At 68.1% G+C, this 56,515-nt stretch carries 54 protein-coding genes and 2 pseudogenes (2 of these 56 running past the window's edge); 30 read left to right on the top strand and 26 right to left on the bottom strand.

Translation table 11 applies throughout. The features are described 5' to 3' along the window. Both LFM09_RS24365 and LFM09_RS24360 read right to left on the bottom strand, forming a co-directional pair. Positions 1–27, bottom strand: the start of a protein-coding gene (locus LFM09_RS24365; protein ID WP_414098841.1) for a hypothetical protein. The gene continues 336 nt to the left of window position 1, outside the view; 27 of the gene's 363 nt are visible here — the first part of the coding sequence; it begins with the start codon at positions 25–27; the stop codon falls past the left edge of the window. Positions 28–92: 65 nt separating this feature from the next. Continuing rightward, positions 93–965 (bottom strand): hypothetical protein, encoded by an 873-nt coding sequence (locus LFM09_RS24360; protein WP_414098840.1) that lies wholly within the window; start codon positions 963–965, stop codon positions 93–95. 160 nt (positions 966–1,125) lie between these two features. Between LFM09_RS24360 and LFM09_RS24355 the strand changes: the two genes are divergently transcribed. Continuing rightward, the gene (locus LFM09_RS24355; RefSeq protein WP_414098839.1) at positions 1,126–1,485 is read left to right on the top strand and encodes a hypothetical protein; all 360 of its coding nucleotides are present in this window, start codon (positions 1,126–1,128) and stop codon (positions 1,483–1,485) included. 15 nt (positions 1,486–1,500) lie between these two features. Here the strand turns inward: LFM09_RS24355 and LFM09_RS24350 are convergent, their stop codons facing one another. Then, a complete protein-coding gene (locus LFM09_RS24350; protein WP_414098838.1) occupies positions 1,501–2,283 on the bottom strand; it encodes a hypothetical protein in 783 nt (260 codons plus the stop codon). Between the two features lie 187 nt (positions 2,284–2,470). Here LFM09_RS24350 and LFM09_RS24345 point away from each other — a divergent pair, with 187 nt between their 5' ends. Further along, positions 2,471–4,702, top strand: coding sequence for an ATP-binding protein (locus tag LFM09_RS24345; protein WP_414098837.1), 2,232 nt, complete (start codon positions 2,471–2,473; stop codon positions 4,700–4,702). A gap of 38 nt (positions 4,703–4,740) precedes the next feature. Here LFM09_RS24345 and LFM09_RS24340 read toward each other — a convergent pair whose 3' ends face one another. Next, the gene (locus LFM09_RS24340; protein ID WP_414098836.1) at positions 4,741–5,808 is read right to left on the bottom strand and encodes an LCP family protein; all 1,068 of its coding nucleotides are present in this window, start codon (positions 5,806–5,808) and stop codon (positions 4,741–4,743) included. Positions 5,809–5,841: 33 nt separating this feature from the next. Between LFM09_RS24340 and LFM09_RS24335 the strand changes: the two genes are divergently transcribed. From LFM09_RS24335 to LFM09_RS24305, 7 genes are all read left to right on the top strand, one after another. Then, positions 5,842–6,261, top strand: coding sequence for a DUF6542 domain-containing protein (locus LFM09_RS24335; RefSeq protein WP_414098835.1), 420 nt, complete (start codon positions 5,842–5,844; stop codon positions 6,259–6,261). Further along, entirely contained in the window at positions 6,222–6,347 is a 126-nt protein-coding gene (locus tag LFM09_RS24330; protein ID WP_414098834.1) for a hypothetical protein, read from the top strand. Before LFM09_RS24335 ends, LFM09_RS24330 begins: the two co-directional genes overlap by 40 nt. Then, entirely contained in the window at positions 6,344–8,233 is a 1,890-nt protein-coding gene (locus tag LFM09_RS24325; RefSeq protein ID WP_414098833.1) for a bifunctional polysaccharide deacetylase/glycosyltransferase family 2 protein, read from the top strand. The genes LFM09_RS24330 and LFM09_RS24325 overlap by 4 nt, the downstream gene beginning before the upstream one ends. Positions 8,234–8,262: 29 nt before the next feature. Further along, positions 8,263–8,826 carry a TetR/AcrR family transcriptional regulator gene (locus LFM09_RS24320; protein ID WP_414098832.1) on the top strand — a complete coding sequence of 188 codons (564 nt, stop codon included), beginning with the start codon at positions 8,263–8,265 and terminating at the stop codon, positions 8,824–8,826. 78 nt (positions 8,827–8,904) lie between these two features. Continuing rightward, complete coding sequence (locus LFM09_RS24315; protein ID WP_414098831.1) at positions 8,905–10,101, top strand: cytochrome P450; 1,197 nt, start codon at positions 8,905–8,907, stop codon at positions 10,099–10,101. Next, positions 10,098–10,292, top strand: coding sequence for a ferredoxin (locus tag LFM09_RS24310; protein ID WP_414098830.1), 195 nt, complete (start codon positions 10,098–10,100; stop codon positions 10,290–10,292). Before LFM09_RS24315 ends, LFM09_RS24310 begins: the two co-directional genes overlap by 4 nt. A 323-nt stretch (positions 10,293–10,615) precedes the next feature. Further along, a complete protein-coding gene (locus LFM09_RS24305) occupies positions 10,616–11,530 on the top strand; it encodes a hypothetical protein (protein ID WP_414098829.1) in 915 nt (304 codons plus the stop codon). Positions 11,531–11,645: 115 nt separating this feature from the next. Here the strand turns inward: LFM09_RS24305 and LFM09_RS24300 are convergent, their stop codons facing one another. Then, positions 11,646–12,086: a hypothetical protein gene (locus tag LFM09_RS24300; RefSeq protein WP_414098828.1), complete on the bottom strand. Its 441-nt coding sequence runs from the start codon at positions 12,084–12,086 to the stop codon at positions 11,646–11,648. A gap of 73 nt (positions 12,087–12,159) precedes the next feature. Here LFM09_RS24300 and LFM09_RS24295 point away from each other — a divergent pair, with 73 nt between their 5' ends. Both LFM09_RS24295 and LFM09_RS24290 read left to right on the top strand, forming a co-directional pair. Continuing rightward, positions 12,160–15,081, top strand: coding sequence for a BTAD domain-containing putative transcriptional regulator (locus LFM09_RS24295; RefSeq protein ID WP_414098827.1), 2,922 nt, complete (start codon positions 12,160–12,162; stop codon positions 15,079–15,081). Positions 15,082–15,180: 99 nt separating this feature from the next. Then, positions 15,181–15,810: a TNT domain-containing protein gene (locus tag LFM09_RS24290; protein WP_414098826.1), complete on the top strand. Its 630-nt coding sequence runs from the start codon at positions 15,181–15,183 to the stop codon at positions 15,808–15,810. Positions 15,811–15,816: 6 nt separating this feature from the next. On the opposite strand, the gene LFM09_RS24285 is transcribed toward LFM09_RS24290, so the two are convergent. From LFM09_RS24285 to LFM09_RS24270, 4 genes are all read right to left on the bottom strand, one after another. Continuing rightward, positions 15,817–16,008, bottom strand: coding sequence for a ferredoxin (locus tag LFM09_RS24285; protein WP_414098825.1), 192 nt, complete (start codon positions 16,006–16,008; stop codon positions 15,817–15,819). Positions 16,009–16,010: 2 nt separating this feature from the next. Further along, positions 16,011–17,219, bottom strand: coding sequence for a cytochrome P450 (locus tag LFM09_RS24280; protein ID WP_414098824.1), 1,209 nt, complete (start codon positions 17,217–17,219; stop codon positions 16,011–16,013). Beyond that, the gene (locus LFM09_RS24275; RefSeq protein ID WP_414098823.1) at positions 17,216–18,811 is read right to left on the bottom strand and encodes an ABC-F family ATP-binding cassette domain-containing protein; all 1,596 of its coding nucleotides are present in this window, start codon (positions 18,809–18,811) and stop codon (positions 17,216–17,218) included. Before LFM09_RS24275 ends, LFM09_RS24280 begins: the two co-directional genes overlap by 4 nt. A 107-nt stretch (positions 18,812–18,918) precedes the next feature. Then, positions 18,919–19,455, bottom strand: coding sequence for a TetR/AcrR family transcriptional regulator (locus LFM09_RS24270; protein WP_414098822.1), 537 nt, complete (start codon positions 19,453–19,455; stop codon positions 18,919–18,921). Between the two features lie 71 nt (positions 19,456–19,526). On the opposite strand from LFM09_RS24270, the gene LFM09_RS24265 reads away from it, so the two are divergent. From LFM09_RS24265 to LFM09_RS24220, 10 genes and pseudogenes are all read left to right on the top strand, one after another. Continuing rightward, complete coding sequence (locus LFM09_RS24265) at positions 19,527–20,573, top strand: FAD-dependent monooxygenase (RefSeq protein WP_414098821.1); 1,047 nt, start codon at positions 19,527–19,529, stop codon at positions 20,571–20,573. A gap of 5 nt (positions 20,574–20,578) precedes the next feature. Beyond that, positions 20,579–20,947 carry a hypothetical protein gene (locus LFM09_RS24260; RefSeq protein ID WP_414098820.1) on the top strand — a complete coding sequence of 123 codons (369 nt, stop codon included), beginning with the start codon at positions 20,579–20,581 and terminating at the stop codon, positions 20,945–20,947. A gap of 16 nt (positions 20,948–20,963) precedes the next feature. Further along, the gene (locus LFM09_RS24255; RefSeq protein WP_414098819.1) at positions 20,964–21,224 is read left to right on the top strand and encodes a hypothetical protein; all 261 of its coding nucleotides are present in this window, start codon (positions 20,964–20,966) and stop codon (positions 21,222–21,224) included. A 187-nt stretch (positions 21,225–21,411) separates the two neighbouring features. Continuing rightward, positions 21,412–22,587, top strand: a complete 1,176-nt coding sequence (locus LFM09_RS24250; protein WP_414098818.1) for a nitric oxide synthase oxygenase — start codon at positions 21,412–21,414, stop codon at positions 22,585–22,587. A 4-nt stretch (positions 22,588–22,591) separates the two neighbouring features. Then, positions 22,592–22,890 (top strand): annotated as a pseudogene (locus tag LFM09_RS24245) (Ada metal-binding domain-containing protein); the annotation flags it as partial. A 199-nt stretch (positions 22,891–23,089) separates the two neighbouring features. Further along, positions 23,090–23,227 (top strand): annotated as a pseudogene (locus LFM09_RS24240) (epoxide hydrolase); the annotation flags it as partial. A 231-nt stretch (positions 23,228–23,458) separates the two neighbouring features. Continuing rightward, positions 23,459–24,523: an APC family permease gene (locus tag LFM09_RS24235; RefSeq protein ID WP_414098885.1), complete on the top strand. Its 1,065-nt coding sequence runs from the start codon at positions 23,459–23,461 to the stop codon at positions 24,521–24,523. A gap of 39 nt (positions 24,524–24,562) precedes the next feature. Further along, positions 24,563–25,660 carry a Re/Si-specific NAD(P)(+) transhydrogenase subunit alpha gene (locus LFM09_RS24230; protein ID WP_414098817.1) on the top strand — a complete coding sequence of 366 codons (1,098 nt, stop codon included), beginning with the start codon at positions 24,563–24,565 and terminating at the stop codon, positions 25,658–25,660. After that, the gene (locus LFM09_RS24225) at positions 25,657–25,923 is read left to right on the top strand and encodes an NAD(P) transhydrogenase subunit alpha (protein ID WP_053737731.1); all 267 of its coding nucleotides are present in this window, start codon (positions 25,657–25,659) and stop codon (positions 25,921–25,923) included. The genes LFM09_RS24230 and LFM09_RS24225 overlap by 4 nt, the downstream gene beginning before the upstream one ends. Beyond that, the gene (locus LFM09_RS24220) at positions 25,920–27,278 is read left to right on the top strand and encodes an NAD(P)(+) transhydrogenase (Re/Si-specific) subunit beta (protein ID WP_414098816.1); all 1,359 of its coding nucleotides are present in this window, start codon (positions 25,920–25,922) and stop codon (positions 27,276–27,278) included. Before LFM09_RS24225 ends, LFM09_RS24220 begins: the two co-directional genes overlap by 4 nt. Here LFM09_RS24220 and LFM09_RS24215 read toward each other — a convergent pair. The 3 genes from LFM09_RS24215 to LFM09_RS24205 form a co-directional block, all read right to left on the bottom strand. Continuing rightward, positions 27,244–29,214 carry a diguanylate cyclase domain-containing protein gene (locus LFM09_RS24215; protein WP_414098815.1) on the bottom strand — a complete coding sequence of 657 codons (1,971 nt, stop codon included), beginning with the start codon at positions 29,212–29,214 and terminating at the stop codon, positions 27,244–27,246. The genes LFM09_RS24220 and LFM09_RS24215 overlap by 35 nt on opposite strands. Positions 29,215–29,268: 54 nt before the next feature. Next, positions 29,269–30,072: an SAM-dependent methyltransferase gene (locus LFM09_RS24210; RefSeq protein WP_414098814.1), complete on the bottom strand. Its 804-nt coding sequence runs from the start codon at positions 30,070–30,072 to the stop codon at positions 29,269–29,271. Positions 30,073–30,146: 74 nt separating this feature from the next. Further along, a complete protein-coding gene (locus LFM09_RS24205; protein ID WP_414098813.1) occupies positions 30,147–31,181 on the bottom strand; it encodes an MFS transporter in 1,035 nt (344 codons plus the stop codon). A gap of 57 nt (positions 31,182–31,238) precedes the next feature. Between LFM09_RS24205 and LFM09_RS24200 the strand changes: the two genes are divergently transcribed. The 3 genes from LFM09_RS24200 to crcB are packed head-to-tail and all read left to right on the top strand — an operon-like array spanning position 31,239 to position 32,321. After that, positions 31,239–31,679 (top strand): MarR family winged helix-turn-helix transcriptional regulator, encoded by a 441-nt coding sequence (locus LFM09_RS24200; RefSeq protein ID WP_414098812.1) that lies wholly within the window; start codon positions 31,239–31,241, stop codon positions 31,677–31,679. Continuing rightward, the gene (locus LFM09_RS24195) at positions 31,654–31,983 is read left to right on the top strand and encodes a CrcB family protein (RefSeq protein ID WP_414098811.1); all 330 of its coding nucleotides are present in this window, start codon (positions 31,654–31,656) and stop codon (positions 31,981–31,983) included. Before LFM09_RS24200 ends, LFM09_RS24195 begins: the two co-directional genes overlap by 26 nt. Then, complete coding sequence (gene crcB, locus LFM09_RS24190; RefSeq protein ID WP_414098810.1) at positions 31,980–32,321, top strand: fluoride efflux transporter CrcB; 342 nt, start codon at positions 31,980–31,982, stop codon at positions 32,319–32,321. Before LFM09_RS24195 ends, crcB begins: the two co-directional genes overlap by 4 nt. Here the strand turns inward: crcB and LFM09_RS24185 are convergent. The 4 genes from LFM09_RS24185 to LFM09_RS24170 all read right to left on the bottom strand — a co-directional run bounded on the left by LFM09_RS24185 (position 32,266) and on the right by LFM09_RS24170 (position 40,259). Continuing rightward, positions 32,266–34,854 carry an NACHT domain-containing protein gene (locus LFM09_RS24185; RefSeq protein WP_414098809.1) on the bottom strand — a complete coding sequence of 863 codons (2,589 nt, stop codon included), beginning with the start codon at positions 34,852–34,854 and terminating at the stop codon, positions 32,266–32,268. The genes crcB and LFM09_RS24185 overlap by 56 nt on opposite strands. A 10-nt stretch (positions 34,855–34,864) precedes the next feature. Then, positions 34,865–37,453 (bottom strand): NACHT domain-containing protein, encoded by a 2,589-nt coding sequence (locus tag LFM09_RS24180; protein WP_414098808.1) that lies wholly within the window; start codon positions 37,451–37,453, stop codon positions 34,865–34,867. A gap of 19 nt (positions 37,454–37,472) precedes the next feature. Then, a complete protein-coding gene (locus tag LFM09_RS24175; protein WP_414098807.1) occupies positions 37,473–39,740 on the bottom strand; it encodes a HelD family protein in 2,268 nt (755 codons plus the stop codon). Between the two features lie 90 nt (positions 39,741–39,830). Then, positions 39,831–40,259: a MarR family winged helix-turn-helix transcriptional regulator gene (locus tag LFM09_RS24170; RefSeq protein ID WP_414098806.1), complete on the bottom strand. Its 429-nt coding sequence runs from the start codon at positions 40,257–40,259 to the stop codon at positions 39,831–39,833. A 135-nt stretch (positions 40,260–40,394) separates the two neighbouring features. On the opposite strand from LFM09_RS24170, the gene LFM09_RS24165 reads away from it, so the two are divergent. The 3 genes from LFM09_RS24165 (at position 40,395) to LFM09_RS24155 (ending at position 41,927) form a co-directional block, all read left to right on the top strand. Next, entirely contained in the window at positions 40,395–40,997 is a 603-nt protein-coding gene (locus LFM09_RS24165) for a hypothetical protein (protein ID WP_414098805.1), read from the top strand. Between the two features lies 1 nt (position 40,998). Next, positions 40,999–41,217, top strand: a complete 219-nt coding sequence (locus LFM09_RS24160) for a DUF6343 family protein (RefSeq protein ID WP_414098804.1) — start codon at positions 40,999–41,001, stop codon at positions 41,215–41,217. Positions 41,218–41,312: 95 nt separating this feature from the next. After that, on the top strand, positions 41,313–41,927 hold the full coding sequence (locus tag LFM09_RS24155; RefSeq protein ID WP_414098884.1) for a TetR/AcrR family transcriptional regulator: 615 nt from the start codon (positions 41,313–41,315) through the stop codon (positions 41,925–41,927). Here LFM09_RS24155 and LFM09_RS24150 read toward each other — a convergent pair. From LFM09_RS24150 to LFM09_RS24140, 3 genes are all read right to left on the bottom strand, one after another. Further along, positions 41,915–43,255, bottom strand: a complete 1,341-nt coding sequence (locus tag LFM09_RS24150; RefSeq protein ID WP_414098803.1) for a dihydrolipoyl dehydrogenase family protein — start codon at positions 43,253–43,255, stop codon at positions 41,915–41,917. The two genes, LFM09_RS24155 and LFM09_RS24150, sit on opposite strands and share 13 nt — an antisense overlap. 186 nt (positions 43,256–43,441) lie before the next feature. Continuing rightward, positions 43,442–43,801: a VOC family protein gene (locus LFM09_RS24145; protein ID WP_414098802.1), complete on the bottom strand. Its 360-nt coding sequence runs from the start codon at positions 43,799–43,801 to the stop codon at positions 43,442–43,444. 12 nt (positions 43,802–43,813) lie between these two features. Continuing rightward, positions 43,814–45,034: a hypothetical protein gene (locus LFM09_RS24140; RefSeq protein ID WP_414098801.1), complete on the bottom strand. Its 1,221-nt coding sequence runs from the start codon at positions 45,032–45,034 to the stop codon at positions 43,814–43,816. Positions 45,035–45,177: 143 nt separating this feature from the next. Here LFM09_RS24140 and LFM09_RS24135 point away from each other — a divergent pair, with 143 nt between their 5' ends. Together LFM09_RS24135 and LFM09_RS24130 are read left to right on the top strand one after the other, a co-directional pair. Further along, the gene (locus tag LFM09_RS24135; RefSeq protein WP_414098800.1) at positions 45,178–46,521 is read left to right on the top strand and encodes a S8 family peptidase; all 1,344 of its coding nucleotides are present in this window, start codon (positions 45,178–45,180) and stop codon (positions 46,519–46,521) included. A 199-nt stretch (positions 46,522–46,720) separates the two neighbouring features. Further along, positions 46,721–47,224, top strand: a complete 504-nt coding sequence (locus tag LFM09_RS24130) for a DUF3145 domain-containing protein (protein ID WP_156212598.1) — start codon at positions 46,721–46,723, stop codon at positions 47,222–47,224. Positions 47,225–47,256: 32 nt separating this feature from the next. Here the strand turns inward: LFM09_RS24130 and LFM09_RS24125 are convergent, their stop codons facing one another. From LFM09_RS24125 to lanKC, 4 genes are all read right to left on the bottom strand, one after another. Continuing rightward, positions 47,257–48,975 carry an ABC transporter ATP-binding protein gene (locus LFM09_RS24125; RefSeq protein WP_414098799.1) on the bottom strand — a complete coding sequence of 573 codons (1,719 nt, stop codon included), beginning with the start codon at positions 48,973–48,975 and terminating at the stop codon, positions 47,257–47,259. After that, the gene (locus tag LFM09_RS24120; RefSeq protein ID WP_414098798.1) at positions 48,975–50,588 is read right to left on the bottom strand and encodes an ABC transporter ATP-binding protein; all 1,614 of its coding nucleotides are present in this window, start codon (positions 50,586–50,588) and stop codon (positions 48,975–48,977) included. Before LFM09_RS24120 ends, LFM09_RS24125 begins: the two co-directional genes overlap by 1 nt. A 146-nt stretch (positions 50,589–50,734) precedes the next feature. Next, positions 50,735–50,902, bottom strand: coding sequence for a SapB/AmfS family lanthipeptide (locus tag LFM09_RS24115; RefSeq protein ID WP_414098797.1), 168 nt, complete (start codon positions 50,900–50,902; stop codon positions 50,735–50,737). A gap of 39 nt (positions 50,903–50,941) precedes the next feature. After that, complete coding sequence (gene lanKC / locus LFM09_RS24110; RefSeq protein ID WP_414098796.1) at positions 50,942–53,503, bottom strand: class III lanthionine synthetase LanKC; 2,562 nt, start codon at positions 53,501–53,503, stop codon at positions 50,942–50,944. 601 nt (positions 53,504–54,104) lie between these two features. Between lanKC and LFM09_RS24105 the strand changes: the two genes are divergently transcribed. Next, positions 54,105–54,680 (top strand): hypothetical protein, encoded by a 576-nt coding sequence (locus tag LFM09_RS24105; RefSeq protein WP_414098795.1) that lies wholly within the window; start codon positions 54,105–54,107, stop codon positions 54,678–54,680. A 228-nt stretch (positions 54,681–54,908) separates the two neighbouring features. On the opposite strand, the gene LFM09_RS24100 is transcribed toward LFM09_RS24105, so the two are convergent. The 3 genes in view from LFM09_RS24100 to LFM09_RS24090 are tightly spaced (at most 31 nt apart) and all read right to left on the bottom strand, a layout consistent with a single transcriptional unit that may run on beyond the window. Then, a complete protein-coding gene (locus LFM09_RS24100) occupies positions 54,909–56,144 on the bottom strand; it encodes a beta-ketoacyl-[acyl-carrier-protein] synthase family protein (protein WP_414098794.1) in 1,236 nt (411 codons plus the stop codon). Further along, complete coding sequence (locus tag LFM09_RS24095) at positions 56,141–56,377, bottom strand: acyl carrier protein (protein ID WP_089950824.1); 237 nt, start codon at positions 56,375–56,377, stop codon at positions 56,141–56,143. The genes LFM09_RS24100 and LFM09_RS24095 overlap by 4 nt, the downstream gene beginning before the upstream one ends. Positions 56,378–56,408: 31 nt before the next feature. Beyond that, on the bottom strand, positions 56,409–56,515 hold the 3' portion of the coding sequence (locus LFM09_RS24090; protein ID WP_414098793.1) for a beta-ketoacyl-ACP synthase III. 871 nt of this gene lie beyond the right edge of the window; the window shows 107 of its 978 coding nt (coding positions 872–978); the start codon falls outside the window, past its right edge — the gene reads right to left on this strand; it ends in the stop codon at positions 56,409–56,411.

Raw genomic sequence — 56,515 nt, 5'->3', positions numbered from 1 at the left:
AGTCACACCGATTCGCGAAAGGTTCATGGCACAGAACGATGGCCGAGCACCATCAGAGCCGAGTCCGCCGAATGTTCGGGTTGTGCAAAGACTCAGCGCAACGACACCCCGCGAACGGCCGCTGTCTGCACCAGAGGCCGCATCCGGTCCCACACCCGCTCCGACCGCAACCCCTCGGCCGCGCTCACCGCCTGCATCCCGATGGTCTGCCCCTGGTCGTCGTCACCGTCCATGAAGTGGCACGAGGCCAGCGAGATCAGGCAGAACGTCCAGCTGCGCGCCATCGTCGGCCCGAACCGTTCGATGGCGGTGGAGAGCGCCGGAATCGCGTTCCTGGTGTCGCCGAGCTCGGCGTGGACGGTGCCGATCATCGCGGTCAGGTCGGTCTCGTCGTGGAACCGCGCCCAGTCCGGCACGTGCGACAGATCCGCGCGCGCGAACGAGTCTTGAGCCTTCCCCAGAGCACGCAACGCTTCTGTCGAACGAGCCTGACGCGCGTACGCCCACGCCTCGTTCGAGTACATGATGCTCGACGCCAACGGTGCCAGCGCGCCCCTCTGGAAGTACGCCAACGCATCACCCGGTGCGCCGTGATGGAGGTGCACGCGCCCGCGCCGGTACACGATGTTGGTCGTCAGGTCCTCGTCGTGACGCGCGAAATCCAAAGCGCGATCGAAGTGGTGATAGGCCGCTCCGACCTGGCCACTGTCGAACGACGTCCACCCGGCCAGGTTGTGCAGATCCGCCACGGCCGACAACAGCCGCGACCGCACCACGTCGGAGGTCTCGGCGGCCAGCAGCTGCTGCGCCCAGTAGATCCGCACGACGACGGCGTCCCGGCAGGCCCCTCCGCCGTACTGGTAGTCGACCGACCGCAGGGATCGGGTCTGCGACTCCAGCTGTTCCACATCGCTCATGCCGATGCGGGCGGAGTGCGGTGGAGGGAAGTACGCAGGATCTGCCATGTGGAATACCTCTGCGCCGCGCGGTCTGAATCCGAGCGTAGGGTGCCCACGACCGGGTGAGAAGAGGGTTCTATGCCGAATGGAATTCGGCGCAAGCGACGATTAAACAGGTATAAATGCGGGTATACCGGCCCTAAGCGATAGGGGCAATGTGCTTCACATGAGGCGACGTGCGCACCTGCGGCTGGTGACCTCCTTCGAGACGGAGGACACGACGCTGACCGCAGTGCTCCGTGCCGAAGACCTGGCCGAGGAACTCGGTCTCGACCCCCACGCCAGAGTGACGTGCGGCCTGCATCGTTGCTGGTTGCACCAGTGCGTCGCCTCGCCGGACCACGTCATGCCCGTCACCGGTCACCGGTGGTGCCGCCCGTGCAGCAGCCCTCTCGAGGTTCTCGTCGACGAGACGACAGCGCGACTCTTCTGTCCGAGGTGTGGGACAGGAACGCCGGACACGGCGGCGAATCGTCAGGTTGTCCGGGCGTGCCGCACGAGCATCGCCGCGAGCCACGCCCAGTAGAACGACCCGGAAGCGTTAAGCCTGGTGGGTGAAGACGGCGGCCTCCGGGAGATAGCTCGGGGGCCGCTGGCTGTCCGCCGGCACGTCGAGCAACGCCCAGATGACGTGCCGCTCGCCGCCGGCCGGGGTCTCGCCCATGGAGAAGTTGCAGACGGCGATGGACGCGACGTTGCGCCGCATGATGTGCCACTGCCGGAGATCCAGCCGTGTCGTCGTGCGCACGGCAACGGACAACTTGTCCCCACGCATGCGCAACAGCAGCGCCAGCGGGCTCTCATCTTCGACGTGCGACACGAGTTCAACGGCCACCTGCGGCGCGACGTCGAGCAACGACTGCACGCCCCACCGTTCGCAGGCCCGTTCGGTGATCCGCTCGGCCACGTGCGGCAGGCACCGGCACGTCGGCAGCACCGCGTCCACCCGGTCCTCGTGCCGCAACCGGACCACCGCGGCCAGCGCGGCCTGAGTCGTCGTGTGCATCGGGATGTGGCGGGGGAGACCGCGCGACTCCAGCGTGGAACGCAGCTGGTGATCACCGACGACGAGGCTCAGCGAGATGCCCGGCCACCGCGCCGCGGACAGCCACACGACGTCGAACACCACGAGCAGAGCGGGCGACTCGGCGACGAGCTCGTCGAGCTCCACCACGACGCCGACGAGCTCCTTGGTGGCGCAGTCGAGCAGCACGTCCTGCACACGCATGTACGTCGACCAGTCGAGGTGCCCGGAGAAACGGACGATGAGCACGTCGTTCTGCTCGCGGACGTCCACGTCGAGACCTCTGCTGTCACCGGCCATGATCCCGTCCCCTCCCGCAGGCGCGCGTCACGGCTTTCAAGATTGGTGACAGCGGAAAAGGAGCCCTAGGGGGTAACTACCCGTGTTTCGGCATTGGTGCCTACGGGGGACCGCGTTGCAGCAAGAGATCGCGCCGACCTAGGGTGCCGCTGTGGGCGGTTCGCTTTCCCCAGGTCGAAAAGGCAATTTGCCTGCTGACACAACTAGTTTCGTCGGCCGCAGGCAAGACGTCGCCGAGGTCAGGAGACTGCTGTCCGAGTCGCGTCTCGTCACCCTGACGGGTGTCGGTGGCGTCGGTAAGACCCGGTTGGCGCTGCGGGCCGCCGCCGAGACGCACCGGGCGTTCCGCGACGGGGTGTGGTTCGTCGAACTGGGCGGCGTCACGGATTCCGACCTGGTGGTGCACACCGTCCTGGAGCAGCTGGGCGTCCACGACGACACGGTCCGCCAGCACCGCACCGTCCTGGTGGAACATCTTCGCGACCGGCAGGCGCTGATGGTCCTCGACAACTGCGAGCACGTCATCGGGGCCACCGCCGACCTGGTGTCCGCGTTGCTGCGCGGCGTCCCCGGCCTGCGCGTCCTGATCACGAGCCGCGAACGGCTGGGGGTCGACGGCGAGCACCTCTGGCAGGTCGCGCCGCTGCCGCAGGACCCGGCCGTCAAGCTGTTCGCCGAACGCGCGGTCGCCGTCGAACCGGGCTTCGCCGTCGCCGGCGAGAACCTCGGCACGGTCGGCCAGATCTGCACGCTGCTGGGCGGCATCCCGCTGGCGATCGAACTGGCCGCGGTGCGCCTGCGGGTGCTGACGCTCGACCACCTGCTGTCCAGATTGGACGACACGTTCCGGGTGCTCGGGGACGGCAAACGCGGCGGCGACCCGCGCCACCAGACGTTGCAGGCGGCGGTGGACTGGAGCTTCCACCTGTGCACGAGGTCGGAGCAGATCCTGTGGGCCCGCGCCTCGGTGTTCGCCGGCACGTTCGACCTGGAGGCGGCGGAATGCGTCTGCTCGGGCGACAGCGTCGCGGCCGAGGAGATCATGCACTCGCTCTCGGGCCTGGTCGACAAGTCGGTCGTGGTGGCCGAGCAGCACCCGTGCGGCACGCGCTTCCGGCTGCTGGAGCCGTTGCGCCAGTACGGCCTGGAGAAGCTGCGGGGCGCCGGCCGTGAGCAGGTGATGCGGGAACGCCACCGCGACCACTTCATCGAGTGGGCCGAGCGCCGCGAAAAGGAGTGGTTCGGCCCCTCCCAGCCGCAGATCTTCTCGCGCACCCGCCTGGAACACGCGAATCTGCGGTCCGCCTTGGACTTCTGCTTCGAGCAGGACAACGACCGCGGCGTGCACCTGGCCTCGACGCTGTGGTTCTACTGGGCCGGCTGCGGCATGCTCGGCGAGGGCAGGTACTGGCTCGACCGAGCGCTCACCACCGCCAAGACCGGCGCGGATCGCGCGAAAGCCCTGTGGGTCAACGGGTACGTGGCGACGCTGCAGGGTGACCTCACGTCGTCGGCCGCCATGCTGGAGGAGTGCCGCCAGTACGCCCGATCATCGGGTGACGGGCCCGCGCTGGCCTACGCGACGCACCGGCTGGCGTGCACGTACCTCGTCGGCGACGACCTGGACCAGGCCGACGGGCTGTTCCAGGAGGCCATGGTCCTCTACCGCAGCCAGGGCACGGTCAACAGCCACACCATGCTCGCCGGCATCGAGCTGGCGATCTCCGCGACGTTCAAGCACGACTTCGCCGCCGCGGAACGGCTCTGCGTCGAGGCCAAGGCCGTCGGCGAGGAGCACGGTGAGCTGTGGGCGCACGCGTACGCGATCTACGTGCTGGCGTTGTGCGCGTGGGTCAGCGGCGACCTCGCGCGGGCGGACCAGCTCGGCCGCGAGTGCCTGCGGATCAAGCGGACGTTCCACGACCTGCTCGGCATCGTGCTCGCCATCGAGGTCCTCGCCTGGATCTCGGCCTCGCAGGGCGACGCGGCGCGCGCGGCGACGCTGCTGGGCGCCACCAGCGAGATCTGGCAGTCGGTCGGTTATCCCATGTTCGGCTCGCGGTACTTCGGCACGCCGCACGGCGAGTGCGAGGAGGCGGCGATCACCGCGCTGGGGGAGCAGGAGTTCCGCGCGGTGTTCCGCAAGGGCATGGACCTCGAACTGGAGGACGCCATCTCGTTCGCGATCGGCGACGAGCTGGTCGAGCAACCGGCGCCGGTCGTGGACGCCACGCCGTTGACGCGGCGCGAGCAGCAGGTGGCCGACCTCATCGCCGGTGGCATGTCGAACAAGGAGATCGCGGCGCGGCTGGTGATCGCGCGGCGGACCGCCGAGGGGCACGTGGAGCGGATCCTGCAGAAGCTCGGGTTCAGCTCACGGGCGCAGATCGCGACCTGGGTGACCGAACGCCGAAACTAACCCGTCCGGGTGATGGATGAAGGTTCCCTTCATCATTTTCAGTCGACGCAGGGCACGCCGTCGTTGGGAGGCGGCGGAGGTGGCGCGGTGGCCAGTTCGAAGACCTTGGCCCGCACCTTGTCAGGATCGACGACGTTCACGTCCTGGCCACCCACCTTCGCCCCGCCCTCGACCGGCAGCGTCTCGAACCGCACCTCGCTCGGCAGGTTTCGGGCGAACTCGCTGAGGTCGAACCGCGCGTCCAGCACGACGTCCTGCTTCGCCATGTCGATCATCGCCTGCACGACCGTCAGGTCCGCACCCTTCAAGCGCTTGGACACCGCGGCGAGGAACGCCTGCTGGCGCTTCGTGCGGTCGAGGTCGCCGTTCGGGAGGCCGTGCCGCTGCCGCACGAACGACAACGCCTGCGCCGCGTCCAGGTGCTGCGGTCCGGCCGGGAAGTCCGCGCCGGACAACGGGTCCTTCACCGCACCCCGCAGGCACACGTCCACGCCACCGAGCCCCTCGGCGATGTGGAAGAACCCGATCAGCGAGATCTCCACGAGGTGGTCGATCGGCTGCTTGAGGAACGCCGACACGGTCTGCACCTGGGCCCGCCGCCCGGCCTCGCGCCCGGCCCGTTCCAGCTCGCGCTTCTCGTGCACGCCGGACGCCCGCAGCCGGTCCTCCTCGGCGATCTTGGCCCGGCCGTACGCCTCCTTGATCTTGCCCTCGCCGCCCGATGACAACGGCACGAGGTTGTCGCGCGGCACGGACATCGCCACCGCGGGGCCGGAAACGGGGATGTGCAACAGGATCAGCGTGTTCGCGTTGTAGCCGCCGCGGTCGCTCTCGCCGGCCTGCATGCGCCGCAGCACGTCGTCCGGCAGCGGTTCGCCGTGCAGGTCCAGCCGGGTGGTCAGGCCCATGATCAGGATGTTGCGGCCGGACCCCGAGCGCGGTGCGTCGTCCGGGATCGCGTACGAGCGCTCGACGCCGGTCGAGATCGTGGACACCGTCGACCAGGCGATGCCCGAGATGACGAGCACGGCAAGACACACGGCGATCCACACCGTGCGCAGGACTACCAGACCGGCCGCGCGGTGATAGCGGCCACGAGATCGCATGAACAGGACACCCCCTTGACTATCCTAGAGGTCGTGGGGGTTCAGCTGCCGAGTCTTGCGGCGCTCGCGGTGCTGGCGGTTTTCGCGCAAACGGGAATCTGGGTCGACGGGGACAACCTCGGCTGGCCTTTCGGCGTCTGGTTGGTGACGGGTGCGGTGATCGCCTCCGCACTCGTCCGTCGCGTGGGGTTGTGGACGGTGGCACCGGCGCCACCAGTCGTCTTCGTCGTGGTCGCCATGGGCAACGCCGCCTGGGACCGGCAAGCACAGCGGCAGGCGTTGTGGGGGAACAGCAAAGAGTTCGCCGCGGACGCGGTCCCGTGGTTCGTCAACGGGTTCCCGTGGCTCGCGGCAGCGGTCGGTGCCGCCGTCGTGGTGGCGCTCGTCCGCGTCTTCACCTGGGGGAAGAAGGAATGCAGGTCTTCGTCGACGGCACCGGTGGCAGACGGGTAGCCGCCAAGCTGGTCAGCCTGACCGTCGTGAGTGGACTGGTCATGTTCACCGCGGTGGTCGGTGGCACGTTGCTGGAAGTGTGGTGAGACGGCCGCCGCGGCTGCACTGGATCTCCATCCCGCTCGCGCTGTTCGTGCTGATGTGCGTGGTCTCGTTCCACTCCTACACCGCGACCAGGCCCGAGCCGGTGCAGCACGCCAGGGAGACCCGGGAACTGCCGGAACGCACGCTCGCGCTGGCGTTCCACGGCGGCCCGGACCCGAAGTGGACCCCGCGCGTCCTCGACACGCTGGGCGAAGCCGGCATCAAGGCGACCTTCTTCGTCACCGGCGTGCAGGCCACCCGCAACCCGGAGGTGGTCCGGCGCATCGCGGCCGAGGGGCACCAGATCGGCATCGACGGCTTCCGCGCCGAGGGCGACCACACCAACCCGCTGAACCTGGCGTTCGCACAGGCCGCCCTCGCCGACGTGCTGGGTGTCCACACGCGACTGGTCGGCGCGCCGATCGAGGTCGACAGCGGCGACCGCGACCACCAGGACATCGGCACGCTGCTGCGGATGTCGTTGCGGGACGGCAAAGGCGTGATCCGGCTGCACGACGACGGCAGCATCGGTTCGGACATCACCCGCGAGCTGGCGCGCACCGATCACCGGTTCGTGCCGGTCAGCGACGACCAACCGGTCGCGGCCACCGCGTCCGAACGGTTCACCGGCGCGGTCCTCGCGTGGTCGCAGCGCAACGGCGGCGTGGTGCTGGCGTTGCTGGGCACGGCGATCGCCATCGCCGCACTGCTCGGTCTCCTGCGCACGCTCATGCAGCTCGGCCTCGCGCACACCGACCGCCGGTTGCGCCGCGAGAGCGCGCTGGCGCCACCGCCGTGGATCGCGCCGCCGGTCTCGGTGGTCATCCCCGCCTACAACGAGGCGGTGAACATCGCCGCCACCGTCCGGTCGCTCGCCGCGAACACCCACTGCGCCGATGTCGAGATCATCGTGGTCGACGACGGCTCGACGGACGGCACCGCGGACCGCGCCGAGGAGCTGAACCTCCCCGGCGTCACGGTGATCCGACAGGCCAACCAGGGCAAACCGGCCGCGCTCAACGCGGGGATCAGAAGAGCGCGGCACGACGTCCTCGTGCTGCTCGACGGCGACACGATCTTCGAACCGGGCACCATCGGCGAGCTCGTGCAGCCGTTCGCGGACGAGCAGGTCGGTGCGGTGTCCGGCAACGCCAAGGTCGGCAACCGAAAGCGCCTGCTGGGCCGCTGGCAGCACCTGGAGTACTGCGCCGGGTCCAATCTGGACAGACAGATCCTGCACGCGCTGCGCTGCATCCCGACCGTGCCGGGCGCGGTCGGGGCGTTCCGCAGGGCCGCGCTGACCGACGTCGGCGGCGTCAGCGACGACACGCTCGCCGAGGACACCGACCTCACGATGGCGGTCACGCGGGCGGGCTGGCGGGTCGCGTACCGGCCGCAGGCGAAGGCGTGGACCGAGGCGCCGACCACGGTCCGCGGCCTTTTCCGGCAGCGTTATCGCTGGTCGTACGGCACTTTCCAAGCCATGTGGAAACATCGCGGCGCGCTGGTGGAGAGCGGGCCGATGGGCCGGTTCGGGCTCCTCTACCTGTTCGCGTTCCACCTGCTGCTGCCGTTGCTCGCACCCGTGATGGACCTGTTCGTGCTGTACGGCTTCCTCGTCGCGGACGCACCTCTCGCGCTGATCGTGTGGGCGGCGTTCCTGCTGATCCAGACCGCCAGCGCCGGCTACGCGCTGCGGCTGGACGGCGAGTCGCTCAAGCCGTTGTGGGCGTATCCGTTGCAGCAGATCGTTTATCGGCAGCTGATGTACGCGGTGGTGATCCAGTCGTTGATCACCGCGCTGCACGGCACGCAGCTGCGCTGGATGTCGGTGCAGAGGACGGGACTGCTCCAGGACGCGCCCGGCGGTACGGTGCACGTCACTTGAGCCGCGGCACGAACTGAAGAGGAGCAGGGTTGGGTCGCACGCCCCTGGACACCCCGGCGCGCCTGCAGGAGGTCTTCGCCGCCGTGCTCGGCGTCCTGGCCGAGGTCGGCTACGCCAGGTTCAACATGGACCTCGTCGCGGGACGGGCGCGCGTGAGCAAGGCGAGCCTTTACCAGCGCTGGCCGTCGAAGGCCCGGCTGATCACCGAGGCGTTGAAGGCCAACCTGCCCGATCTGCCGCAGCCCGACGAGGGCACGTTCGCCGAGGACGTCCGCCAGATCCTGCGGTCGTGGGGCGAGCCGATGCCGTTCGACACGGCCGGGATCTTCCTGGGGCTGCTGGAAGGAAGCCGTCAGGACGCCGATCTCGCGTGCCTGCGCGCGGAGCACATCGACCGCGCCTACACCGTTCACCTGCAGATCGCCGTGGACCGGGCGAAGGCACGCGGTGAGCTGCCGGACGGCCTCGACGCCGACATCCTCATCACTGCGCTGATCTCGACGTTCGTCCTGCGTTCGGAGGAGCCGGGCGTGATCGACGGCATCGTCGACGGCCTGTTGAGACCGCTGATCGGGACCTTTCGGACCAAATAACTCGTCAGATCGTAGTTTCTTCGCTACGTTCGGTCATGGTTTCAAAAGAACAGTTTTGTTCTGTTGAGGAGAGCTCCCGTGACTGAAGCTGCCGTCTGCCCGGTCCCGCACGAGAACCGCGTCCACCCGCTCGGTCCGCCCGCCGGTTTCGAGGAGGCCGTCAGCAACGGCCCGGTGAAGATGATCTGGCCCAACGGCGTCGAGGGCTGGATGTTCAGCAGCTACGCCGGCGTCCGGAAGGTGCTCTCCGACAAGAGTTTCAGCGCGAACCGGGACGGCGCGCCGGACATGCGCACCGAAGGCGAGCCCGTGCTCGACTCGGCGCAGCCCGGCAACATGAACGCGCTGGACGGCGAGGAGCACCTCCGCCTGCGCCGTCCGTTGTCCCGCGGCTTCATGGTCAAGCGCATGGCCGAGATGCGGCCGCGCATCCAGCGGATCGTCGACGAGCACCTCGACGAGATGGAACGCGCCGGCACGTCCGCCGACCTCGTGTCCGCGCTGTGCCTGCCGGTGCCGTCGCTGGTGATCGCCGAGCTGCTGGGCGTGCCGCCGGAGCACCAGGCGTTGTTCCAGGCGACCGCCAGGGAGATGCTCGGCAAGAACGGCTCCAGGGCCGAGTACGAGGCGAAGGCCGCCGAGCTCGGTGAGGTGATCGGCAAGGTCGTCGCGGAGAAGCAGGCCTCCGGCGACACCAGCGACATGATCGGTCTGATGGTCAACGAGACCGATTTCGACATGCAAGAGCTGATGATGCTCGCCATCGGCCTGCTCGTGGCCGGGCACGAGACGACCTCGAACTTCTTCGGCCTCTTCACGCTCACCCTGTTCGAACGCCCCGACCAGCTGGAGATCCTGCGCCGCGACCCGAGCCGCGCGGACGTGATCGTCGAGGAGCTGATGCGGTACACGATCGGCCGGCTCGGCGGCGCCGGGATCGCGCGCAAGGCGATCGAGGACGTCGAGGTCGACGGCGTGACCGTCCGCGCGGGTGAGTGGGCGGTGGTGTCGTTGCACGCCAACCTGGACGAGGAGCTCTGCCCACACGCGTCCGAGCTGGACCTCGAACGCCGGGCGGTGTCGCACCTCGGCTTCGGCTTCGGCCCGCACCAGTGCCTCGGTGCGAACCTGGCCCGCGCGGAGCTGCAGATCCTGCTGCAGTCGCTGTTCGCCCGCTTCCCGGACATCCGGCCCGCGGTGCCCGTGGCCGAGATGACCTTCCGCGAGGACATGATCACCTACGGCGCGTCCGCGATCCCGGTGGTGTGGGGATGACCGTCCGGATAGACCAGACGAAGTGCATCGGATCGGGCCAGTGCGTGCTCGCCGCACCGGACGTGTTCGATCAGTCCGATGACGACGGGCTCGGCATCGTCGTGATCGCCGAACCGCCCGCCGAGCTGCTGCCGGGCGTTCGTGACGCGGTGGATCGGTGCCCGGCCCAGGTGGTGACCCTGGAAGAGTGACTTGATGGGCTGTTCCGGTGAGATGTCATCACTGGAAATCAATTCAGTTGTTCTTTGCTGACACCTCGATGGCCCCTTTCCGAACACCACGTTCGTCCAGAATCGTAAGCGCGACCACCACGGCGTTGTGGTGGTCGCGCGCCCGTGTGCGGGGAGAGTCGAAAGACCCTTCCCGACCAGGCCCAACAGCGGGATCGTGACGGCGGCGCGGTGAGTACCGGCGGTGTGTAACGGGTATCTGTACTGCGGGTATCCGGCGCACGTCAGGAGGACCAGCTATGTTCGACAGCGGCGCATTTCCAGCTCGCGTGGATAAAACAGACGTGCGGCATGTCGAAACGTTGACCAGTGCGCTACGGGCGCTGGACTACGAATACGGCGGCGGCGCCTGCCGGGACGCCTGCGTGGCATTGCTGAACTGGGCGAACCCACTGCTCGACGCCGGCTCGTCCGGGCGGGTCCTGCAAAGGCTCCAGGTGGCCATCGCGGACCTGCACAACCTGACCGGCTGGGCGTCGTTCGACATGGGACTTCTGGAGTCCGCACACCTGCACTTCGGCCGTGCGATGGACCTCGCGCGGGAGTCGGGCAACAGCGCGTTGGAAGCGAACATCCACTACCGGATGGGCCGCGTGCACCTCCACTACGAACTCGCCGAGGACGCGCTGGCGTCGTTCCAACGCGGACTGCCCATCGCGCAGGCCAGCGGCTCCACGCTGGCGATGTCGATTCTGCACGCCAACGAGGCGTGGGCGTTCGCGAAGATGGGCGCCGAACAGCAGGCGTTGCGCCAATTCGCGCGTGCGGAGGAGGAGTTCGATCGTGCGGAGGGTGAGGACGCACCGCCGTGGGCGCGTTTCTTCGACCTGGCCGACCTGGTGTCGATCGGCGGCATGGTGCACACCGAACTCGCCCGCACGTGTGACGTGAAGTACGCGCGGTCCGCGATCCCGTTGCTGACCAGGGCCATTTCGGACGGTGGCGAGGAGTCGTCGCGCAGCCAGTCGTTCCGGCTCGCCGCCCTGGCGATGAACTACCTGGTGCAGAACGAGGCCGAGCAGGCGCGGGACATCGGGGAGCAGGCGATCGCGGTGTCCGGCGCGATCCGTTCGGTGCGCACGCGGGACCGGATGCGGCCGTTGAAGCAGGAGGCGGAACGGTTGCGGGGCAACGAGGCCGCGGACGAGCTGTCGTCGAGCCTGGTGACGTTCATGAGCTCGTCCCAGGGGGCCGCCTAGCTTCTGGAAGGTGCCGCCGAGACCCGAGGAGAGGTTTGGGCTTCGGGTCCCGACGGCACCATCAACGGAGCGGCACCCCGCTGGGGGGCCAAAGTGCCGCTCCGGCTCGGGGGTGTCAGCAGCGGATGTCGGTGCGCGCTGCGTAGGTCATGGCGCCCGAGTACCACTCGACGTAGGCGGACGTGCAGTCGTTCAGCGTGTCGGTGCCGGTGGACCACAGTTCCTTCTGGCGGTACTTGCCCTTGACCAGGCCGGGGTGCCCGTACGGTTCCCGCGCGTCCTTGTGCGCCCACTGCTCGATGGACAGGAGCTTCGGGGTGTACGGCGCGCCGGCGTTGTGGGTCTCCGTCCACGTGTAGACGTAGGCCCAGTTCTTGCCGCAGCCCTTGAACTGCTTCACCGACGCCCACGTCTGCCCGTGGTCGCCGACGTGGCCGGTCTTGCCGATCTGCGTCACCCTCGCGCAGCCGGGCGGGTGCTCCGCGGCGTGCGCCTGGCCGGCGGTGACAAGTCCGAGAAGGAGCGCACCTGCGGCGATGAGTGCTGACCTCTTCATGAGCTGTGAGCATCACGACCGCCGCTGACATTTCGCTGACACCTCCGGTTACCGGCTGGTTAGGATCGCTCTCATGCAGCGATGGGCGTTCAGGGTTCTCGGATCGTTGCAGGTCATCGACTCGGGCCGGGTGGTGGAGCTCCGCTCGGCCAAACAGCGTGTCCTGCTCGCCGCGTTGCTGATGAAGGCCAACGCGCCGGTGTCGTCGTACGAGCTGATGGAGCACCTCTGGGGTGAAGAGCCCTCCGGAGCGGCGCGCGCGACTCTGCAGACGTACGTCATGCGGTTGAGACAGTCGCTGAACGACCTCGCCGACCGCAAGCTCGTCCGCACGTGGCCGACCGGCTACTCGATCCACGTCGAGGACGACCAGCTGGACCTGCTGACCTTCCAGAGGTTGCGGGCGGAGGCGCGGCGCGCACCCGACCTGGAGACCGAGGCCAGGCTGCTCGGCGAGGCCGCGGCGCTGTGGCGCGGGCCGGCGCTCGACCAGATCTCCTCGTTGCGGATGGAACAGACCGACGTCCAGCGCCTGAACGAGCAGCGCTGGGAGGTGCTGGAGCGGCGCAACGATGCCGAGCTGCAGCTCGGGCGGCACGACCAGATCGTCGACGAGCTGCGGTCGCTGGTCGCGGAACACCCGCTGCGCGAACGGTTCTGGTATCAGCTGATGCTCGCCCTGCACCGCACCGGTCAGCAGGCGCAGGCGCTCGACGTGTACCGGCGTGCGAGCGACGTCCTCGCCGACGAGCTCGGCATCGACCCGAACGCCGAACTGCGTGCATTGCACATGGAAGTACTCGCGGGATCTTCCGCACCGGTGCCCGTCCAGGCAGGACCGTCCTGGCTGCCGCCCGCGGTGGGTGACTTCTCCGGGCGTTCTGAGGAGGTCGTGCGGCTCACGGCCGGGCTGCGGGCCGGCGGGACGTGGACGATCACCGGACCGGGTGGCGTCGGCAAGACGTCGTTGGCGGTGCACTGCGCACATCTCGTGCGGGACGCGTTCCCGGACGGGCAGTTGTATTTGAACCTGCGCGGCGGCGAGCAGAAGCCGGTCGGCCCGGCGGCCGCGCTGGACCGGCTGCTGCGCGGCCTCGGCGTGTCGGGCGGCGCGATTCCGTCCACTGTGGAGGACCGGGTCGATCTCTACCGGGACCTGCTGTCGGACCGGCGGATCCTGGTCGTGCTGGACAACGCGATCAACGAGGCCCAGGTGCGGCCGTTGCTGCCGGGCACCTCGTCCGGTGCGGCTCTCGTGACGTCACGGGCGGCGCTGGCCGGCCTGGAGGCGGCTCACGTCGTGCCGCTGGACGTGCTGTCGTCCGGCGATGCGATGGCGTTGCTGCAGGCTGCGGTCGGTGAGGCTCGGTGTGCCGCGGAACCTGTTGCGGCGCAGGCGATCGTGACCTACTGCGGGCAGCTGCCGCTGGCGTTGCGGGTGGCGGCGGCCCGGTTGGTGGCGCGTCCGCACTGGCAGCTCGCCAAGCTCGCTGGGCGGTTGTCGGACGAGCGTCGGCGGTTTGACGAGCTGTCGCTGGGTGATCTCGACGTGCGGGCGTCTTTGGCCTTGTCGTACGACGGGATGGATGAGACGCACCGCAGCGCGTTCCGGCTGCTGTCGTTGGTTGACACGCCGGACTTCCCTGCCTGGGTGGCTTCGCCGTTGCTCGGGCTGGAGCTCGATGACGCTGAGGACCACGTTGAGGCGCTTGTTGACGCTCGGCTGGTCGACTACGCGGGGCGGGATGGGCTGGGGCAGGTTCGGTATCGGCTGCATGACCTGTTGCGGGCGTTCGGGCGTGAGGCTGCTTCTGAGGATCCTGCTGACGCGTTGAAGGCGATGTTCGAGCAGTGGCTGGATCTGGCCACTCGGGCTGATGTCGAGTTGCCGCATCAGGCGATTCGGTTGGAACCCCTTGCGCTGGAACGGTTCGATCTTGGGGATGCCGCTGACTGGTTTGATGCCGAGTGGCAGAACATTCATGCGGTGATCACCCAGGCTGCCGGATTGGGACTGGGTGGGCTGGCTGCCGAGTTGGCCATTCGGTCGTCGGCGTTCTGCGATTTGCGGGCTCGGTTCGATGACTGGGAGCAGATCAACGAGCTCGGGTTGTCGTGTGCGCCTGCTGAGCGGAAGCCGATTCTGTTTCAGCAGCGGGGGATTTTGTGTGCGCGTCTGCACCAGTACGTCGAGGCTTCTGCCAACTTCGCTGCGGCGCAGGAGGGTTTTGCCGCTGCCGGCGATGTGTGGGGTGAGGCCTATGCCTGGTACGGCATGGGGTGGATGCACGAGTGGTCTGGGCGGTCGTTGGAAGCTCGGTCGGCACATCGGGAGGCCATGAGTCGGTTTGTGGCTTCCAGCAACCCGCACGGCGAGATCGAGGTGCTCTGCTCGTTGGGGGCTATTGAGCGGCGGGCCGGGGGATTGGCTGCTGCGCAGGATTATCTGGAGCGGGCTCGGCGGGTGGCCGGGCAGCTGGGGGACGAGCAGAGTGAGCTGATGGCGACTCTGGAGCTGGGGCGGTTGCACCAGTTCACCGGGGAGTTGGCTGTTTCGGCCGGGTTCTTGCGGTCTTCGTTGGCGGCTGCTCAGAAGCTCGGGGATCCGGACATGGCTGCCAACATCCGGTTGTTCCTGGCGGACACGTTGGTGCGGTCTGGGCAGGAATCGTTGGCTGAGGAGCAGTTGCGGCAGGCTTGGGAGTTCTTCGAGGAGCACGACGATCTGCAGGGCCGGATTTGGGTGTGGCGGTTGAGGTCTGGGATGGCTGCCGCGCCTGAGGAGGCGCTGCGGTTGGCCTCGTTGGCCATGGAATCCGCTCGGGAGCTGGGGTCCACGCCGGAGCTCGGGCGGTCGTTGCGGGTGTTGGGGGATGCGTTCGGGCGGGTTGGGCGGGTCGAGGAGGCTCGGGAGCACTGGCGGCAGGCTGAGGAGACGTTGACTGCTGCTGGGTTTCAGGCTGAGGCGGACGAGTTGCGGCTGGCTACTTCGTAGCGGGCGGTAGCCGGGCGGGTCGGCCTGCGCGCGCCCGGAGCGAAGTTCACGCGGATGAGGGTAGTGCGGAAAACGGTTGTACGCACCAGGATGCAGAGTATGTTCGCAGGCAAACGACTTTTAGCGGCATTTCTGGCCGCGACTCTCGTCCTGTTCGGCGTCAATGCCGGAATCGCCACGGCCGCAACGGAAGCTTGTGCGGGCGCCTACGACAACGACAACCGCCTGGGGCCGCAGACGCTGCCTGCGCCGAACGAGAAGCCCGTCGGGCCGCTCGTGGCCGGGTACAAGCGGTTCGGCAACCTCGGCAAGGACGCGTTCCTCGCCAAGTACTGGAACGGCACGGGCTGGAACTATCCGCCGCAGGACGGGTTCTGGCTCAGGCCCGACGGTGAGCCGATCAAGTACAAGCGGACCCTGCCCAAGAGCACCAAGCTCGACCGGTTCGGCAGCGAGTTCGGCGGGTTCCTGGCGTACAAGGGCGCGCACTACTCGACCCGCGCTATTCCACCGCAGAGCCTCTACACGTTCGACCCCGCGTACCGGTGCAACTACCACGCCTACCAGGTGACGAAGGCCTTCGCGGTGTGGGAGGGGCCGATCGCGCCGTGGTTCGAGCAGCCTGGGGGAGGGTTGCAGCAGAAGTTGGACAGGGCGCTGGTGCCAGGCGACGGGGCACTGAATGTCGCCTGGCTGCTCTCCAACGGCTACCTCGTGCGGATCAACTGACGGTGCCTAAGAAACAGTGATCGCGCTCGCCGGGCACAGGCTCGCCGCTTCCTTCGCGGTGGCCTCGTGCCCGGCGTCGGGGTGCTCCACCAGGAGCACGACCGTGCCGTCTTCTTCGTTCTGGTCGAAGAGATCCGGGTCCGTCAGGACGCACATGCCCGAACCACAACACTTCGACTGGTCGACGGAAATCTTCATGCTCACCACGCTACTGGCAACGAGTGGACTCCGTAGATCCCCATGTCGGTGCGCAGCGGCACCTCCTCCGGTTCCACGTCCAGCCGGAGGTCGGGGAACTCCTGGAACAGCTTGGTGAACCCGATCCGCATCTCGATGCGGGCGAGCTGCTGGCCCAGGCACTGGTGGATGCCGTGCCCGAACGCCACGTGGCCACCGGCCGGGCGGCGCAGGTCGAGTTCCTCGGGGTTGCCCGAGAACTTCTCCGGGTCGCGGTTCGCGACCGGCACGTGCATCAGCACGGTGTCACCTGCCTTGATCAGGTGACCCTCGATCTCCACGTCCTCGACCGCGGTGCGCACCGGTCCGAAGTGGATGATCGACAGGTAGCGCATCAGCTCCTCGACGGCGTTGTCGATGACCTCGGGCTCGTCCTTGAGGATCTTCAACTGGTCGGGGTGCTGCAGGAGCGTGAACGTGCCGATGCCCAGCATGTTCGCCGTGGTCTCGTGCCCGGCGAGCAGGAGCAGCATCGCCATGTTCGACGCTTCCTCGTCGGTCGGCTCCCCGGTGGCCAGCAGGTCGCTGATCATGTCGTCGCCGGGGTTCGCCTTCTTGCGGGCGATCAGCTCGCGCATGAACTCCTGGATCCGCTGGAAGGCCTCCACGGCCTCCTTGAACGTGATTTCCAGGCTCAGCATCTTCGCCGTGTCCTCCTGGAACCTGTGCCGCTCGTCGTAGTCGACGCCGAGCATCGCGCAGATCACCAGTGACGGCACCGGCATGGCGAACTCCTTGACGAGGTCCGCCTTGCCGTTCAACGACCGCATGTGCGTGAGCTGGTCGTCGACGATCGTGCCGATCCACTCGGACAGCTGGTTCATCCGCCGGACCGTGAACTGGCCCTGCAGCATCTTGCGCAGCCGGGTGTGGTCCGGCGGGTCCTGGCTCAGGAACATGCCCGGCTCGACCTTGCGCAGGTCCTTGTCCTCGGGCACGTCGCCCTGGAACCGCTTGTCGAGAAGGTGGTGCTTCTCCGGGTTGTTGCTGAAGCTCGGGCTCCCGAGGATCTCCCGCACCTGGTGGTGACCGGTGACGAGCCAGCCGAGGTGACCGTCGGCGAACTTCAGCCTGCTGATGCGGGCCTTCTCGCGGATGTCGGTCACCTCGGCGGGCGGGTCGAACGGGTTCTGGCGCGTGATCGGCAGCTCGTCGGAGATCAGTTCGGTCATCTCGCACACCTCCCAGTGCTCAGTAGAGGACCTACTTCCGAAGCTACAGAACTTTCATGACTCCGTGAAGGTGAATCGAGGGTTACGGACCGCCACGCGCCGAAGTCTGTCCGCATCTGCCGGTCGTGGGTCGCGACGGCCACGGCCGCCCTCGTCTGGTGGAGTGCCTCGGTCAGCTCGTCGACCAGGGCGATGGACAGGTGGTTGGTCGGCTCGTCGAGCAGCAGCACGTGCGGGCCGCTGCTCAGCAGGACCGCCAGCTCCAGCCGGCGTCGCTGTCCAGTGGACAGCCTGGAGACCGGCCGGGCGAGGTCTTTTCCGCCGAGCAGACCGAGTTCCTCTGCCCGCGAACAGAGCTGGCGAGCTGTGGCGTCCTCGTTCTCGAACACGGACTCCTGGGCCAGCAGGGCGACCCTGCCGACGTGGTGCACCGTGCCGTGAGCTGGGGCGATGCGGCCCGCGAGGACGTTCAGCAACGTCGACTTGCCGGCCCCGTTCGGGCCAGTGATCAGCAGCTTCTCGCCCGCGCTGAGCGAGATCGGCTCGGTGAGGTTCAGCCTTTCGGGTACTACGAGCGGGGTCGCGTGCAGCAGGTCGCCGCTGGCTTCCAGCTCTGGCGGCGTGAAGCGCAGCGGCGGTGGGGGAGCGTCGACCCGTTGGTCGTCCAGCTCCTCCAACCGGCGGGCGACGTTGCGCATCTTGTTCGCCGCGCGCGTGCTGCGCTTGTGCTTGAACGCGCCTTTCGGTGGACGCCAGGCGTCCTTCAGGCGTGACTGGGCGCGTTCCACCTTGTCCGCCAACGAGTCGTGCTCGGCTTCCTCCTGCGCGAACCGCTGCTCCCAGCGCTGGCGTTCGGCGCGCTTGGCCTCCTTGAACGCCCGGTAGCCGCCGCCGTGCAGGTGCACCTCGCCGTCCGGGGTGGGGTCGAGGTCGAGCAACTGGGTGCAGACCTCGTCCAGCAACGTGCGGTCGTGGCTCACGAGCACCACGACGCCGTGGTGTTGCTGCAGGCGTTCGGTCAGGAAGTTCAGCGCGTGCTCGTCGAGGTGGTTCGTCGGTTCGTCGAGCAGCAGGACGTCCGCGCGTTCGGCGAGCAGGCACGCGAGCCTGACCCGGTAGCGCTGTCCGACGCTGAGTTCGCTGAGACGCTTGGACTTCGGGTGATCGGCGTCGAGTGCTTTCAAAGCGATGTCGGCGCGGCGTTCGGCGTCCCAGGCCTCGATGTCCTCGGCGTGGGCGAGCGCTTTCTCGTAGCGCTGTTCGTCGAACGGCTCCGCCGCACTGTCCAGTTCGGACAGTGCGGTACGGCTTTCGCGCAGAGCTTCGCTGAGCAGGTCCCCCACCGTTTCGCTTTCGTGGAACGGCATCTCCTGGCGTACCAGGCTCAACGAACCGTGGCGGGTGACGGTTCCCTGGTCCGGGACGAGGTCGTCGGCGAGCAACCTGAGCAACGTGGTCTTGCCGCGGCCGTTCTCGCCGATGATGCCGAGACGGTGTCCTGCGGAGACTTTCAACGAGATGCCGTCGACGACGGGGCCGGCCTCATAGCCCTTGGTGAGATCTTGGGTCGTCAAATGAACATGCGAACGCACGGGGATCCTCTTTTGGGTACGCGAAAACAGGACGTGTTGCGTGGTGGCACACGTCCTGGCTCAGAGGTAGAAGACCCCGTACCCGAATCCCATGAAACCCACGGTACCTACGGTCGCAACGCTTTTTCGATCGCGATCTTCAGGTCCTGCCGGTTCTCCTCGGTGCCCGGCTTCGGCCCGGTCGTGCTGCCTCCGCCGACGAGCCGGTAGAACAGCAGACCGTCGAGGAACGCCAGGATGCGGCCGCCCGAGGTCTCCGGGTCCTCGTGGCCCAGCGCCGCGGCGAGCTCGGTGGCCTGCGAGAGCGGCGAGTGGGTGAGGATCGTCCTCAGCTCCGGGTGGTGCGTGGCTTCGAGCATCACCGCGTACCTGGCGAGGGTGCGGTTCCGTTCGACGAGCCAGTTGTCGAGCGTCCTCGCGATGGCGCCCGCGAAGTCCTCCGGGTCGAGGACGATGTCCTGCTGCTCCTGCGTGGCGAGCCGTTCCACGAGCCCTTCGATCAACGATTTGCGCGTGCGGAAGTACGCGCTCGTGGAGCCTTCCGGCAGGCCGGCCCGCCGGTCGACCGCCCGGTGGGTGAGGCCGCGCATGCCCAGTTCGGCCACAAGTTGGATCGCGGCATCGGCGATCAGGTCCTTGCGCACTCGTCCTTCTGCCTCTCTACAAGGGACCTCTACAGGTGTAGATTACTCTACAGATGTAGAGGAGGCTGGGGATGAAGGCCATCGTGGTGGGCGGCGGCATCGGGGGACTGGCGGCGGCGGTCTCGTTGCGCCGAGTCGGCTGGGAAGTCGTCGTCTATGAGCGTTCCGAGTCGTTCGGCGAGGTCGGAGCTGGTCTCGGCGTGATGCCGAACGCGCTGCGGGCGCTGGAGTGGATGGGCGTCGCCGAAGAGGCGCGCAAGCTCGGCACCCCGCGCGTGTCCGGTGGCGTGAAGGCTTCTGACGGGCGCTGGCTCGCGCACCTGCCCGAGGTCGGCCAGGAGAAGATCGTCGCGATGCACCGGGCCGATCTGCACGGCGTTCTGCTGCGCGCGTTGCCGTCCGAGATCCTCTTCAACAACGTCCAGGTGACCAGCGTTGAGGAACTGGACGCAGACCTCGTGGTGGCGGCGGACGGGATCAACAGCCGCCTGCGCGCGGAGCTGCTGCCCGACGCGCCGGGACCGGTGTACGCGGGGGCCACGGCGTGGCGAGGGGTGGCGCCGGGTCCTCACGACCTGCCGATCACGCAGACACTCGGTCCCGGCGGCGAGGCGGGCGTTCTGCCGCTCGGCGACGGCCGGGTCTGCTGGTACGTGTCCGTGGTGGCGCCGCCGTCGGCCGATCTCGACCCGGTGGAGCTGTTCGCCGACTGGCACGACCCGATCCCGTCGTTGATCGCGTCCTCGCCCGAGATCATCCGGCACGACATCTACCAGTTGCCGCCGTTGCCGACGTTCGTGTCGGGACGGGTGGCGCTGCTCGGCGACGCGGCGCACGCGATGGTGCCGTACCTGGGGCAGGGCGCGTGCATGGCGCTGGAGGACGCGGTGACGCTGGCGTCGGTCGACGGTGACCTCCTCCGGTACGACGCACTGCGCCGGCCGCGCACGCAGGCCGTGTGGCGGAGCTCGCGGATGGCCGGGAAGTTCGGGATCGAGGTGCGGTCACCGATCGCGCTGGCGCTGCGCAACTTCGTGTTCCGGGCGTTGCCGAAGTCGACGGCCGTGCGTGGAATGACCCGTTTCTCCTCGTGGCAGGTGCCCGCGATGCCACGGTGACGTTCGTGGATCTCGTGTTGTTCCGCCGCGTGAGCACGGCGGTGATGGTCTTGCTGATGACGGCGTTCCTGGTGTCGGCCGTGGTCGGCGCGGTGCGGGGCGGGCACCCGACCGGGCTGACGTTGTCGCTGGCCGGCGTCGCGATCGTGGCGGGGCTGGTCGTCGCCGCCATGCGGTCGTTGAAGTTCGCCGGGGTGGCGAAGGACATCGACACGCGCGGGCCGTTGCCGGTGTTCGGAGTTCGTGCTGTTCTTCGGATTCATCGGCGGGATCGGCCTGGAGCACACCGTTCTCGCACTTCGGCCCACGGTCACGGCCACCGCCGAAGTGACGTCGTGCGGATACACCGGCCGCACGTTGAAGTGCTCCGGTGAGTACACAGTGGACGGTGTGCTGTGGAAGTCCGACGACATGCCTGCGCGGTCCGTGCCGGACGGTCCGATCGAGATCTCCGTGCTCGCGGCGGACCACGAGGTCGTGGTTTCCAAGTCGTGGCTGGACATCCTGTTCTCCGCGGCGGCGGGATCGCTCTCGCGGGTCTGGCGATCGGCTACGGCGTGCGGTGGATTCGCTTGGCGCGTACGGCAACCGACGAACTTCGCTGTCGCTTCCCCGCACAAGTTCACTCGAACGGGTCGAATCCAGCGGTGAACTAGATCACTGGTCAATGTTTGGTATCGGCCAGATAACAGTCGAAAACCACTCTTTGTCGCGTCCTTTGTCACCCGGTTGCGGTATCAAGTACTCGCTGAGCGTGTCGGACGCGGTCCAGTGATCCAGATGGCGTAGCGCTAGAGGCGGTTCCCGCTACCCGAAAGCGCAACTATGTTGCCTCGCCATGACCCCCGTCCCGACTGATGTGATGCCCCGTTCCCTCACGTCGCTTCCCCCGGCGCAGGTCGAGAACACCCCCGAGTTCGACATCGCCGAGGCAGAGGACTTCGTCCGCCAGCACCACGCCGAGCACCCGGACCTGGGTCCGGTCGAGGCGCGCCTGGCCGAGGTGCACGCGGAGATCGCCGCGACCGGCACCTACCGCCACACGACCGCCGAGCTGACCTTCGGCGCCCGTGTCGCCTGGCGCAACAGCTCCCGCTGCATCGGCCGCCTGTACTGGCGGAGCTTGAAAGTGCGCGACCTGCGTGAGGTGTCCGCTCCCGCCGACGTGGCCGCGGAGTGCGTCGAACACCTCCGCGTGGCCACGAACAACGGCAAGATCCGCCCGGTCATCACGGTCTTCGCCCCGGCCGAGCCCGGCATGGCGGCACCGTCGATCCTGAACGAGCAGATCGTCCGCTACGCCGCCTACCGCGGCACGGACGGCGGCGTGCTCGGGGACGCCCGCAACCTGGCGTTGACGGAGCTCGCGTTGAAGCGCGGCTGGACCCCACCGGCCACGCGCGGCCCGTTCGACGTGCTGCCGCTGATGGTGACCTGCGAGGGCCACGAGCCCGCACTCGTCGAGATCCCCGCCGACGCGGTCCTCGAAGTCCCGCTGTCGCACCCGGAGCTCCCGTGGCTCGCGGCACTCGGCGTGAAGTGGCACGCCGTCCCCGCGATCAGCAACATGCGGCTGCGCATCGGCGGGATCGACTACCCGTCGGCGCCGTTCAACGGCTGGTACATGGGCACCGAGATCGGCGCCCGCAACCTCGCCGACCACGATCGGTACGACCTGCTGCCGTACATCGCCAAGCGGATGGGCCTGGACATGTCGTCGGAGGCGACGTTGTGGCGCGACAGGGCTTTGATCGAGCTCAACCGCGCCGTCCTGCACTCGTTCGGCGAGGCCGGGGTCACGATCACCGATCACCACACCGAGTCGAAGCGGTTCCTGACGCACCTGGAGAAGGAGGAAGCCGCCGGACGGTCGTGTCCGGCTGACTGGTCGTGGATCGTGCCACCCGTGTCGGGCGGGCTCACGCCGGTCTACCACCGCTACTACGACACAGGAGAGCTGCTGCCGAACTTCTTCCCCGCCGCCAAGCCCTCTGGTTGCCCGGTCGCCCACTGAGGCCTTGGCTGATGGGGCGTACGAAGACGCGGAGAGCTGCGCGCGGGCCGTGCGAGCAAAGGACGCCCGGTTCGACGGCTGGTTCTTCGCGGCGGTGACCACGGCCGGCAGCTACTGCCGGCCGAGCTGTCCGGCAACGCCGCCGAACCCCGGGAACATGCGGTTCTTCCCCACCGCGGCCGCTGCTCAGGCAGCGGGTTTCCGGGCCTGTCGGCGAGGCTCGGATACAGCGTGGGGCAGGTGCAACGGCAGCCGCGAGCGGAGCTGGGCGCGGGTCCGCTCGCGCTGGCCCGTGCCCAGCGGCCACCGGAACGCAGTTCTGACGGCGTGCGACCGTACACCAGGATCCGGGTCGCCGGGTGCCCCGTCGAGGATCCGGAGGGTGGGCTCACGCACCTGTTCCCCGACGCGATCACGTTGGCGAAGAACGACATCGGTGGCGATCTGGTGCGTGCGCTGGCCGACGGTGCGATCGACCTCGGGGTCGACAGCGGTGCGCAAGATCATCGGCCCGCTGACCGATCCGGCGGCGCACGGCGGCGATCCCGCAGACGCGTTCGACGTGGTCGCGCCTTCGTTGCCCGGCTTCGGGTTCTCCCCGCACCCCGGCACGCCCGGCCTGAACCCGACGGTGATCGCGGTCCTGTGAGTCCGTGTTCACAAAGGATGAACTTCTGACGGACTCCATCGCCACGTCGCCACGTCCACCGGCTTCGCGTCGTTCGCACACGACAACTTCACGCCGTCGGAGTCGTGGGTCGCCCGTGCCTACAACCTCCAGCGGTTCAACGGCGTTCGACCGCCCGGACGTCCTGGTGACTGAGATCCGCGAGTTCTTTCGCCCGTTGCGGTGAATGATGTTCGCGTGCAGCTGACTCGAAGTCTCACGCTGACCGACGCCGTGTTCGTCGGGCTCGGCTCGATGATCGGTGCGGGCGTGTTCGCGGTGTTCGCCCCGGCTGCCGCGGCGGCCGGGTCCGCGTTGCTCGTCAGTCTCGTCATCGCGGGTGTGATCGCGTGCTGCAACGCGTTGTCGAGCGCCTGGCTGGCTGCTCGGTACCCGCAGTCCGGCGGCACCTACGTCTACGGGCGCGAACGGCTCGGCCGGATCTGGGGCGACCTGGCCGGCTGGGCGTTCGTGCTCGGCAAGACGGCGTCCTGCGCGGCGATGGCGCTGACCGTCGGCATCTACCTCGGCGCGCCCAAGCTCGTGGCCGTCGGGGCGATCGTGGCACTCACCGTCCTCAACCTGACCGGTGTGCAGAAGTCCGCGCTGGCCACCAGGATCATCGTGATCGCGGTCCTGCTCGTGCTGGTCGCGACCACGGTCACCTCTCGCACCGCCGTGACCCCGGCCGACTTCAAGGCGGCGGGCATCCTTCCCGCCGCCGCACTGCTCTTCTTCGCGTTCGCCGGCTACGCGCGCATCGCCACCCTCGGTGAAGAGGTGAAGGAACCGCAGCGAACGATCCCACGCGCCGTGATCATCGCTCTGGCCATCACGCTCGTCGTGTACGCGGTCGTCGCCGTGACGGCGTTGAGCGCGTTGGGCGGTGATTTGGCGACAAAGACCCTCGCCGACGTGTCGCCGACGCTGGCGCCCGTCATCCGCGCCGCCGCCTGCCTCGCCGCGCTCGGGTCGTTGCTCTCCCTGCAGCTGGGGGTCAGCCGGACCGCGCTGGCGATGGCCCGCGACCGCCGGTTGCCGGGGTTCCTGGCCGACCTGCGCTGGGCGGAGGTCGCCACCGGCGCGGCGGCGATCGCGCTGGTGCTCGCCTTCGACGTCACGCGCGCGATCGTGTTCAGCTCGTTCTGCGTGCTGCTTTACTACGCGATCGCCAACGCCAGCGCGTGGACGCTCGGTAAGCGCGTGGTGCCGGTAATTGGGCTGGTGGGGTGCCTGACACTGGCCGGTGCGGTCCTCTGGCAATTGTGATGTGGCCCAGGTCACCTTTGATCGCGTAACGTGCGTACGGTGAAAGTGGGAACACCCGCAGAGTCGCGGCCCGCCGAGCGCCGAGTCGCCTGCGTACCGGAAACGGTGTCGTCGCTGGTCGACGCTGGACTGACCGTGCACGTACAGGAAGGCGCAGGGCGCCACGCCCACGCCCCCGACGCCGCCTACCGCGCGGCCGGGGCGACCGTGACGCCCGAAGACCCGACGGCCGAGTCCGATGTCGTCGTGTCCGTGCAGCCTTTGACCATCGACCAGGCCTCCACCCTCAAACCCGGCGCCATCACGATCAGCTTCCTGCAGCCCGCGAACGAGCGTGAGCTGCTGGAGGTCTACCGCGACCGCCGGGTGACGTCGTTCAGCTTCGACCTGCTGCCGCGCGTGACGCGGGCCCAGAGCGCGGACGCTCTCAGCTCTCAGGCGCTCGTCGCGGGCTATCGGGCGGTTCTGGTGGCCGCCGAACGACTACCGCGCTTCCTCCCGATGTTCACGACGGCCGCGGGCACGGTGCCTCCGGCCAAGGTGTTGGTCTTGGGCGCGGGCGTCGCCGGCTTGCAGGCGATCGCCACCGCGCGCCGGCTCGGTGCCGTCGTCGAGGCGTACGACGTGCGCGCGGCCGCGGGCGAGGAGGTGCGCAGCCTCGGTGCCAAGTTCCTCGCGCTGGACCTGGAGACGCAGTCCGGTGTCTACGCGTCCGTGCAGTCCGAGGAGTTCCTGGAACGCCAACGAGAACTCATCGGTGAGCACGTGGCCCAGTCGGACGTCGTGATCACCACGGCGGCGATCCCCGGCCGCAAGGCTCCTGTGCTCGTCACGACCGACATGCTCAAGGCGATGGCGCCGGGTTCCGTGGTGGTCGACCTGGCCGCGGAGTCGGGTGGCAACTACGCCGGTTCCGTTGCGGGTGAGGAGATCTGGGTCGGCGAGGTGCTGGTGCACGGCGCGTTGAACCTGCCGTCGTCGATGCCCGTGCACGCGAGCCGGCTGTACTCGCGCAACGTGCTCAACCTGCTCAAGCTGATGATCGTGGACGGGGCGGTGACGCCGGACCTCTCGGACGAGGTGCTCGACGGCTGCTGCGTCACCCATGACGGTCAGATCCGCAAGGAGTTGCCGTGATCGACCTGCTGACGATCTTCGTGCTGGCCGTCTTCGTGGGCTTCGAGGTGGTCTCGAAGGTGTCCACGATCCTGCACACGCCGCTGATGTCCGGTGCGAACGCCATCCACGGCGTGATCTTGGTCGGCGCGATCCTGATCACCGGGTCCGCCGAGAGCACCCTGGAGCTGGTGTTGGGGCTGCTCGCGGTGTTCCTGGCCACGGTGAACGTGGTCGGTGGGTTCGTGGTGACCGACCGGATGCTGGAGATGTTCAAGCGATGATCGTCCAGCTGATGTACCTCGTCGCGGCGGTGTGCTTCATCCTGGCGCTGAAAGGCCTGAGCTCGCCCAAATACGCGCGCTACGGCAACTTCATCGGCGCGTTCGGCATGCTCGTCGCCGTCGTCACCGCGTACCTTCACGGCGTCGTCCACAACGGACTGTGGATCCTGATCGCGGTCGCACTCGGTGTCGTCGTGGGCATTCCGGCCGCGCGGTCGGTGAAGATGACCGCCATCCCGCAGATGGTGGCTCTGTTCAACGGCGTCGGTGGCGCCGCCGCAGCACTCGTCGCCCTCGCCGAGTTCTTCGCGGTGCCCGACTCCAGCGTCATGTTCCGCCTCGCGACCGTGCTCACGGTGCTGATCGGATCGGTCAGCTTCTCCGGTTCGGTGGTCACGTTCCTGAAGCTGCAGGAGCTGATGACGACCCGGCCGGTGTTGCTGCCGGCCGGGCAGCAGCTCGCGATCGCGGCCGGTGTGTCGTCGGTTGCCTTGTGCGCGTTGACGATGGCGGTGCCGAACGGGTTCCTGCTGTGGTTGCTGGCGGCGGTCGGGCTCGCGCTCGGCGTGCTGTTCGTGCTGCCGGTCGGTGGTGCGGACGTGCCGATCGCGATCTCGTTGCTGAACGCGTTCACCGGTCTCGCGGTGGCGGCGTCGGGTTACGTGCTGGCGAACACGCTGCTGATCGTCGCGGGCACGCTCGTCGGCGCGTCCGGCACCATCCTGACCCGGTTGATGGCGCAGGCGATGGGGCGTTCGCTCGCGAACATCCTGTTCGGCGCCTTCAAAGCCACAGCCGTTGCGGTGCACGGAGAAGAGCAACGGTCGGTCAAGTCGGGCACGGTCGAGGACGTCGCGATCCTGTTGGGGTACGCGAACAACGTCGTCGTCGTGCCGGGGTACGGACTCGCGGTCGCGCAGGCGCAGCACGCCGTGCGTGAGCTCGTGACGCAGCTCGAACACCGCGGAGTCTCGGTCTCGTACGGAATCCACCCGGTCGCCGGCCGCATGCCGGGGCACATGAACGTGTTGCTGGCCGAGGCGGACGTGCCGTACGAGCAGCTCAAGGAGCTCGACGACGTCAACCCGGGCATCACCTCGGTCGACGTGGCCGTGGTGGTCGGTGCGAACGACGTGGTGAATCCGGGTGCGCGGGACGAGCCGACCAGCCCGATCTACGGCATGCCGATCTTCGACGTCGACCGTGCGAAGTCCGTGGTGTTCATGAAGCGGTCGATGCGGCCGGGGTTCGCGGGCGTGGACAACGAGCTGCTCTACAACCCGAAGACGACGCTGCTGTTCGGCGACGCGAAAGACTCGCTCACGAAGCTTCTGGCGGCAGTGAAGCAGTTGTGAGGAGTTCGGTCACGTCGTCCGGTGGCAGGGCGGGCAGCAACCCGATCACCGCGTCCGCGCCGACCGCGCGCCAGTGGTCCGCCTCTTCGATCGTGTGCACCTCGTCGACGCCGAACCGCACGCCGAAGCTGTGCACGGTCGCGATGAGGTCGCGCATCGCCTGGCGCAGCGGGGAGTCCGGGCCCGGCGCGGGCGCGCGGGTGATCACCGCGCGGACCTGCACCTCGGTCAGCACGGCCAGTTCGTCGTGCCCGCCGTGGAAACCGTCGAGCGCCGTCACGATGCCGCTGTCGTGCAGCACCACCGCGTTGTCGTCGCCGGCCAGCACCGACGAGATGTCGAGGGCGATGCGCAGCCGTTCGGGCGGCAGGCCAGTCTCGTCCAGCGCCCGCTTGACGTCCGCGACCAGGTCCTCGTCGCGCGACTGCAAGGCGCCCAACGCGATGTGCAGCGTGGGCGCCCGGTCGCCGAACTCCTCGACCCATCTGGCCGCCTGGGCGCACGCCTCCCGCAACAGCCACCTGCCGATCGGCAGCGACAGGCCCGTGGAGTCGGCCAGCGCCATGGTGTCGTTGTGGCTCAGATCGTCCCAGTGCAGCCGGGCGACGGCGCCGAGCACCTCGCGGGTCTCCAGGTCGTGCACCGGCGCGTAGACGATCTCGATCTCGCCGTGCTCCCAGGCACCCGGCATCGACGCGGCCAGCGCGTACTTGCCGCGCCTGCGGGCGTCGTCGTGCGGGTCGTGCAACGCCCACTGCCGCTTGCCGCGCGCCTTCGCCTGGCGCAGCGCGGCGTTGGCGGACCGCAACAGCTCGTTGGCCGTCGCGAACGCCGGCGGCCGGTCGACCACGCCGATGCTGGCCGACAGCGCGATGCCGTGATCGTCCACAAAGGTCGCTTCGGCGAGGACCGCCTGGATCTCCTCGATGGTCACGGTGACGTTGTCCGAGGTCGTCATCAACGCGAACTCGTCGCCGCCGATCCGTGCCAGCACGGCCTTCTTCTCGTCGGCGAGCTTGCCCAGCCGTGACGCGACGATCTTGAGCAGTTTGTCACCGGTCTCGTGGCCGAGGCCGTTGTTGACGACCGAGAACGCGTCCAAACCCAGGTGGTACAACGTGATCGGCGCGCTGCCGAGCCGTCGTTCGACCTGCGTGATGAAGTGCTGGCGGTTCGACAGCCCGGTCAGCGAGTCGTGCAACAGCTGATGGTCCAGGCTGCGCTGCAACAGGTGCAGCTCGCTGATGTCCTCGACCATGGTCACGTAGTGCGTCGGTTCGCCGTCCGCGTCGCGCAGCAGCGACACCGCGAGGTACACCCACACCGGCTCGCCGTCCACGCGGATCAGCTTGCGCTGGTCGCGGAACCGGTCGACGTGTCCCTCACGCACCTTCCGGTACGAGGCGGCCAGGGCGGCGACGTCCCCGGGGTGGTAGAAGTCGGTGAGGTCGCGGTCGTTCAGGTCGGCACCCGAGTCCAGCCCGACGATCTCGGCGAGCGCGTCGTTCGCCTCGACGCACCTGCCGTCGAGGTCGGTGATCACGATGCCCAGTGCGGCGGAGTCGAAGACCTCCTGGAACCGCGCCTGGCTGACCTTCAGCGTGCGCTCGACCCGCTGCTTGGCCCGCACGATGGCGACCTTGATCTGCTCCTGCTGGTCGAACGCGTCCATCCGCATGGCCTGTGCGTACGCAGAGGCCAACCGGGCGAGTAGCTTTAGCTCGAAAGTGGGCCAAAGGACATCGATGGTGACACGCAGCGAGTCCGGGCCGGTTGCGTGCAGTGACACCAATCGATCGGCTACCGATTCAGGTGACTGCCGCAGCCACCTCAGCGACTCGAGCAGCGCCTGCTCGATCTCGGCGTGAGACAGCGGGATGTACGCGGTCGAGGTCAGCGCGTGCATCCAGCGGGCGGCGAGCTCCGGAAGTTCCATCCTGTGCACAGAGCGTACGGAATCGCCGTCCCTTGGCCAACATCGACAAGCGCGCTAGATCTTCCTGCCGACGCCCGCGTAAATGCCCGCCTTGTCCGGATCGTCGGTGTTCGTGCCCTCCGGCCGCCACAAGGGCAGCGGCACGATGCCGGGCTCGACCACGTCGAACCCGCCGAAGAACCCCTCGATCTCGGGTTTCGTGCGCGGGAACATCGGGTTCTGGCTCTTCTTCATGACCTCGACGATCCCGGCCATCTCCTCGGGCTGCAGGTCCTGGGTGAACTGCGAGAAGGCCAGGTAACTGCCCTCGGGAACAGCGTCTCGATAGGCGGCGACGATCGCCCGCGGGTCGGCCTCCGGCGGCACGAAGTGGAAGACGCCGACGGTCAGCACGCCGACCGGCCGCGTGAAGTCGATGAGACCGCTCTCCTCCGCGGTCTTCAGCACCGCCGCGGGCTTGGTCATGTCCTCCTGGATGATCGTCGAGCGCGGGTCCTCCTCCAGGATGAGCTGGCTGTGCGCGACCGCGACCTCCTCGAAGTCCACGTACACGACGTGCGCCTCGGGGTCCGCCTTCTGCGCGATCTCGTGCACGTTGCCGACCGTCGGGATGCCGCTGCCGAGGTCGAGGAACTGCCGGATCCCGTTGTCCATCATGAACAGCACGGCCCGGCGCAGGAACGCCCTGTTCAGCCGCGCGATGGTGCGCGCGTTCGGCTGGGCCTGCAGGAACCTCTCCGCCAGCGCCCGGTCGGCCGCGAAGTTGTGCCCGCCGCCGAGCAGGTAGTCGTAGAGGCGAGCGGCACTCGGCTTCCCCGTGTCGACGCCTTCCGGAACCCAGCTCACCCGTTCAGACATGCCCTCAGGCTACTGAGACGCCACACGTGCGCGGCAGGGGTGGAGCCCTTTTGGTCTAGCGGAAGCTCCTGCTGTCACTGGAAAGTGTGAATCAGCACCGTCGCCGCCGCGACCCCGAGCGCGGTGCCGAGTCCTCGCGCGACGTTGACCAGCCCGCTGCCGACCCCAGCCTGTCCTTCCGGCAACGCGCTCATCACCCGTTTCGTGCACGCCGGCGCGACGATGCCGAGCCCGATGCCCGCGATGGCCAGCTGAAGTACTTGCGGCACAGGCATGATCAGCGCGGTGGCGGCGATCAGCGCACCGGTCTTGATGCCCGGCTTGCACAGCAACGTTGCTGCTACGGCGAACCCCAGGGGTAATGCGGCCGTCGTCAGTCCTATGTGCGCCAACGGTTGTTTCATCGTGAATGGAAGCAACGTCATCGGTGCGAAGAGTGCGGCGTAGGTGAGCAGGACGCCCAGCAGTCCCGGCAGGACTCTGCTCGTCGGTTTTGCTTTCTCCGGTTTGGTTTTCGTGCGGGGGAGCAGGTAGTGGCCGGCGATCACGGCTACGACCCCGATCGGGATGTTGATCGCGAACACGGCCTGCCAGCCGTGGTGCTCGGTGAGGTAGCCGCCGAGCAACGGCCCCGCCGCCAGTCCTGCTGCCTGCGCCGCCGCCTGGATGCCGAGGGCTTTTCTTCGTTGCTCGGGTGGTACCGCGGTGGTGACCAGCGCGACGCTGTTGGCCTGCAACATCGCCGCACCCACCGCCTGCGCGACGCGAGCCGCGATGAGCGCGTCGAATCCCGGCGCGTACACGCACGCGATGGACGCTCCGGTGAACAACGCGAAGCCGTAGATGTAGACGATCTTGCGGCCGACCTTGTCCGCGATCCTGCCCATTGGGACGAGCAGCGCCACGAGCGTGATCAGGTAGCTGAGCGAGATCCACTCGGGATCTGAGTTGAAGTGCTGACTGATCGCGGGGAACGCGAGCGTGACGATCGAGGCGTCCAGCTGCCCCATGAACGCCCCGAAGCAGACGGTCGCGATGACCAGCCAAGGCGCATATGACCGGCGCACGATCCACGCCGGCCTAGGTGACTCCGTGACGAACCAGTTCATCGGTAGCAGATTATATCTGACACCGAGCTATTGCCGTTCGTTCAGTAAGATTTCCGCATGTCAGACGAAGCCCGCACGCTCACCGACGTCGTCACCCGCCTGCGCCGGGCGCTGCGGACGAGCATCCGGGCGGACTGGCCCTGGGAATCCCTGCCGATGGCGCAGGTAGAACTGCTGCAGACCCTCGCGGAACGCCCCCCGATGAAGGTCGGCGACCTTGCCGCAGCCCTCCGGCTGGCTCCCAACACCGTCTCCGGCCTGGTGTCCCAGCTGATCGACTCAGGCCTCGTCGTACGGGGCGCCGACCCCAGAGACAGGCGGGTAGCGCGACTATCCGTCTCACCACGTGGACACGAACAGCTGCTCGTGTGGCAGCGCGAACACGAGAAGCGCATCGGTGCCGCGTTGGGCAAGCTGGAGGCCTCCGAACGGGAGGACGTCGTGCGCGCACTCAAGGCCTTGGACCACCTCGTTGAACACCTCGCCGAACCGACCTGACCCGCGCTTCGTCCTGCTCGTGTCGCTGGGCGGCGGGCTGGGTGGAGTGGCGCGCTACGGCTTGTCTGTGGCCGTGGTCGGGCCTATGGGCATCTTCGTGATCAACGTGCTGGGGTCGTTCCTGATCGGCGTGCTGATGGGGACCGTGCCGCGGCCGCTGGTCCGTGCGTTCTTCGGGGTGGGGTTTCTGGGCGGCTTCACGACTTTCTCGTCCTACGCGGTCGCCGGTAGCCCGGTGTTCCTGGTGCTGACGCCTCTTTGTGCCGTGCTGGCGGCGTTTCTCGGGTTGCGGGTGACGCGGTGACCGTTGTAGCGGTGTTTCTGGGTGCCGCGCTGGGGGCTCCGGTGCGGTACCTGCTCGACTGGTTCGTGTCGTCCCGGGTGCCCAGGTCGGATTTCCCTTGGGGCACCTTGGTCGTGAACGTGCTCGGGTGCTTCCTCATCGGGTTTGTCGTTGGCACGTCCTGGATGCCGCTCGTTGGGGTCGGGTTCTGCGGCGGGCTCACGACGTACTCGACGTTCAGCTACGAGACGGTGAAGCTGCTGGAGGCCGAGAAGTACCGCCCAGCACTGCTGAACGTCGTCGTCAGTGTTCTTCTGGGAGCGGGAGCGGCGGCTCTGGGTCTGGCGCTGTCACGCTGATCTCACCCCGCACCCAGCGCACCAGGAACCCTCGCACCTCGATCGGCAGGTCGTCCTGGGCGAGCCAGCCATGAGGCAGTTGCCTCGCCTCAGACCTGTATCTGTGTTCCAGCATCGGCAGCAGCAACAACATCTGCATCGCGTCCTCGCAGCGCTCATCCCCTTCGAGATGCACGAAGTCCATTCGACTTCCCCACGGAGTCGGCGCCGCCGTCACGGCGATCGCCACGAGGTCTGATCGAAGGAGTTCACCGTCACGGTGGATGAGCAGCTCATCCGCGACGGAGTTGAAGACGGTCTTGTGGCAGTAGTAGTCGCGATAGAGCGGGAACACTCCCGAGCGGCGGATGATCTCCGGGATGATCTCCGGATCGAGCAGTGCGAACGTGTCCGCTGCCCACGGGGAGTCCTTCAACAGCTCGACGAGTCGTTCGCGATGTTCTTGGGTCAACGAGTGTTGGACGCGTTCCCAGCGCGTCTCACGGTGGCCATCGGGAAGGGCCATGGTGTGCTGCACCAGTGCGGCACCGAGCTCACCGGCCGTGATGAGTTCGCCGAGGCGGTCGGCGACCACCCGCTCGATGATGGCCCGGTTCACCTCGGACGAGTCGAACATGCAGGAGATCAGCGGCTCGTCGATGTAGCTGATGGCGCTGGTCATGTCGATTCGGGCGTCGATGTCGGTCATCGCGGTCGCGTCCACCGCCTCGGTTGTGATCGCCCGCACGGTGCGTGCGGCCGGATGCACGTACTGGAGCGAGCGTGCCGCGAACGCCAGCCCGCCGTTGGTGAGTGCTTCGAGCAGGAACTCGTCCACTCCGCCTTCGACGTTGCGGTCGTAAAGCTGCAACGCGATCTGCGCGACCACGTCCCACTGCTGGATGTTCGGCCGCAACGCCGCCCACAACTCCGCGGCCGTGCGATGTGTCCGCACGAAATGCTCGGCGGCGAAGTACTCCAGGAACGTCCGGTGCGTGAACCCGTACTGCGACTCGGTCCTGGTAGCGCCGACATCGGTCAGGATCCAGGCCCGCCCGGTGCAGTACGACAGAAAGCGCTCGGCCGTCGCAACAGCCTCGTCGTGGTCGTCGAGCTTGGTCTCCAGGTACTCCGTGAGCACGCGCACGATCCTGGTGTGGGCCTGGGGTTTCCCGGACTCCGGCGCCGTGAACATCCGCCAGGCCAGGTGCTGCACGGCACCGCGCAGCCGGCCCTCGAAGCTCAAAGGAAGGTCGATGCCGCGCTTGGCGTCCCACTGCTCGAACAACATCAACGCACACCGCTCGTACACCTGAGCCATGTTGCGCGGCAGGTAGCGGTCGCTGGAGTACATGGCGCACAACAACGTCAGCAGCAACGGGTTGCTGCGCAGCTCAGGAATCCGCGCGCTGTCCTCCATGAACGAGTCGGCGAGCCGCGCGCGGTCGGCGGGTGAGGTGGCCTCGTCCAAAGCGAACCACCGGCGGACGTACTCCTGGACTTCCTCGCGCCCGAACTCGCGGATGCGTTCGTGCGCGAACAGCTCCTCGGCCAGCGGGGCTTCGTAGTAGCCGACCTTCCGCGCCGTCACCAGGACCGGCACCAACGGGTACAGGTGCGCGAACCCCTCTACCAGCTTGACGGTCCGGCGGCGCAGCTCGGTGCGCACCAGCTCGTCCAGCCCGTCGAGGATCACGACGGCTTGTCCGGTGCGGAGCAGGTACTCGACGCCGTCCTGAGGCGGCTGCACGTTGTACGGCGCGCGGCACGCCATCTCCAGGTACTCCAGCAGACCGCGGCCGCCCTCGGTGAACGCGGTGCTGAACTCCCGCAGCACCACCAGGAACGGCACGCGGCCGGTGCCGTCGGTCGCGATGTCGTGGGCGAACTTGGCCGCCAGCGTGGATTTGCCGGCACCGGGGTCGCCGAGGACCACGGTGCGGTCGCCGGGCGCGCCGAGGTGGAACTTCGGCGGGTCGAGGCTCGGCCGCACGTAGAGCTGGTCGTACGGCACGGCCCGGCTCACGCCGATGTGCGGCAACCGGATGCTGTTGTGCAGTGCGACGACCTGGCTGCGCAGGTGGGCGGCGAAGCTGTGGAACTCGGTGAGCGACTTGAGCCGCATGAGCATGCGGCTGTTCTCGGAGCCCGCGACGAAGAGGTCGCCCGTGTCGACCTTCGTGTTCTGCCCGCCGATCTGCCGGTGGACGTCCTCGCACGCGGCGTGGACCACGTCGTGCACGAGTTCGACGGCGCGTTCGAGCAGCAGGCGGTCCGCCAGGCCGGCCAGCCGGAGTCCTTGGTAGAGCTGGTCTTTCACGACCTGGCCGAGACCGCGGTGCAACCTCAGCTGCGTCGCCACGGCCGCGAAGTCGGGGGAGTCGAGGTAGCGAAGCAGCGCCGCCGCATCGGTACCCAGGTCGGCGAGCAGCCTCGTGGCCGCCGACGCGGGGAACCGCGGGCTCGGTGCCTGCAGCCCATCGGCCAGCGCTGGTGCCAGCTGCCTGCTCACCTCGGCGACCACGCGCACGACCGCGGACTCGATCTCTGGCAATGCAGCACTCCTATTCGAAGACGTTGAAGTCCCTGGTGGTCCACAGGCTCAGCAGGTCGGCGACCTCCGCGGACATGCCCTCCGGCGGCGTCCAGGGCACGTCCTGTTCCCGGCAGGCGGCCAGCTCCAGGAGGTGCTGTGCCGGCTCGAACGGCGGGAGGTGGCCGAAATCCGTGTTCGCTTCGAGATAGGGCAGGCACAGCAGCACTTCGAGGTCCGCGCCGAGCTCGCCTCGTGGTTCCAGAAGGCCGCCGCTCATGGTGTGTTCGAGGTCCCTGATCCAGCGCTCGTACTGGATCCACGGCCGCTTCGACCGGGCCAGGTGCACGACCAGGCTGCGTGCTGCGGCGCGGTCGACGGGCTTGGGACCGCCCCGGGACAGCAATGCGCTGACCGGGGACACGATGTCCATGCCGAGGAACGTGTGGTTCTCGAAGAGGGCTGCCGGCCCCCTGCTGACCACGAGCGCGGTGAGGTCGATCAGGCCGTCCACGTCGGGCAGCCACGGCGAGGGCGTGCGCGGGGAGTTCGGCTGGTGCCAATAGACGTCGTTCAGGCTCACCTGGAGGTAACGGGCCAGGAAGGTGTTGCCGAGCAGGCCGCGCACCAGGTGGTCGATGCCCGGGTCGCGCTCCTCGTACAGCCGCGTGATGTCTTCGAGCACGGCCTTGCGGACGATGGCGCTGTTCGCGGGCAGACCACCCGTGAGGCAGGCCTTCAGCGCGACGTCCTCGTCCAACGTGCGGTGGTGGAAGAAGTAGTGGGCTCGTTGTTCCTGCGGCAACCGAGCGGCTTGGCGGAGTGCGGCTATCGCGATGCCGCGCACGATGTCCGGCCGCGGCGTCAGGTAGTGGAGTGACTCAGCGGCGAAGTCGAGTTCGCCGTCGCGGATCGCGAGCGACAACACCTCGTCGGCGCCGTCCTCGACGTTGCGGTCGTGCAGTTGCAGGGCCACGCGGCAGACGACGTCCCACGCACCCTCGGAGACGTGTGAGCGCAGAGCGGCCCACAAAGCAGAAGCGGTGGTGTGCTGCCGGACCAAGCGCTCGGCGGCGAAGTACTCCATGAACGTGCGGTGCGTGAAGCCGAACAGCGGTTCGACGGCCGAAGCGCCGACGTCGGTGAGGATCCACGCGCGGCCCGTGCAGAACTCGGTGAACCGCTCCGCCGCGCCCTCGGCCTCGTCCGGGTCGAAGGACTTGGACACCAGGTAGTTGGCCAGCAGGCGGACGATTCGGCTGCGCGGCAAGGCACCGCCGGGCTCGGGGCCGGCGAAGAGGTACCACGCCAGGTGCTGGACGGCAGCGCGCAGACGACCCTGGAACTGGACCGGCAGGGTGATGCCGCGCATCGAGTCCCAGCGGTCGAACAGCATGACGGCGCAGCGTTCGTAGACCTGGGCGAGGTTGCGCGGCAGGTAGTGCTCGCTGGAGTACATGGCGCACAACAGGGCCAGCAGCAACGGGTTGCGGCGCAGCTCCTCGATCTCGCTGCTCTCGTTGAGGAACGCGAGAGCGAGCCCAGCCCGTTGGTGTGCGGGAGTCGCGGCGTCCAAGGCGAACCAGCGCGTCGCGTAGTCGGCGACCTGACGGGAGTCGAAGTCGTCGACAGTGCCCACGGTGAAGAGCGAGGAGCTCAACGGGGCTTCGACGTAGCCGACCTTGCGCGCCGTCACGACGATCGGAGTCAGCGGGTACTGGTGCGCGAAGCCTTCGACGAGCCGCACGACCCGGCGCCGCAGTTCGGGCTGCACCAGCTCGTCCAGGCCGTCCAACACCACTACCGCGCGGCCGTTGCGCAGCAAGTACTCCACGGCGTCGCGCGGGGGAGTGAGGTTGTACGGATCGCTGCAGATGTCCTCGAAGTACTTGAGCAGTTCACGGCCGCCGGACCGGAACGACGCGGTGAAGTCGCGCAGCACCAACAGGAACGGGACGCGCTCGCCGGACAGGGCGATGTCGTGCGTGAGTTTTCCCGCCAGAGTGGACTTTCCGGCACCGGGATCGCCCAGCAACACCGTGCGGTGGCCGGGAGTCGCCAGCCCTTCCACCGAGATCCCCGGACTCAGCGCGGGCCGCACGTAGAGCTCGTCGTAAGGCACGGATCGGCTGACACCGATGTGGGGTAATCGCATCTCGCCGTGCATCGCCGCGATCCGCGCGCACAACTGGCGGGCGTAGGAGTGGAACGTCTCCCACGACGACGCGCGCCGCAACACACGGGTGTTGTGCCGCACGGCGTTGGCGAGATGCGCGACGGCCACGGCGGTCGGCGTGGCGAGATCGCTGGCAGGCAACGGCGGCGCGGACGTCAACGCCTCGAAAACGGCCGTTGGGTCAGCAGAAGCACCGGACAGCCGCAGGCCCTGGACGATCTGCTCGCGCAGGTCTCCGGACAACTGAGCGTCGAGTGAACCGCGCATCGCCCGCCACAGCACGACCTGGCGCGCCACCTCGGCGAAGTCAGGCGATTCCAGGTAGGCGAGCAAAGCCGGTTCCACGTCAGCGGAAGCGGGAGGAACGAGCTGGGCGAGCCTGGGGGCGAGCTGGTTGCTGACGGACACGACGATCCGGCTGACCGCCGTGTCCACGTTCGCCACCCCAGGCCTCCACCGTTCGTTATGAAACGTCCTTCAGCCGGGATAGCACATCGGGCAGCGTTCCGGTGTGCACGACGCCGAGTCGTTGCGTGGCACGGGTCAGCGCGACGTACAGGTCCGACGCGCCGCGCGGGGACTCGTCCAGAATTCCCACCGGGTCGACGACCACGACCGAGTCGAACTCCAGGCCCTTCGCGTCGGTCACCCCGAGCACCACGACCTGGGCCTCTTCCAGGTCGTCGCCCTGCGACGAACCCGGCACCGCGTCGACCACCGCCGACCCCACCGACGACAGCAGCGCGTTCGGCACGATCACCGCGACCTTGCCGTCGCCGACCGCCGTGACCTCGCGCGCGATCAGCGCGGGCACCTCGGCCGCGAACGACGCCACCGAGGAAACCCACGGCGGCACACCGGTTTCGCGCACCGACGTCGGCGGCACCAAAGACGCGTCCACGGAGGCGAGCACGTCCGCGGCCACCTCCATGATCTCGGCCGGCGTGCGGTAGTTGACGGTCAGCTCGGTCAGGCGCCAGCGGTTCTGCACGTACGGCGACAGGACGGTGCCCCACGAGGTGGCGCCGCCGATGTCACCGGTCTGCGCGATGTCACCGACGACCGTCATGGACTTCGAAGGACACCGGCGCATCAACGTGCGCCACGCCATCGCGGACAGCTCCTGGGCCTCGTCGACGATGATGTGGCCGAACGTCCAGGTGCGGTCGGCGGCGGCACGTTCCGCGGCCGTCTCGTACCGGTCCACGCCGTGGCGCTCGGCCAGGCGGTAGGCGTCCATCAGGTCCGTGGCCATCAGGATGTCGGGGTCCGCGTCGTCCTCCAGGTCGAGGATGTCGAGCACGCCCTGGGCGTACTCGATGGCCTGGCGGCGCTGGCGTTCGGCGCGGGCCTTGGCCTCCGTGTCGTCCTCGCCCAGCAGTTCGGCGGCCTCGTCCAGCAACGGCACGTCCGCCGGCGTCCAGTCGTCAGTCGAACGCTGCAGCAGATCGCGTTCCTCGCGCGTGAACTTCGACATCGCGCGGTTGCGCCGCTTCGGGTTCGCGTACAGCTCGGAGAGCAGCGAGAACGGCGTCAGCACCGGCCACAGCGACGAGATCGCGGCCTGCACCTCCTCGGACTCGCGCAGCTCGCGGCGGATGTCGTCGACGTCCGCCTTGTCGAGCAGGTGCCCGCCCAACCGGCCGACCACCATCGACGACAGCGTCGAGATGATCTCGCGCGCGAACGTGCGGCGGGCCTCGTTGTGCGCACGCCGGGTCCGGCGCGCCCTGCCTCGCGCGTCGGAGATCGCGCGCCGGTCCAGGCGCAGCACGTCGTTGTCGAAGCGGATGTCGACGAACGCCGGCGCCTCCTGGCGGTCCCGCACGGCAGCGGCGATCACGTCCGCCATCTGGATGCGGCCCTTGATGGCCGCGACCTCGGCGGACTCACGACCAGTCGCCGTCAGATTGGGGTACAGCTCGCCGACAGTCGACAGCAGCACGCCCGTCTCACCCAGTGAGGGAAGCACCTGACTGATGTAGCGGAGGAACGTCGTGTTCGGTCCGACCACCAGAACACCGCGTTTCGCCAGCTGCCGACGATGTGTGTACAACAGGTATGCGGCGCGGTGCAGGGCCACCGCGGTCTTGCCGGTACCCGGACCGCCCTGCACGACGACCACGCCGTTCAGCTCGGACCGGATGATGATGTCCTGCTCGGCCTGGATCGTCGCGACGATGTCGCTCATCTGGCCGGTCCGCGACTCGTTCAACGCGGCGAGCAGCGTCGCCTCACCGGTCAGCGACTCGCTGCGGGTCACGTCGACCGAGTTGATGTCGAGGACCTCGTCGTCGAGGCCGATCACCTTCCGGGAGCGGGTGCGCAGGTGTCGGCGCCTGCGCACGCCGTCGGGGGAGGCGGCCGTCGCGAGGTAGAACGGCCTGGCGGCGGGCGCCCGCCAGTCCATCAGCAGCGGCTCGTATTCCTTGTCCTCGTCGAACAGACCGATTCGGCCGATGTAGAAGCGGTCGCCGTTGTGGAAATCGAGCCGGCCGAACGCGAGTCCGTTCTCGACCGCGCTGTACTGAGCCAATTGATCCGTGTACATCGCGACCGACGTGTCGCGCTCTGACCGCATCTGGTGTGTGCCGCCAGTTTGTCGCAACGATTGTGCGAGTCGTTTCGACGTCTGTTCGCGGAGGTCGTCGAGCCGGCCGTACAACATGGCCACGTATTCCTGCTCCGGCTCCATTTCGGCGAGCCGGAGGTCATCGGAGGGGCTTGACAACGTGCCTCATTTCTCGATACGATGCGACGTCAGGTTTTATCCTGAGTCAGCCATTCCTGCCCGCACCCCAGTCGTGCGAGCGCAGACTGTCTAATCTACACGCAAATCAGCGTGGTGCAGGTACGCCTTACGCAGCAGTGTGGTGAGTTCAACCCGTTCCTGCGACGTCAACGGCGCCAGCAACTCCTCCTCGTGCACCTGAGCCGTCTCCAGGCGTTCGCTCAGGGCCTGTCTGCCCGCATCGGTGATCGACACGGCGAACCGCCGCCGGTCTCGCTCATCCCGTTTGCGCTGGGCGAACCCGCGCCGCTCAAGATCGTCGAGCACCGACACCAGGTCGCTCGCGTCCATCCGCACCCGGTCGCTGATCCGCTTCTGCGCCACCGCTTCCTGTTCGGCCAGGCACGCCAGCACCGTCACGTGCGGCGGGCGCAGGTCGCCGCGCGCCAGCCGGCGGGCTTCCCTGACCAGCTGGAGCATCAGGTAGCTGGGCAGACGCAGAAGCTGATCAATGCTCATGTACTCAGCATAGAAAAGATCTGTCCCCCGATCGTGGATAGCACTGCGTGATCAACCCGCCCGTACGAGGGCCGAGCGGGTGAGCGTTGGGGTGACGTTTCTCCGCAAACCACCTGGAAACGGCAAGGTGGGGGTATGACGCGTGCGGAGATCGTCCGGCTCGCCCGGTGCGTGGTGCGCAGGCCTCGGTGGCAGCTCGTCGTCGCGGTCCTGCTCTCCGCGTGGACGTTCGCCTGGGTGCTCGGCCAACTCGCCCACACACCCCTCTCCCCGCTCGGTGTACTCGCCTGGACCGGTATTCCCCTCGACGCGGCATCCGATTGGGCGCAGGAACGCGAGAGCGTTCTCGTGTGGCTGGCGACGCTCGGCGGGCTGAGCTGGGCGGCCACCACCGAGCAGGCTCAGCTGCCAGCCATCGCCGGGTGGTTCGCGGTGCTGATCGCAGGAGAAGCAGCCGGGTACGAGCGCGCGGTCCAGCGGGCGATGCTCAGCATGGTCGTGTTCCTGATCATCCTCGCGGCCGTGTCGCTCACCGGGCGGCGCGCGTTCGTCGTCGACCGGGTCGCCGTGATGCCCAAGGACGTGATGCGAGCCGGCATCACAGCCGCCGTGCTGACCGCCGTGGTCCCGCTCATCGCTCCTGGTCTGGCCCTGACGCGTCTCGTTAGGCCCTATGTGACGAAACCTCCGAGGCCACTTCGACGGGTTGAGACGCACCTGCTGAGGGAAACCGGGTGAGGTGAGCGACTACCTGCCGCCCCCGGCACCGCCGCGAAGTGCTCTGACGCTACGGCTGTGGCTGGCGGGGTTCGGCCTGGTCTTCAACTCGGTCGCCGCCTGGCTGGCACTCCGAGCTGACCTCACCTTCCTCGGGACAGTGCTTTTACTACTCGCCGTTGTCTGCGTTGTGGACTTCGGTTGGGTAGTTCATCGCAAACGTCGTGGAGATCCCGGCTGAAACCTGTCGGGAACCTGTGCTTGGGCTTAGCCGCTCGTATGGATAAAGATGTTCGCGTGCATGAAGACCCGGCTAGGGGCAGGTTAGCCAGGGTGATGCGTCGACAGCCGGTGCAACAGCGTGGCGCGGCTACCGTCTCCGCGATCCTGGACGCTTGTGCGAGCCTGCTGAACGAATACGACTACGACGACATCACCACTGCGCGCATCGTCGATGTGGCCGGTGTGCCCATTGGTTCCTTCTATCAGTACTTCCCGGACAAACGATCTGTTGTCCACGCTCTCGCACTACGCGGGATGGAGACCTATCTCCGTGAGGTCGAGGAGCTGTTCTCGGCCGACCTGATCGCGGACACGTGGCGTGAGGCCATGACCCAGATCGTCAGCGTCTACATGCGGATGCTGACCGAGGTGCCCGGCTTCGGCCGGGTGCGGTTCAGCGACATGCTGGACAGCCACCGCCTCGACTCGAGCGTGGACCAGTACGAGCTCATGGCCGAACGGCTGGCGGAGATGTTCGTCAACCGGTTCGGCGCGCACGGCGAAGCCCCGGTGATGCTCACCTTCCGGATCGCCGTGCAGACCGCGGACGCGTTGTTCAAGCTCGCCGAACGCGTCGACGAGGACGACCGCGCGTACGTGGTCGGCACGGCGAACGAGCTGCTCACCGGCATGCTCGGTTCGGTGCTGGAGGCCCGTCAGAGGCCATAAGCCTCGAGCATCCGCAGCCACACCTCGCTGATCGTCGGATACGAGGGCACCGCGTGCCACAACCGGTCCACGGTGACTTCGCCGACGATCGCCACGGTGGCCGAGTGCAGCAGCTCGGCCACGTCCTGACCGACGAACGTGACACCGACCAGGGTGCGCGTGCGTTCGTCCACGACCATCCGCGTCCTGCCGTGGTACCCGTCCGCGTGCAACGACGAGCCGGCGACCGCGATGTCGAGGTCGACCACCTTGACGTCCCGGCCCGCCGCACGGGCCTCCTCCGCGGTGTGCCCGACGAACGCCACCTCGGGGTCGGTGAACACGACCTGCGGCACCGCCACGTGGTCCGCGTTGGCCTGCCCCGCCGACCACGGCTTGGGCTCGAACCCGCGCGACCGCTCCAGGATCGCCGAACCGACCGCCCGCGCCTGGTACTTGCCCTGGTGCGTCAGCAACGCGCGCCCGGTGACGTCGCCGGCCGCGTACAGCCACCGGCCGTCCACACCGGACACCAGCCCGGTGTCGTCGATGGTCATCGCCTTGCCGTCCTTCGTCGCCGGCACGCGCCCGGTCGCGACGAGGATCTCCGACCCCTTGATCACCCGGCCGTCCTGCAACGTCAGCGCTCCCGGCGCGACCGCGGACGCACGGGCGTTGAGCAGCACCTCGACGCCGTCTTCCTGCAGGCCCTCGACGACCAACGGCCCGACGAAGTCCTCCATGCGCGGCAACGGCCGGTCGCCCGAGACCACGATCGTCACCTTCGACCCGAGCCGCGCCCACGCCTGCGCCATCTCGACGCCGACCACGCCACCGCCCAGCACGACCAGCGACTCCGGCACCTCGCGCGCTGACGTGGCATCACGCGACGTCCACACAGGAGTGTCGGCGATGCCTTCCAGCGGCGGCATCTTCGGCACGCTGCCGGTGGCCACCACGACGGCCTGCCGCGCCCGGTGAACCTCTCCACCGACGGTGACCTCGCGCTCGCCGGTGACCTCGCCGTCGCCGCGGATGACCGTGATGTTCTCCGACTCGGCCCACTTGACCTGGCCGGAGTCGTCCCAGTTGGAGGTGAAGCTGGTCCGTCGCGCGAGCACGGCGGCCGGGTCGAGCGACCCCGCGTTCACTCCCTGGACGCGCCGGGCGGCCGCGAGCGCGTGACCGGGCCGCAGCAACGCCTTCGACGGCATGCACGCCCAGTACGAACACTCGCCGCCGACCAGCTCCTTCTCGATCATGGCGGTGGACAGGCCTCCCGCGGCCGTCCGCCACGCCACGTTCTCACCTACGGGCCCACCACCGATGACGATGACGTCGAAGTCCATGCCCGCCACAGTAGGCCCTGCGCCGAGGGGCCGTGTTCGCGATAGTCGGGGCTGAGGCGGCCCCCGGGGGCACGGGCGGCCGACCCGAATACAACACCGGTATGCGGGTCGGCCGCCCGCACCGCCAGGAACGACCTCAGCCGCGACTCTCATCGAACGAGCCCCTCGGCGCAGGGCCAGCCTCGATCAAGAAAGCCACACGAGGCAGAACGTGTGCCCTATCGGGTCCGCGTAGACCCGGAACCAGCGATCGTTGTCCTTCTGCACCAAGCGGGCGCCGAGCTCCAGCACCCGCGGTTCAGCTTCCTCGACGTCGTCCACCAGCACGTCGAGGTGGACCTGCTGCGAGCCGTGCGGGTCGGGAAACGTCGGCGGCTGGTAGTCCGGGCAGAGCTGGAACGCCAGGCGCTGGCCGTTCGCGACGATCACCACCCAGGTGTCGTCACCGCCGGCGAGCCGTTCGGCGCCGAGCAGCTTCTCGTAGAAGGAGGCCAGTTCGGAGGGGTTCGGGCAGTCGAATACGACAGAACGGAGTTGTCCGACCATGCCCTTCACCCTCTATCGGGTGGCGGGCAGCCGCAACGCCTGCTTCGCGATCGGCTCGAGCGACTGGTCGCCCGCGCCGCCGGACCACACGACGAACGCCAGCTGCCCGTGGTTGCCCTTGACGCCGCTCGCGAACGCCGCGTTCTCCAGCGGTTTGCCGTCCAGTCCGTGCACGCCGCCGGACCCCGGCGCCGCGACGACCTTGTGGAACGCCGCCGCGCTCGGCGAGTCCAGCACGTCCAGGTCCGCCACCAGCACCGTCGCCTGCTTGCCGTTCACGGTCGTCTCGTAGGTGGCGCGCAGGATCTCCTTGCACTCGTTCGCGATCAGCCACGCCTTCACGTCGCCGAACGCCTGCGCGGAGCAGTCCTTGTCCTTGCGGGTGTCCTTCGGCACGAACGTCGTGCCGTCGACCACCACCGTCGTGGGCAGCGTCGTCGAGGGCACCGGCGTGGCGTCGGCCGGTTTGTCGTCGCCGCTCAGCGCCACCGTCAGCCACACCACGAGGATCAGCGAGACCAAGCCCGCGATCGCCAGATACGGCCACGGCAAACGCTTGCGCGGGATCAGCGGCTTCGCGTTGATCTTGGGGATCAGCATCGTGCTGGCCGACGCGAGGTCCGCGGCGGCGTCCTTGAAGCCCTCGGCGAGCAACGTGGCCGCGGTCGGCGGCGTGCCGGTGTTCTGCAGGATCGCGAGCAGCTTCACCGCGTGCTCGGCCGTGCACGGCACCGACGACGTGGCGAGCTCACGCGCCGCAGTGAGCAAAGTGGACGGTTTGGGGTGCAGCACGCGCACGCCCCGGTTGAGGTCGACCGTCGGCTGCACGACCTGACTGACGAACGGGCCGACCGCCACGACCGTGCTGACCGGCAACGGCTCCGCGCGCATCGCCTGGATCCGCTGCGCCACCGCGGTCGCGGCCGCCACCGCCTCGGTCGCCGGGTTCGGCGCGCCGTCCTGGCTGACCAGCGGCCACCCGTCGATCTTCCACTGACCTCCGAGCGGTGCCTCGAGCTTCACCGCCGGGTCGGGCAGGTCGACGCCGACGATCACCAGAACGCCCTTGGGCAGCACGACGATCGCGTCCAGCGGCATGGGGCAGTCGGGTGGGTGCACGCCGGTCAGCGCCACGCCACCAAGGACTTCGGTACCCGCGCCACACGCCGTGAGGGCGGCACGGACGTCCGCCCCAATGGCCGATGGCTCAGCACCCAGACGGATCAGCCGCACGAGTCCCCACCTTTCCGCACGGGGGGACACGGTAGCGGTCCGGGGTCGTCCAAACGCAGCCAGTCGAGACGTTGCGTGACAGCCGTCACCGATATGTGGATCACTCGTTAGATGGATTGCCTGCCTATGTTCACGGAGGGTCCATGTTCAAACGCGCCGCCCTGTTCGCCCTTGTGCTCGTGGCCGCCTCAACCCCTGTCGCGACGGCCGCGCCGACCTCCACGGTCTACGTCCACGGCACCGACATCGCCGCCGCGGAGCAGGCGGTCGCGGCCGCCGGACTGCAGAAGATCACCAGCTTCCGCAAGATCGGCGTGGTGGCCGCGCGGGGTGACGCCGCGCGGATCTCCTCCGCACGGGCCAAGGCGGGCGTGACGCGCGTCGAGGCCCAGCAGCCGATCAGGTTCCTCGGCTCGACCTCGCACACCGCCACGCGCGGCCTGGACGCCCGCAACAGCCTCGGCCTGACCGGCGCGGGCGTGTCGGTCGCGGTGATCGACTCCGGCGTCGACCCGACGCACCCGTCCTTCAGCGGCGGCAAGATCGTCCGCAACCTCAAGAGCCTGTGCCTGGACGGGGCCACGGACTCCAGCTGCATCGTGCCGGTGCCGAACTTCCTGGACACCGACACGACGTCGCTGGGCGGCCACGGCACCCACGTCACCGGCATCGCGATCGGTGGCGACGTGCAGACCACCGGCGGCCCGATGATCCGCGGCGCGGCGCCGGGAGCGAAGGGCGTCGTGATCTCGACCGGCGCGGCGATCCTCATCCTCGGCGCGGACGCCGCGCTGAACTGGGTGCTGGAGAACCACCGCGCTCCGTGCGGCGCCGGCGTGCCCGCGTCGACCTGCCCGCCGATCAAGGTGATCAACAACTCCTACGGCCCGTCCGGCGGCGGTGCGTTCGACCCCGAGTCGGTGACGGTCAAGCTGCAGCGCCAGCTCGTGGCCGAAGGTGTCGTCGTCGTGTGGGCGAACGGCAACGACGGCGGCGACGGTTCGGCGAACCTCTCGAACCCACCCGGCACCGACCCCACGCCCGGCGTGATCTCGGTGGCGTCCTACAACGACCAGAACACCGGCACCCGTGACGGCGCGCTGTCGGACTTCTCGTCGCGCGGCCTGGCGGCGAACTCCGCGACGTGGCCGGACATCTCGGCGCCGGGGGAGAACATCGCCTCGTCCTGCCGTCTGTACCTGCCGATCTGTGCCACCGGCCTCGACCCGCAGAACGGTCCCGGCCTGCTCGACCTCGGCACGTTCAACACGATCAGCGGCACCTCGATGGCGGCCCCGCACCTCGCGGGCATCGTCGCGCAGCTGTTCCAGGCCAAGCCTTCCGCGACCCCGGCCGACATCGAGCGGGCGCTGAAGTCCTCGGCGTACAAGTACGGCACCGGGTACCAGCCGGTGGGCCCGTACACCTCGTCGTTCGACAAGGGCACGGGCCTAGTCGACGTCGTGGCCGCGGTAAACGCTCTGTAGATCACGATCACGCATCACTCGGCCGGGGAGATCGGGACTTAAGACCTGTATCTGCCCCGGTCGGGTGATGATCGAGCTGGTTCTTATGGCGGACACGCCTCAAGTCGAGGCACAATGCAGCGAACGGGATTCGCGGTGATCACCTCACTCGGCAAAGGCGTAGGGGAAGACGTCCCTCGTCGAGTAGCGGAGGTCAGCAGTGAGCACCCGTGGCAGCACCAGTGGCGTGGTCTACGTCCACTCGTCGCCGTCTGCGGTCTGCCCGCACGTCGAGTGGGCGATCTCGGGCACCCTCGGTGAGCGAGTAGACCTCCGTTGGGCGGCGCAACCCGCGGCACCAGGCCAGTTGCGCGCTGAATGCGCATGGACCGGAGACGCCGGCACCGGCGCCAAACTAGTGGCTGCGCTCCGAGCGTGGCCAATGCTTCGCTTCGAGGTGACCGAGGAACCGTCCTCGGGCCAAGACGGCGAACGCTTCTGCTTCGCGCCCGTTTTGGGGCTGTGGCACGCCCGCACGTCGGCCAACGGTGACATCGTGGTCAACGAGGACCAGCTGCGCGCACTCGCGGTAAGAGCGCGCGGTGGTGAGTCCTTCGCGCACGGTGTCGACGAACTCCTCGGCGCGGCGTGGGATGACGCGCTGGAACCGTTCCGCCGCGCGGGAGACGGCGCGCCGGTGACCTGGCTACACCGTGTCGGTTGATTTTGGGCCGATTAGTCCTGAGTGGACCCCGCTCACCGTTTGGGTAGCGGGGTTTCCTCGTGGTGCGTGGGGTCCCAGGCCAGCATGAGCTGTCCGTAGAGCGGCGAGGTCTTCAGCAGGTTCTCATGGGTGCCGAGCAACGGCCTGCCGCCGTCCATGACCAGCACGCGGTTCGCCCTGAGTGCGGAGCTGAGCCGGTGCGCGATCACCACGAGAATTCCGTCCCGTTGCGAGAAAGCCCGTTCGACCCTGGCCTCCGCCGCGGGATCCAGGTGTGAGGTCGCCTCGTCGAGGATCACGATGCTCGCGGACGTCACGAAGACTCGCGCGAGTGCCAGAAGTTGGCCCTCACCAGCGGAAAGTCCTTCTCCGCCGTGGCCGAGCGCCGCGTCCAGGCCACCCAACCTGTCCAGAAGTGGTTTGGCGCCAACCTTTGTGAGCGCTTCGATCAGTTCCCCGTCGGTGGCCCACGGTGCCAGCAGCGTCAGGTTTTCCCTGAGCGTGCCGGTGAACAGGTACGTCTCCTGTGGAATCAGCGCGACCGCGTGCTGTCTGATCGTCGGAACGACCAGGTCAACGGGTGCGCCACCGAACAGCACGGTACCGAAGTCCGGTGGCATCAACCCGGTGACCAGACTGGCCAAAGTGGACTTGCCGATGCCGGACGGGCCGACCACGGCCAGGTGGTCGCCGGGACGCAGGGTGAGGGAGAGCCCGCGCACGACCGGTTCGGCGTCCGGGCTCCAGCTGAACGTGACGTCCTTGAGGACGATGTCGCCGTTCGCCGGGATCTCCTGGCCTGGTTCTCCGGTGTTGCGCGGTGCGGCTTCCTGAAGTCGTTTGAGCGCAACCATCAGGCGCATCACGACCGTGCTGGTGGTGCGCGCGAGGCCGTGCAACGCCGGGTTCACGCTGTTGGTCAGGTAGACGACCGCCGCCAGCACCGCGCCGGTGGTGAGCTGACCCGATGCGACCAACGGGGGAGCGAATGCCACCAGCAGCACGACCGGGGCGAAGCCGCCGATCGCGATCACCGTGGCGCGCAACGAGTTCGCCCACGCGACGACGACCGAGGCCCTGGCCTGCTGGTCGATCTGCGTCGCGACGTCCTGGTAGGCCTCGGCCGCCGCGTCGCAGGCGGCGACGTCGCGCAGCCCGGTCAGCACCGCGCCGGACGCCTCCGCGGTGCGCTCGTCGGCCATCACGGCGTCGCGCTGGCGCTTGGCCAGCGACGGGAGCATGAGCCCGAACAACACCAGCGCGACGACGATCGGCAGGACCACCAGCCAGATCAACGCGGCCGCGGTGGTCGCGAGGCCGATCAGCGCCGCGATCGTGGTGACCAGAAGTGCACGGGCCTGCACCAGAACGCCGGCCGTCGCGTCGCGGACCACCTCGACGTGCCGGGTGATCATGGCGACCGCGCTGGCGTCCGGCGTCCTGCGGTGGGTGGGGTCGTTCAGCACGCCCTTGACGACCCGCGTCACCAGGGCGTCGCGCATGGGTTCGACGACGTCGCCGAGCCGCGCGAACACCTGGCGCTGGCCGAGCGCTCCGGCCACCGCGAGTGCGGCGAACACGAGCAGCCACAGCACGCCGGCCAGCGGATCTCCCGCCGCGAAGCCCTGGTCGACCGCGGCGCCGACGAGCTTGCCGCCGAAGAACGCGGGGATGCCTTCGAGGGCGGACCAGCCGAGCAGGATCAGGACGCCTTTTCGGTGTCCTGCCAACGTGGAGAGGTAGAAACGCATCACTCGCCCCCGGTGAACACGGCGCGGTAGTCCTCGTCGTCCCACAGCTCCTGGTGGGTGCCGGTGCCTCTGACCCGGCCGTTCTCCAGCCACACCACGACGTCCGCACGTGCTGCCGTGGCCGGGCGGTGTGTCACGACCACGCGGGTTCTGCCTGGTAGCGCTGTCGTCAGCGCTTTGTCCACTTTGGCCTCGGTGACGGTGTCCAGGCTGGCGGTGGCGTCGTCGAGCACCAGCACCCCTGGATCTCGCACGATCGCGCGGGCCAGGCCGATCCGTTGCGCCTCACCACCGGACAACGGGGCGTCGGCCACCGGTGTCTCGTAGCCCTGCGGCAGGCGGATCAGCACGTCGTGGACCTGGGCGGCGACGGCAGCGTCTCGCACCTGGATCTCGTCGGCATCCGTTCCATAGCCGATCGAACGGCCGATCGTCGTGCCCAGCAGCGCCGGGCGTTCGAAGGCGTAGCCGACCTCGCCGTCCCCGGCCACCTCGCCGGAGTCCACAGCGGACAGTCCACCGAGCACCGCGGCCAGCGTCGACTTGCCCGCGCCGGAACTGCCCACGACCGCGGCGAACGCGCCGCTGGGGATCGTGAGGCTGACGTCGTGAAGTGCGTCGCCGACGTTGACGTTGCGCAGCTCGATCCCGTCGCCGGGCACGAGAGCAGGACGTTTGGGCATCGGGGTGTCGAGGACCTCGGCGATCCGGCTGGCGGAGGCGCGGGTGCGTTCGAGCACGGTCAGCTGGGTCATCTGGCCGACGATGCCCATGCCCAGCGCGGCGTAACCGAGGGCGGCGAGCACGTCACCGGTGCTCAGCCTGCCCTGCATCACGCCGAAACCGGCGGCGGTCAGCACCGCGACCTCGACCGCGGGCAGCAGAAGTCCCGCCCGCCACATCATCTTCGCCTGCGTGCGCCACATGCCGATGCCCGCCGCGGCGAGCCGGGGGAGTGGCTGCAGCACGCGTTCGGTCTCGCGATCGGCGATGCCGGCGGCGGCGATCGTGCGCAGGCCGGAGACGGAGTCGAGCAGGCGTGCCGAGACCTCGCCGGAAACCTCCTGGTAGGCAAGGACGTCGTCGGCGGTGAGGCGCATGTGCGTGCGGATCAGCAGGCCGGCCAGTGGGGCGCTCAACAGGAACACCACCGCGAGCCGCCAGTCCAGCAGCGCCAGTGCGACCACCGCGCCGACCGAGGACACGACGGTGACCAGGAACCCGATCACGGTGACCGCGATGCCGCCGGCGTTGCCGCAGTCACCTGTCACGCGGCTCACCGCGTCTCCGGCGGCGAACTGCGACGGGTGACCGAGAGTGAGGAACCGCCGGGTGAGGCGGCGGCGGAGCCAGGCCGTGGCGCGAGCCGTGATGCTCGCGGCGAGCACGATGCCGATCGCCTCGCCGAGCACCTCCACGCCCGCGAGCGCGAGCAGCCACAGGACGGTGAACAGCACAAATGTTCCTGCCAGTGCCATGTCGACGGCGCCGGCGAGTGCGGCGGGGAGCAGCAGCCCTGCGGTGGTGGTGACGGCGGCGTTGAGGAGCAGGAGCCACGGACGGTAGTCGCGTTTGGCCGTGGCGAGGAGCAGCCGGTCACCGGATTTGCGCATCGGGCTGTTCCTCCACAGTTGACGAGGGCCCATCATGAAAGCGAGGGCCCGGCAGCTGGCCGGCTGCCGAGCCCTCGTAGTCGGCTGGTGAGCGGCATACTTCGCCTATGCCGCTCACCGGCCCGTTCACGCGCGGTTAGGCGAGATCAGCACAGCAGCAGCGACGCACCGCTGTGGCTGCACGGGAGCAGCAGGGAGACGGTGGACGCGGTGGTGGAACCGCCACCGCCGCCGCCGCCACCGCTGCCGCCGGCCATCATCGTGGCGGGGGCCTCGGGCGTCTCGAGGTCCTGCATGTCAAGGATGAAACCCATGACAATTCTCCTTGATAGAGGGATCGATCGTTTGTACTGCTACCGGTCAGCGATGACCGGCGTTCTGGTGCCCAGGAAGGGCAAGGGCGGGCGGCCGTCCACTGTGGACGCGATGGCGAGCAGCACGCCCGCACCGCCGGTGTTGAGGTCCATGGAGAGCCGGCGCAGCTGCACACCGGGGAACGCGAGTCCCCCGCCGTAACGCACCGCGTGCCAGCCCAGTGCTTTGAGGTGTCGTTGGACGGCGCGTTCGAGGTGCTCGTCCGGGAAGTGCTTGGTGGCGTGGGCGAGCGTGGCGAGCAGTCCGGCCCGGCCCAGCGTGAACGCGGGCTGGATGACGAACTCCCCGGTCGCGCCGCCGAGCAGCTCCGGCAGCTTCTCCACGCACGGCCGGTCCGGTGCGACCTTCGCGAACTCGGTCAGGGCCAGCGCGACACCGGCGCCGCCGATGCCGACGTACGGGAGTGTCCGCAGGTTGCCGTCCCGCACCTGCAGCGAGCCGTCGAGCGCGATCATCGTCTCCGCCAGGTCGCGGTCGAGCGCCTGCTCGGACAGCTTCAGCCACCGGCGTTCCGCGGTGTGCTGGAACATCCGCAGGAAGAACAGCGCAGGTCCGGACCAGCCGTGCAGCAGTCCTGCCTTGGCCTTGTCACCCGGTCCCGGTGCATCCGCCAGCTGCTTGGCGAGCCGTTCCGCGAGGTGTTCTGCCTGGGCGGCACAGCTGTCGTCCTGCCGGGCGTCCGCGAAGTGCAGCAGGTTGAGCCCGATGCCGGACAAGCCGGCGCTCAGCCCGTGGTCCTGCGTGATCGGCAGCAGTTCCGCGTACGTGTCCACGATCTCGGTGGCGAGGTCGTGGTGGCCGAAGTTCTCCAGCACGTGGGCGATGCCGTGCGCGCCGACGAAGAAGCCCGCTTGCTTCGGGGCCTCGCGACGGTACGCCTTGATCAGCCAGTCCTCGTGCTCGGGATAACGGCCCTGGCCGGCTTCCGCGAGCGCGTGCAGCACACCCGCCGCGCCGTAGCCGAAGCACGTGCCGCCGACCTCCCACTGCTCGATGTCGCCGGGGAACAGCCGGTCCGTCCGTTGTGGCGTCGCGCTGTGCAGGATCGCGGTCGCGATCTCCTTGCGCACCACCGACCAGTCCGGGGTCTCCTCGTCGAACTCGGTGAACGCCGGGTCCGTCGGCGGGTCGACGCGCGGGGTGAGCACGTCGATGATCGGCCGGCAGTACTCGTCGGTGAGCCCGAAGCGTTGCTGGATCACGCGGACGTGCTGGGGGATCTTCGCTGGCGAGAGCTCCAGCACCGTGTTGAGCGGCAGGAAGAACCAGAGCCTGAGCGCCGCGAGCGGGTACGCGTCGATGTCGAAACCGTCGCGGTCCCGCGGCGCCTGGAACCCCGGCGAGCCGAGCGTGGGCTTGCGGACGTCGTCGATGGTGGAGCTGAGCTCGAAGTCGATCAGCGAGATCTCGTCGTTCTCGTCGACCAGGACGTTGAGCGTGTGGAGATCGCTGAACACGACCCCGCGCTCGTGCACCTGCGCCATGAGCGACTCGATGCGGTCGACCATCTTCAGCGCCCGCGTCTTGTACTCGGCGAGCGTCTCGTCGCTGACGTCCTTGTGCGTCAACGGGTAGTGCAGTCCGACCCACTGCCCGAGCGAGCGGCCCGGCATGTACTCCATGGCGACGAAGAGGTGCTCCCACTCGGTGAAGCGCTCGTACACCTCGGGAACTCCGGGGATGCCGCTGAGCTTGGTGAGCGTGTCGTACTCGCGTTCCAGCCTGATCACCGCGTCCTCGCCCTCGCGGTCGAGCCCGGCGTGCGGCCGCGCCTCCTTGAGCACGACCTCCTTGCCATCGCTCTTGCGCGTCGCCAGGTACACGCCGCCACCGTTGGAGAAGTGCAGCGGACTCTTGATCCGGTACGGGAACTGCTCCGGGTCGCCGGCGTTGCGCTCGTCCAGGTGCGGCTTGAGGAAGGCCGGCAGCTCGATCCACTCCGGGAGGCTGAACACGGGCTTGCGCCTGTCCGGCACGAGCTCGCCGTCCTTGTTGGCGATCGCGAGCACCTGCTGCCCGCCGACCTCCAGCCACTGCTCGACGAACCCGCCGTAGCGCACGTACAGCGGCCCCTTGCCGAACCGCAGGTCGCTCAGGATGTAGGCGCCGTGCTGGCCTTCGAGGACCTGGGCGAGCTCGGTGAGGATCGTCTCGAGCTGCTCCGTGCTTGTGGGGTAGATCGTGAGCAGCTTGCCGCTGCCCTCGCGGGGTGCGTACTTCGAGTTGCGGGCGAGCACGATCGACATCGTCTGCAGGTACTTGAACGGGATCCGCTTGTCGACGCAATAGTCGAAAGTGGCCTTCAGCACCCGGCCGGCGTTGTCGAGACCCGCGCTGACGTGGATCTTCCACCCCTGGTTGGGCAGCTGTACACCCTTCGGGTGGTGGTGTCGCCACACGTTGCGCTCGACCGTCGTCCAATCGACTGGGAGCTGCGGCAACTCGGTGGAAAAGTCGTCCTTGGGAGTGGTTTCGGTGCTGCTCTGCAGATCGTAGAACTGCCGATCTGCGAAGCAGTACGCCTCGTATCTGAGGTCCACCGAATTCCCCTCCTTGGTAGTTCTGCGTTTTTCTTTACGCGGCATATTCCCGCACAATCGAGCAGCTATGGCCAATCCGCCATTAGGGGCATATGGCTACCCCGTTCGTGGTCAAAAGACCCCTGGTTACCGGCGCGTATGTGACGCTTCGTGGTGAGGTTTGGGTCCATCTCACCCGGTTGCAAGGTTTGCTGACTGATGCGTCAACAGTGTTGTACCAGCTCGTCGCTAAACGGCACTGTATCGTTCTTGATGTTGCAACTCGCTGACCTGCGGTATTCCACGCGGATCCCGACGTATAGTTGGGTGGTGGCAATTGCCGTGCACGCGCTGTTGCGCATGCTCTTTTCGAGTGAAGCCGTAAATGGCTGCCAATGCGTGTTTAGTGCGGCCGATCGGCGGTAGGGGCTACCCCGAAAGAACTCATTCGGAGTATGGGATTGCACATGGGGTTTTTATGTAGCAGTCATTGTCTTGCTACATGCAACTTGCAATCTGTATGCAATGTAGTCTTTCGGGTGAAGTTTTATGTTTAGACGTAACGAATCACGGTTTGTGAGCAGCCCTCTGCTGTTGGCGGGGGTGCGACTAGGCTGCGTGTGTGGGGAGCGTGGCTAGCCGCTGGCTGGTGCCGGCAGTCGTGGTGATCACCGGTGCCGCGGTGGCGGCCGGGATGGTGGGGCGGACCGTGTACTCGCGGCCGGCTGGGGCGTTGGGCGAGCCGGTGGTGCCGTCGTCGTCCGTGTCGGGGGTGCCGTTGCCTGGTTTGGCGTCGGTGCGGTTGAGCACGGACTCGTTCTCGCATCCTGACCGGACCGCTGTGCAGGCGGTGCTGCAGAAGTACTTCGACTCGATCAACGCGCGGGACTTTGCGCTGTGGCGGTCGTCGGTGTCGGCTCGGCGGGCTTCTGAGCAGTCTGAGAGCTCGTGGATGGCTGCGTACGAGACGACTCGGGACGGGGGGATGGTCGTTCAGCGGGTCGAGTCTGACGTCGTTGGGCGGCGGTTGCGGGTGTTGATCTCGTTCGTGTCCACTCAGGATGTTTCCAAGGCTCCGCTTGTGTTGCCGGAGCCCTGCATTCGGTGGCGGGTCGTGTACGTGATGGTTTGGGAGGGTGGGGAGTTGAAGGTTGATGTTGGGCCGGAGAACCGGAATCCCCAGATGGAGAAGTGTTGAGGTTGCGGCCGTAGGTGGGCGCGTCGCGGGCGGATGGTCGCCTTGCGGGCGGAGGGTCCTGTTCAAAGATCTGGGCTCCGCCCCGGACCCCGCCAATCTGATCAAGACGGCCAGCGCCACACGCGGGTTGATGGCACGCCTGTTGCTCAGGACGGCTCGCCTTCGGCTTCGCGAAGCACAACGCCCCGGCCCGCCGAAGCGGACCGGGGCGTTGACCGTGCGGAGTGACTAGGCCGGAGTGAAGGCCAGGGCCACGTTGTGGCCGCCGAATCCGAACGAGTCGTTCACTGCGGCGTCCAGCTTGATCTTGCGGGGCTCGCCCGCCACCACGTCCAGAGTCACTGCGGGGTCGAGGTTCTCCAGGTTCAGCGTCTGGGGAACCACACCGTCGCGGATCGACAGGACGGTGATGATGGCTTCCACTGCTCCTGCTGCACCCAGCAGGTGCCCGAGGGCGCCCTTGGGTGCGGTCAGGACCGGGTGGTCGCCGATCGCCTTGCGGATTGCCACGGTTTCCGCGACGTCGCCCACCGGAGTGGAGGTGGCGTGGCAGTTCACGTGGCCCACGTCGGACGGGTCGATGCCGCCGGACCGCAGCGAAGCGGCGATGGCACGCGACTGGCCCACGCCCTCGGGGTCCGGGGCGGTGATGTGGTAGCCGTCGGCGGACGTACCGATGCCCGCCAGGCGGCCGTAGATCTTGGCACCGCGTGCTTCGGCGAACTCGCGGCGTTCCAGGACCATGACGCCCGCGCCTTCGCCCAGGACGAAGCCGTCGCGTGCCGTGTCGAACGGGCGCGAGGCCTTTTCCGGCTCGTCGTTGCGGGTGCTCATGGTGCGGGCCTGGGAGAAGCCCGCTACCGGGATCGCCGTGATGCACGCTTCGGCGCCGCCCGCGACCACCACGTCGGCTTCGCCGGACATGATCATGCGGTAGGCCCATGCGATGGCCTCTGCGCCTGACGCGCAGGCGGAGACCGGGGCGTGCACGCCTGCCTGAGCCTTGAGTTCCAGGCCCACGTGGGCGGCTGGGCCGTTCGGCATCAGCATCGGGACGGTCAGCGGTGACACCTTGCGCAGGCCCTGCGTTTCCAGGAGGTCGTCCTGGGTCAGGAGGGTGATCGCGCCGCCGATGCCCGTGCCGATGATGACGGCCAGGCGCTGCTTGTCGACGGTGTCGTCGTTGTGGCCCGCGTCTGACCACGCCTGGCGGGACGCCACGATGGCGACCTGCTCGGAGCGGTCCAGCCGGCGTGCCTCGACTCGGGGGAGCACCTCGGTGGGATCAACGACCAGCTGTGACGCGATTTTGACCGGCAGGTCGTACTTCTCGACCCAGTCGTGGGTCATGGGGCGGACCCCGGATTTGCCGGCCAGGAGCGCGTCCCAGGTCGACGTGATGTCACCACCGAGCGGGGTGGTGGCACCCAGCCCGGTGATGACTACCTCGATGCCCGAAGTCACTTGTTGCTGGTGATGTAGTTCACCGCGTCACCAACGGTCTTGAGGTTCGCCAGCTCGTCGTCCGGGATCTTCACGCCGAACTTGTCCTCAGCCTGGACGGCGATCTCGACCATCGACAGCGAGTCGATGTCGAGGTCGTCCACGAAGGACTTCTCAGCGGTGACGTCGTCGGCGGCCACGCCGGCGACCTCTTCGACGATCTCGGCAAGACCGGTAAGGACGTTGTCGCTCACTGAAGTTCCCTTTCGATTGAAACGGTGAAAATCATGGGCACCGGACCACCTGTCCCGCGTAGGACAGGCCTGCGCCGAAACCGACCATCAGCACCACGTCTCCCGAGGAGATCTCGCCCGCTGCCCGCATGTGGTCCA

This window comes from Lentzea alba (assembly GCF_047445655.1).
Lineage (GTDB): Bacteria > Actinomycetota > Actinomycetes > Mycobacteriales > Pseudonocardiaceae > Lentzea > Lentzea alba_A.
The sequence above is the reverse complement of the archived record's forward strand: the minus strand, read 5'-3'. Positions and strand labels throughout refer to the sequence as shown.

Excerpts from the sequence above, each read along its gene's own strand:
- LFM09_RS24360 (WP_414098840.1), bottom strand. The coding sequence starts at position 965 with ATGGCAGATCCTGCGTACTTCCCTCCACCGCACTCCGCCCGCATCGGC.
- LFM09_RS24355 (WP_414098839.1), top strand. The coding sequence starts at position 1,126 with ATGAGGCGACGTGCGCACCTGCGGCTGGTGACCTCCTTCGAGACGGAG.
- LFM09_RS24350 (WP_414098838.1), bottom strand. The coding sequence starts at position 2,283 with ATGGCCGGTGACAGCAGAGGTCTCGACGTGGACGTCCGCGAGCAGAAC.
- LFM09_RS24340 (WP_414098836.1), bottom strand. The coding sequence starts at position 5,808 with ATGCGATCTCGTGGCCGCTATCACCGCGCGGCCGGTCTGGTAGTCCTG.
- LFM09_RS24330 (WP_414098834.1), top strand. The coding sequence starts at position 6,222 with ATGCAGGTCTTCGTCGACGGCACCGGTGGCAGACGGGTAGCCGCCAAG.
- LFM09_RS24310 (WP_414098830.1), top strand. The coding sequence starts at position 10,098 with ATGACCGTCCGGATAGACCAGACGAAGTGCATCGGATCGGGCCAGTGC.
- LFM09_RS24300 (WP_414098828.1), bottom strand. The coding sequence starts at position 12,086 with ATGAAGAGGTCAGCACTCATCGCCGCAGGTGCGCTCCTTCTCGGACTT.
- LFM09_RS24295 (WP_414098827.1), top strand. The coding sequence starts at position 12,160 with ATGCAGCGATGGGCGTTCAGGGTTCTCGGATCGTTGCAGGTCATCGAC.
- LFM09_RS24290 (WP_414098826.1), top strand. The coding sequence starts at position 15,181 with ATGTTCGCAGGCAAACGACTTTTAGCGGCATTTCTGGCCGCGACTCTC.
- LFM09_RS24285 (WP_414098825.1), bottom strand. The coding sequence starts at position 16,008 with ATGAAGATTTCCGTCGACCAGTCGAAGTGTTGTGGTTCGGGCATGTGC.
- LFM09_RS24280 (WP_414098824.1), bottom strand. The coding sequence starts at position 17,219 with ATGACCGAACTGATCTCCGACGAGCTGCCGATCACGCGCCAGAACCCG.
- LFM09_RS24265 (WP_414098821.1), top strand. The coding sequence starts at position 19,527 with ATGAAGGCCATCGTGGTGGGCGGCGGCATCGGGGGACTGGCGGCGGCG.
- LFM09_RS24250 (WP_414098818.1), top strand. The coding sequence starts at position 21,412 with ATGACCCCCGTCCCGACTGATGTGATGCCCCGTTCCCTCACGTCGCTT.
- LFM09_RS24220 (WP_414098816.1), top strand. The coding sequence starts at position 25,920 with ATGATCGTCCAGCTGATGTACCTCGTCGCGGCGGTGTGCTTCATCCTG.
- LFM09_RS24215 (WP_414098815.1), bottom strand. The coding sequence starts at position 29,214 with ATGGAACTTCCGGAGCTCGCCGCCCGCTGGATGCACGCGCTGACCTCG.
- LFM09_RS24210 (WP_414098814.1), bottom strand. The coding sequence starts at position 30,072 with ATGTCTGAACGGGTGAGCTGGGTTCCGGAAGGCGTCGACACGGGGAAG.
- LFM09_RS24205 (WP_414098813.1), bottom strand. The coding sequence starts at position 31,181 with ATGAACTGGTTCGTCACGGAGTCACCTAGGCCGGCGTGGATCGTGCGC.
- LFM09_RS24200 (WP_414098812.1), top strand. The coding sequence starts at position 31,239 with ATGTCAGACGAAGCCCGCACGCTCACCGACGTCGTCACCCGCCTGCGC.
- LFM09_RS24170 (WP_414098806.1), bottom strand. The coding sequence starts at position 40,259 with ATGAGCATTGATCAGCTTCTGCGTCTGCCCAGCTACCTGATGCTCCAG.
- LFM09_RS24165 (WP_414098805.1), top strand. The coding sequence starts at position 40,395 with ATGACGCGTGCGGAGATCGTCCGGCTCGCCCGGTGCGTGGTGCGCAGG.
- LFM09_RS24155 (WP_414098884.1), top strand. The coding sequence starts at position 41,313 with ATGCGTCGACAGCCGGTGCAACAGCGTGGCGCGGCTACCGTCTCCGCG.
- LFM09_RS24150 (WP_414098803.1), bottom strand. The coding sequence starts at position 43,255 with ATGGACTTCGACGTCATCGTCATCGGTGGTGGGCCCGTAGGTGAGAAC.
- LFM09_RS24145 (WP_414098802.1), bottom strand. The coding sequence starts at position 43,801 with ATGGTCGGACAACTCCGTTCTGTCGTATTCGACTGCCCGAACCCCTCC.
- LFM09_RS24135 (WP_414098800.1), top strand. The coding sequence starts at position 45,178 with ATGTTCAAACGCGCCGCCCTGTTCGCCCTTGTGCTCGTGGCCGCCTCA.
- LFM09_RS24125 (WP_414098799.1), bottom strand. The coding sequence starts at position 48,975 with ATGCGTTTCTACCTCTCCACGTTGGCAGGACACCGAAAAGGCGTCCTG.
- LFM09_RS24120 (WP_414098798.1), bottom strand. The coding sequence starts at position 50,588 with ATGCGCAAATCCGGTGACCGGCTGCTCCTCGCCACGGCCAAACGCGAC.
- LFM09_RS24115 (WP_414098797.1), bottom strand. The coding sequence starts at position 50,902 with ATGGGTTTCATCCTTGACATGCAGGACCTCGAGACGCCCGAGGCCCCC.